This window comes from Trinickia mobilis (genome assembly GCF_017315705.1).
Taxonomy (GTDB): Bacteria; Pseudomonadota; Gammaproteobacteria; order Burkholderiales; family Burkholderiaceae; genus Trinickia_A; species Trinickia_A mobilis.
This window is the reverse complement of record NZ_JAFLRF010000004.1, coordinates 288,358-346,028: the sequence shown is the minus strand read 5'-3', so window position 1 is coordinate 346,028 and position 57,671 is coordinate 288,358. Positions and strand designations below refer to the sequence as shown.

At 62.2% G+C, this 57,671-nt stretch carries 47 protein-coding genes and 4 pseudogenes (1 of these 51 running past the window's edge); 22 read left to right on the top strand and 29 right to left on the bottom strand.

Annotation, left to right across the window (positions count from 1 at the left end):
* Positions 1 to 187, top strand: the end of a protein-coding gene (locus J3489_RS08295; RefSeq protein ID WP_206997213.1) for an NAD-dependent succinate-semialdehyde dehydrogenase. The gene continues 1,265 nt to the left of window position 1, outside the view; only the last 187 of its 1,452 coding nucleotides appear in the window; the start codon falls outside the window, past its left edge; it ends in the stop codon at positions 185 to 187.
* 75 nt (positions 188 to 262) lie between these two features.
* Here J3489_RS08295 and J3489_RS08290 read toward each other — a convergent pair whose 3' ends face one another.
* The 5 genes and pseudogenes from J3489_RS08290 to J3489_RS08270 form a co-directional block, all read right to left on the bottom strand.
* Positions 263 to 1,219, bottom strand: a complete 957-nt coding sequence (locus J3489_RS08290) for a histone deacetylase family protein (RefSeq protein WP_206997212.1) — start codon at positions 1,217 to 1,219, stop codon at positions 263 to 265.
* Positions 1,220 to 1,273: 54 nt separating this feature from the next.
* Positions 1,274 to 1,783 (bottom strand): lecithin retinol acyltransferase family protein, encoded by a 510-nt coding sequence (locus tag J3489_RS08285; RefSeq protein ID WP_206997211.1) that lies wholly within the window; start codon positions 1,781 to 1,783, stop codon positions 1,274 to 1,276.
* Between the two features lie 141 nt (positions 1,784 to 1,924).
* Complete coding sequence (locus J3489_RS08280) at positions 1,925 to 3,547, bottom strand: ATP-binding protein (protein WP_206997210.1); 1,623 nt, start codon at positions 3,545 to 3,547, stop codon at positions 1,925 to 1,927.
* Positions 3,548 to 3,602: 55 nt separating this feature from the next.
* A complete protein-coding gene (locus J3489_RS08275) occupies positions 3,603 to 4,280 on the bottom strand; it encodes an alpha/beta hydrolase (RefSeq protein WP_206997209.1) in 678 nt (225 codons plus the stop codon).
* Positions 4,281 to 4,611: 331 nt separating this feature from the next.
* A pseudogene (locus J3489_RS08270) lies at positions 4,612 to 4,731 on the bottom strand (copper-binding protein); the annotation flags it as partial.
* A gap of 153 nt (positions 4,732 to 4,884) precedes the next feature.
* Between J3489_RS08270 and J3489_RS08265 the strand changes: the two are divergent.
* The 3 genes from J3489_RS08265 (at position 4,885) to J3489_RS08255 (ending at position 9,250) form a co-directional block, all read left to right on the top strand.
* Entirely contained in the window at positions 4,885 to 5,679 is a 795-nt protein-coding gene (locus J3489_RS08265) for a class II aldolase/adducin family protein (RefSeq protein ID WP_206997208.1), read from the top strand.
* A 130-nt stretch (positions 5,680 to 5,809) separates the two neighbouring features.
* Entirely contained in the window at positions 5,810 to 6,790 is a 981-nt protein-coding gene (locus J3489_RS08260; RefSeq protein ID WP_206997207.1) for an MBL fold metallo-hydrolase, read from the top strand.
* Between the two features lie 741 nt (positions 6,791 to 7,531).
* Entirely contained in the window at positions 7,532 to 9,250 is a 1,719-nt protein-coding gene (locus tag J3489_RS08255; RefSeq protein WP_309491351.1) for a sensor domain-containing diguanylate cyclase, read from the top strand.
* Positions 9,251 to 9,481: 231 nt separating this feature from the next.
* Here J3489_RS08255 and J3489_RS08250 read toward each other — a convergent pair whose 3' ends face one another.
* The 3 genes and pseudogenes from J3489_RS08250 to J3489_RS38305 all read right to left on the bottom strand — a co-directional run.
* On the bottom strand, positions 9,482 to 10,411 hold the full coding sequence (locus J3489_RS08250; RefSeq protein WP_206997205.1) for a LysR family transcriptional regulator: 930 nt from the start codon (positions 10,409 to 10,411) through the stop codon (positions 9,482 to 9,484).
* A gap of 425 nt (positions 10,412 to 10,836) precedes the next feature.
* Complete coding sequence (locus J3489_RS38545; protein WP_309491348.1) at positions 10,837 to 11,427, bottom strand: IclR family transcriptional regulator; 591 nt, start codon at positions 11,425 to 11,427, stop codon at positions 10,837 to 10,839.
* Positions 11,428 to 11,499, bottom strand: a pseudogene (locus J3489_RS38305) (hypothetical protein); the annotation flags it as partial.
* Positions 11,500 to 12,013: 514 nt separating this feature from the next.
* On the opposite strand from J3489_RS38305, the gene J3489_RS08240 reads away from it, so the two are divergent.
* Positions 12,014 to 12,232, top strand: a complete 219-nt coding sequence (locus tag J3489_RS08240) for a hypothetical protein (protein WP_206997204.1) — start codon at positions 12,014 to 12,016, stop codon at positions 12,230 to 12,232.
* Positions 12,233 to 12,575: 343 nt separating this feature from the next.
* On the opposite strand, the gene J3489_RS08235 is transcribed toward J3489_RS08240, so the two are convergent.
* Positions 12,576 to 12,992: a plastocyanin/azurin family copper-binding protein gene (locus tag J3489_RS08235; RefSeq protein WP_206997203.1), complete on the bottom strand. Its 417-nt coding sequence runs from the start codon at positions 12,990 to 12,992 to the stop codon at positions 12,576 to 12,578.
* 408 nt (positions 12,993 to 13,400) lie between these two features.
* On the opposite strand from J3489_RS08235, the gene J3489_RS38775 reads away from it, so the two are divergent.
* From J3489_RS38775 to J3489_RS08215, 4 genes are all read left to right on the top strand, one after another.
* Entirely contained in the window at positions 13,401 to 13,502 is a 102-nt protein-coding gene (locus tag J3489_RS38775; RefSeq protein WP_206997202.1) for a COG4315 family predicted lipoprotein, read from the top strand.
* Positions 13,503 to 13,634: 132 nt separating this feature from the next.
* Positions 13,635 to 14,720: a TIGR03118 family protein gene (locus J3489_RS08225; RefSeq protein WP_206997270.1), complete on the top strand. Its 1,086-nt coding sequence runs from the start codon at positions 13,635 to 13,637 to the stop codon at positions 14,718 to 14,720.
* 255 nt (positions 14,721 to 14,975) lie between these two features.
* Complete coding sequence (locus J3489_RS08220) at positions 14,976 to 15,413, top strand: ribbon-helix-helix domain-containing protein (RefSeq protein ID WP_206997201.1); 438 nt, start codon at positions 14,976 to 14,978, stop codon at positions 15,411 to 15,413.
* 38 nt (positions 15,414 to 15,451) lie between these two features.
* Positions 15,452 to 16,585, top strand: coding sequence for an extracellular catalytic domain type 1 short-chain-length polyhydroxyalkanoate depolymerase (locus J3489_RS08215; protein ID WP_206997269.1), 1,134 nt, complete (start codon positions 15,452 to 15,454; stop codon positions 16,583 to 16,585).
* Positions 16,586 to 16,865: 280 nt separating this feature from the next.
* Here the strand turns inward: J3489_RS08215 and J3489_RS08210 are convergent, their stop codons facing one another.
* The 6 genes from J3489_RS08210 to cueR form a co-directional block, all read right to left on the bottom strand.
* Positions 16,866 to 17,210, bottom strand: a complete 345-nt coding sequence (locus J3489_RS08210; RefSeq protein ID WP_206997200.1) for a copper-binding protein — start codon at positions 17,208 to 17,210, stop codon at positions 16,866 to 16,868.
* Positions 17,207 to 20,416, bottom strand: coding sequence for an efflux RND transporter permease subunit (locus tag J3489_RS08205; RefSeq protein WP_206997199.1), 3,210 nt, complete (start codon positions 20,414 to 20,416; stop codon positions 17,207 to 17,209). The genes J3489_RS08210 and J3489_RS08205 overlap by 4 nt, the downstream gene beginning before the upstream one ends.
* Positions 20,413 to 21,942, bottom strand: coding sequence for an efflux RND transporter periplasmic adaptor subunit (locus J3489_RS08200; protein ID WP_206997198.1), 1,530 nt, complete (start codon positions 21,940 to 21,942; stop codon positions 20,413 to 20,415). The genes J3489_RS08205 and J3489_RS08200 overlap by 4 nt, the downstream gene beginning before the upstream one ends.
* 9 nt (positions 21,943 to 21,951) lie before the next feature.
* Positions 21,952 to 23,250: a TolC family protein gene (locus tag J3489_RS08195; RefSeq protein ID WP_206997197.1), complete on the bottom strand. Its 1,299-nt coding sequence runs from the start codon at positions 23,248 to 23,250 to the stop codon at positions 21,952 to 21,954.
* Between the two features lie 109 nt (positions 23,251 to 23,359).
* The gene (locus J3489_RS08190; RefSeq protein WP_206997196.1) at positions 23,360 to 23,722 is read right to left on the bottom strand and encodes a hypothetical protein; all 363 of its coding nucleotides are present in this window, start codon (positions 23,720 to 23,722) and stop codon (positions 23,360 to 23,362) included.
* Positions 23,723 to 23,822: 100 nt separating this feature from the next.
* The gene (cueR, locus tag J3489_RS08185) at positions 23,823 to 24,266 is read right to left on the bottom strand and encodes a Cu(I)-responsive transcriptional regulator (RefSeq protein ID WP_206997195.1); all 444 of its coding nucleotides are present in this window, start codon (positions 24,264 to 24,266) and stop codon (positions 23,823 to 23,825) included.
* Between the two features lie 846 nt (positions 24,267 to 25,112).
* Here cueR and J3489_RS08180 point away from each other — a divergent pair.
* Positions 25,113 to 25,505, top strand: coding sequence for a DUF4148 domain-containing protein (locus tag J3489_RS08180; protein ID WP_206997194.1), 393 nt, complete (start codon positions 25,113 to 25,115; stop codon positions 25,503 to 25,505).
* A 103-nt stretch (positions 25,506 to 25,608) separates the two neighbouring features.
* Positions 25,609 to 26,031 carry a DUF4148 domain-containing protein gene (locus J3489_RS08175; RefSeq protein WP_206997193.1) on the top strand — a complete coding sequence of 141 codons (423 nt, stop codon included), beginning with the start codon at positions 25,609 to 25,611 and terminating at the stop codon, positions 26,029 to 26,031.
* A 280-nt stretch (positions 26,032 to 26,311) separates the two neighbouring features.
* Here the strand turns inward: J3489_RS08175 and J3489_RS08170 are convergent, their stop codons facing one another.
* From J3489_RS08170 to J3489_RS08160, 3 genes are read right to left on the bottom strand one after another with little or no spacing between them, the layout of a single operon-like run.
* Positions 26,312 to 27,280, bottom strand: a complete 969-nt coding sequence (locus J3489_RS08170) for a GDP-mannose 4,6-dehydratase (protein WP_206997192.1) — start codon at positions 27,278 to 27,280, stop codon at positions 26,312 to 26,314.
* Positions 27,267 to 28,310: a GDP-mannose 4,6-dehydratase gene (gene gmd, locus J3489_RS08165; protein ID WP_206997191.1), complete on the bottom strand. Its 1,044-nt coding sequence runs from the start codon at positions 28,308 to 28,310 to the stop codon at positions 27,267 to 27,269. Before gmd ends, J3489_RS08170 begins: the two co-directional genes overlap by 14 nt.
* Positions 28,311 to 28,339: 29 nt before the next feature.
* Positions 28,340 to 29,392 (bottom strand): acyltransferase family protein, encoded by a 1,053-nt coding sequence (locus J3489_RS08160; protein ID WP_206997190.1) that lies wholly within the window; start codon positions 29,390 to 29,392, stop codon positions 28,340 to 28,342.
* A 537-nt stretch (positions 29,393 to 29,929) separates the two neighbouring features.
* Between J3489_RS08160 and J3489_RS08155 the strand changes: the two genes are divergently transcribed.
* Genes J3489_RS08155 through J3489_RS08145 form a run of 3 tightly spaced genes read left to right on the top strand, consistent with a single transcriptional unit; the run spans position 29,930 to position 36,088 of the window.
* A complete protein-coding gene (locus tag J3489_RS08155; protein ID WP_242539889.1) occupies positions 29,930 to 32,092 on the top strand; it encodes an NHL repeat-containing protein in 2,163 nt (720 codons plus the stop codon).
* A 58-nt stretch (positions 32,093 to 32,150) separates the two neighbouring features.
* On the top strand, positions 32,151 to 33,617 hold the full coding sequence (locus tag J3489_RS08150; protein ID WP_206997189.1) for a flippase: 1,467 nt from the start codon (positions 32,151 to 32,153) through the stop codon (positions 33,615 to 33,617).
* Positions 33,614 to 36,088 carry a glycosyltransferase family 4 protein gene (locus J3489_RS08145; RefSeq protein ID WP_206997188.1) on the top strand — a complete coding sequence of 825 codons (2,475 nt, stop codon included), beginning with the start codon at positions 33,614 to 33,616 and terminating at the stop codon, positions 36,086 to 36,088. Before J3489_RS08150 ends, J3489_RS08145 begins: the two co-directional genes overlap by 4 nt.
* A gap of 91 nt (positions 36,089 to 36,179) precedes the next feature.
* Here the strand turns inward: J3489_RS08145 and J3489_RS08140 are convergent, their stop codons facing one another.
* Positions 36,180 to 37,370 (bottom strand): acyltransferase family protein, encoded by a 1,191-nt coding sequence (locus J3489_RS08140; protein WP_206997187.1) that lies wholly within the window; start codon positions 37,368 to 37,370, stop codon positions 36,180 to 36,182.
* Positions 37,371 to 37,614: 244 nt separating this feature from the next.
* Here J3489_RS08140 and J3489_RS08135 point away from each other — a divergent pair, with 244 nt between their 5' ends.
* Both J3489_RS08135 and galU read left to right on the top strand, forming a co-directional pair.
* Entirely contained in the window at positions 37,615 to 37,758 is a 144-nt protein-coding gene (locus J3489_RS08135) for a hypothetical protein (RefSeq protein ID WP_206997186.1), read from the top strand.
* A 157-nt stretch (positions 37,759 to 37,915) separates the two neighbouring features.
* Positions 37,916 to 38,803: a UTP--glucose-1-phosphate uridylyltransferase GalU gene (gene galU, locus J3489_RS08130; RefSeq protein WP_206997185.1), complete on the top strand. Its 888-nt coding sequence runs from the start codon at positions 37,916 to 37,918 to the stop codon at positions 38,801 to 38,803.
* A gap of 236 nt (positions 38,804 to 39,039) precedes the next feature.
* Here galU and J3489_RS08125 read toward each other — a convergent pair whose 3' ends face one another.
* Positions 39,040 to 40,179 (bottom strand): acyltransferase family protein, encoded by a 1,140-nt coding sequence (locus tag J3489_RS08125; protein ID WP_206997184.1) that lies wholly within the window; start codon positions 40,177 to 40,179, stop codon positions 39,040 to 39,042.
* Positions 40,180 to 40,455: 276 nt separating this feature from the next.
* Between J3489_RS08125 and J3489_RS08120 the strand changes: the two genes are divergently transcribed.
* From J3489_RS08120 to J3489_RS08105, 4 genes and pseudogenes are all read left to right on the top strand, one after another.
* Positions 40,456 to 41,853 carry an ATP-grasp domain-containing protein gene (locus tag J3489_RS08120; RefSeq protein WP_206997183.1) on the top strand — a complete coding sequence of 466 codons (1,398 nt, stop codon included), beginning with the start codon at positions 40,456 to 40,458 and terminating at the stop codon, positions 41,851 to 41,853.
* Positions 41,850 to 42,983 (top strand): 3-phosphoserine/phosphohydroxythreonine transaminase, encoded by a 1,134-nt coding sequence (gene serC, locus J3489_RS08115; protein ID WP_206997182.1) that lies wholly within the window; start codon positions 41,850 to 41,852, stop codon positions 42,981 to 42,983. Before J3489_RS08120 ends, serC begins: the two co-directional genes overlap by 4 nt.
* A gap of 356 nt (positions 42,984 to 43,339) precedes the next feature.
* Positions 43,340 to 43,567: a hypothetical protein gene (locus tag J3489_RS08110; RefSeq protein ID WP_206997181.1), complete on the top strand. Its 228-nt coding sequence runs from the start codon at positions 43,340 to 43,342 to the stop codon at positions 43,565 to 43,567.
* A 140-nt stretch (positions 43,568 to 43,707) separates the two neighbouring features.
* Positions 43,708 to 45,812: pseudogene (locus J3489_RS08105) on the top strand (phosphocholine-specific phospholipase C).
* 69 nt (positions 45,813 to 45,881) lie between these two features.
* Here J3489_RS08105 and J3489_RS08100 read toward each other — a convergent pair.
* From J3489_RS08100 to J3489_RS08085, 4 genes are all read right to left on the bottom strand, one after another.
* Entirely contained in the window at positions 45,882 to 46,046 is a 165-nt protein-coding gene (locus tag J3489_RS08100; protein ID WP_137335269.1) for an FmdB family zinc ribbon protein, read from the bottom strand.
* Positions 46,047 to 46,164: 118 nt separating this feature from the next.
* Positions 46,165 to 46,488, bottom strand: a complete 324-nt coding sequence (locus tag J3489_RS08095; RefSeq protein ID WP_206997180.1) for a hypothetical protein — start codon at positions 46,486 to 46,488, stop codon at positions 46,165 to 46,167.
* A gap of 137 nt (positions 46,489 to 46,625) precedes the next feature.
* The gene (locus tag J3489_RS08090; protein ID WP_242539869.1) at positions 46,626 to 49,355 is read right to left on the bottom strand and encodes an MGH1-like glycoside hydrolase domain-containing protein; all 2,730 of its coding nucleotides are present in this window, start codon (positions 49,353 to 49,355) and stop codon (positions 46,626 to 46,628) included.
* 91 nt (positions 49,356 to 49,446) lie between these two features.
* Complete coding sequence (locus J3489_RS08085) at positions 49,447 to 51,489, bottom strand: amylo-alpha-1,6-glucosidase (RefSeq protein WP_206997179.1); 2,043 nt, start codon at positions 51,487 to 51,489, stop codon at positions 49,447 to 49,449.
* Between the two features lie 310 nt (positions 51,490 to 51,799).
* On the opposite strand from J3489_RS08085, the gene J3489_RS08080 reads away from it, so the two are divergent.
* Positions 51,800 to 52,246, top strand: a complete 447-nt coding sequence (locus J3489_RS08080) for an HU family DNA-binding protein (protein WP_206997178.1) — start codon at positions 51,800 to 51,802, stop codon at positions 52,244 to 52,246.
* Positions 52,247 to 52,394: 148 nt separating this feature from the next.
* Here the strand turns inward: J3489_RS08080 and J3489_RS08075 are convergent, their stop codons facing one another.
* From J3489_RS08075 to J3489_RS08060, 4 genes and pseudogenes are all read right to left on the bottom strand, one after another.
* On the bottom strand, positions 52,395 to 53,240 hold the full coding sequence (locus J3489_RS08075; protein WP_206997177.1) for an AraC family transcriptional regulator: 846 nt from the start codon (positions 53,238 to 53,240) through the stop codon (positions 52,395 to 52,397).
* 39 nt (positions 53,241 to 53,279) lie between these two features.
* A complete protein-coding gene (locus J3489_RS08070; RefSeq protein WP_206997176.1) occupies positions 53,280 to 54,002 on the bottom strand; it encodes an alanyl-tRNA editing protein in 723 nt (240 codons plus the stop codon).
* Positions 54,003 to 54,128: 126 nt separating this feature from the next.
* Positions 54,129 to 54,736: pseudogene (locus J3489_RS08065) on the bottom strand (cytochrome-c peroxidase); the annotation flags it as partial.
* 138 nt (positions 54,737 to 54,874) lie between these two features.
* Positions 54,875 to 55,168 (bottom strand): hypothetical protein, encoded by a 294-nt coding sequence (locus tag J3489_RS08060; protein ID WP_206997175.1) that lies wholly within the window; start codon positions 55,166 to 55,168, stop codon positions 54,875 to 54,877.
* Positions 55,169 to 55,243: 75 nt separating this feature from the next.
* Here J3489_RS08060 and J3489_RS08055 point away from each other — a divergent pair, with 75 nt between their 5' ends.
* Positions 55,244 to 56,152 carry a proteasome-type protease gene (locus tag J3489_RS08055; protein WP_206997174.1) on the top strand — a complete coding sequence of 303 codons (909 nt, stop codon included), beginning with the start codon at positions 55,244 to 55,246 and terminating at the stop codon, positions 56,150 to 56,152.
* A 140-nt stretch (positions 56,153 to 56,292) separates the two neighbouring features.
* Here the strand turns inward: J3489_RS08055 and J3489_RS08050 are convergent, their stop codons facing one another.
* Positions 56,293 to 57,486 (bottom strand): porin, encoded by a 1,194-nt coding sequence (locus J3489_RS08050; RefSeq protein WP_206997173.1) that lies wholly within the window; start codon positions 57,484 to 57,486, stop codon positions 56,293 to 56,295.
* Positions 57,487 to 57,671 lie beyond the last annotated feature (185 nt).

The following is a 57,671-nucleotide window of genomic DNA, read 5'->3' as shown; positions in this document are numbered from 1 at the left end:
CCGCGCGTGGCGCGTCGGCGAGGCGCTCGAAAGCGGCATGGTCGGCATCAACGAAGGCATCATCTCGACCGAAGTCGCGCCGTTCGGCGGCGTCAAGGAATCGGGCCTGGGCCGTGAAGGCTCGAAGTACGGCCTCGATGAATACGTGGAGCTCAAGTACATGATGATGGGCGGTCTCGGCCGCTGACGCACCAAGCGTCTTGGCCCGCGTCGCGCAAGCGCTTGGCGCGGCGCGGGCCATTGATGAGCCGCACTGCTGCGCCTATCCCCCCAATTGGCGGGCCTCGACACCCAACAACGCACGGACATGCGCGGCCGTGCCGGTGGCCAGGCCGTCCAGACTGTAGCCCCCTTCGAGAATCGAGACGATGCGCCCCTCGCACGTCGCATCGGCAATACGCATCAGCTCACGGGTAATCCAATGGAAATCGTCGTCCTCGAGGTTCAAGCCTGCGAGCGGATCCAGGCGGTGCGCGTCGAAGCCGGCCGAAATGACGATGAGTTGGGGGTTGAAGTGGCGTATCGCCGGCAACATGCCGGCTTCTATCCGAGCACGGAAGCGCGCCGAATCACAGCCACGGGGCAACGTGACATTGACGATATTGTGGTTCACGCCGGTCTCGGACGGGGTGCCCGTGCCGGGATAAAAAGGCGACTGGTGGCTGGAAGCGTAAAACAGCTCCGGCCGGTCGAAAAAAGCTGCCTGGGTACCGTTGCCATGATGGACGTCGAAGTCGACGACCGCGACGCGCTCCAGCTTGTGTACTTTGTAAGCGTAGGCTGCAGCGATCGCTGCCTGATTGAAGATGCAAAAGCCCATTGCCCTGGCTGGCTCGGCGTGGTGACCACACGGGCGGGTGGCACAAAACACGTTGCGTGCTTGCCGATTCATCACCGCGTCGACGCCGGCACAAGCCGCTCCGACGCAGCGCATCACGGCTTCCCACGAGCCGGGCGACATCACCGTGTCGCCGGCGTCGAGCGCCAGATAGCCGTCCTGAGGGGCGATGTCCGCGACCTCATCGACAAAGGCCCGGTCGTGGATCAATTGCACTTGGTCGACTGTGCCCATCGGCGCATCGCGCCATTCCAAGGACGAGAATTCCGGCGACCGCAACGCGCGCAGCACGACGTTCAGACGTTCCGGCGACTCCGGATGGCTAGGGCCGGGGCGATGCTCCAGACACGCAGCATGGGAATAAACAAGAGTACTCGACATTTGCTGATGCGCGGCACAACCCGCAGCTTCCTTATAAGAGCATGGTCAAGGGCATCAGGAGCCCGCACAGCTTGGGTTTCCAGCCGATGCAGCGAAGTAGTCGATCGACATCTTGAACAGGCCCACTGCTGCGCTCATGGCCGCACGCGGATAAGTCAGGCACGCGCGCACTTGCTCGCTGCGGCTTTGCCCATACAGGCACCAAGCACAGAAGTGCTCGCAGTTATTGGTGAAGAGCCTGTATCGATTCTCGCCAAGGCGCGAGCGCGCCCGTTCTACAATTTGCCGGTCGGCGTAACCCGGACGATCGCCCGGCTCGATCCAGACTTCGTGCCCCGCGGCGAAGCATGCAATCGTCACTTCCTCGACAGGTCCGCGATGCAAAGACCGGGCAAGACCGGCGTAATGCACGACCTTGCCTTTGCCGACATAGATGCCGTGGTGACTGTATGCGCGGCGAGGTGTCACGAGATGTGCGCCGAGAGCCGGTTCGCTGCCAACTCCGAGATGCCACCGCACCTGCATCGCCGCAGGAGTGCGCGAGGCGATAGTGGCATGTCCCATGATCCGACTCCCAACTGCTAACTGTACGAGCCAAGCATAGGACCGGATATACATTCACGATAGTTAAACATTTTTTTGTATACCATAGGGTTTTAGTTATGGATAGCCGTATGGCTCGCGCGTCCATTTCCGCACCACCCCTCACGCATGCCCGCGAAACAACGCACACAACCTAAACGCGTCCTCAGAAAGCGGAATCTGTTTCGCGCGGCAATAGCGGGCGGTAAGTTTCAGGAGTTCCTTGATGTCGCGTCCACTCGCTTTCGGATACGCGCTCGTCAGTGCTTCGATCAGATCATCGGTGAGGTCCGCGCCGAACTGCTCCGCCAGCAGCTTCCACAGCCGGAACGCGTCCGGCTTGGGCGGCGTTTCGTACTGGACCTTTGCAATGCAGCGCGACAGGATCGCGTCGTCGACATCGTCGATGCGATTGGTCGTCATGAACAGTAGGCCATTGAAATACTCGAGCGTGCGCAGGAATTCCGCGACGATCGCGTTGTGCTCGAGATCGTTACCTCGACGACGGATGTAGACGTCGGCCTCGTCCAGCAGCAGGATCGCGTCCCAACGCACCGCGCGCAGCAGAATGCCGGACAGCATCGCGCCGACCGACGCCGCCGTCGTCCCGAGCTGCCCCGAATGCACGCGGTACAGCGGCTTGCCGACAACTTCCGAATAGACCTCGGCGGTCAGCGTTTTGCCGAGCCCGGGCGCCCCCTGGCACAGGATCGTCGTGCCGCCCGACTTGCCCGGCACGAAGTCCTGCACGAACACGTTCATTTTCGACGTGAGGATGTCGATCAGATCGCGATGATGATTGGGGAGGACCAGCTTGTCGCGCAGTTCGGGCTGGTATCGATACTCGGTCATGTGCTGTACGTGCACCCAGACGTTCCGGTGCCACTCCAGATGAAACAGGCACACGTAGCAATGCAGCGGAATCTTTTCGAAACCCGCCGTCACGCCCGCCCCGCGCCAGAAATCGGCGTCGCTCATCATTTCGAAGCGGCGTTCCAGCGTCTCTTCGTCGTTGACGCACTTCGCGCTCGCGCCGTCGACGATCCGCATCAACTCGGCGACGCCCTTCGCATCGACGGTGAAAGCCGCCTGCCTGACGACGAACTGCGCGCCAAAGCGCGGCTGAAACTTAAGGAAGCGCTGCGCGTGCTGCTCGTATTCGCGCTTGAATTCCGCGCACTCCTTGTAAAACCCGAACTCGGCCAGCAGTTCCGGGATCGTGCGGTTGACAATGTCATGACGGTTGATCACGAGCGACGTCGTCATGCCCGAGCGGCGCATGTGATGGTCGGTCAGCTCTGAATTGGCTGACTGCATCGTATTCGCCAGCATGTCGACGACGACGTACGGCATGCCCTGATCGGGCTCGACGTAACGCAGCCGATGCACGAGCCACGGCAGCAGCGTGCCATCCTTGGCGCGGCGGTACAGCCAGCCATCGATCGCCTCGCGCGACAGATACGCGACGAGGCCCGGCACAAGCTGATCCAGCGACGGAATCGTGCGTGCCTGCGGTGCGTTGTAGATGTTGTCGAGCGCAAGCATCTGGAACATCAGCGCGCGCTCATTATTCGCCTTGCTCAGCGAATACAGCGTATTCAGCGACTTGGAATCGAACAGCTTGCTCGACACCAGCATTTTGCCGTGACACAAACCGTGCTCATTCAGTTGTCTTGCGAGCGGTGATTCGGATTCGATCATCGCGAGCAGGGGGTGAACCAGTGATTCCGGTATTTCAAAGTCCATCAACACACTCCCGTCTGATGGTCGTCCGGCAACCCGGCCGACAACGACCTGCACGCTATTTGAGGAAGAATTGGATTGCCATGCCTACGATGACCGGCTGGATCGCATGCAAACCGTTGAATTCGATGTATTGCACGTCGTAGCCGGCCGCCTTCAGCTTTGTTGCGTTCGCGCGGCCGCTGGTTTCGATAGGCAGTCGTTCGTCGTTTAAGCCGTGCGCAATGAACACCTTCGGCGCGCCTTCCTGCGTGAAGATCGACATGAAGCCGCCGGAAAATGCGATCACGTGGCTCGCGATGTCGCCGTTCGTAATGCCGATCGACAGCGCATAACTCGCGCCGTCCGAGAACCCGGCAAATGCCAGGCGGTCGCGATCGATCCGGTAGCGGGAAGTGACCTCGATGAGCGCACGATGCAGCCGATCGAGGTCTGGGCCGCTGCCGCCAACCACGATGTCCCAGGTCGGATACATCGAATGCGGCGCGAGGATCAGGAACTTGTCGCGCTCAGCGTGTTCTTCGATGAAAGGCAGAACCTTCTCCGGAAAGCCGCCCGCGCCATGGAACATCACGAAAAGCGGTACCGGCCCAAGTGTGCCGAGCCCGGTCGGCACGAACAGCACCGAGTCGCGCTCGTCAGCGATGCCCAGACGGTTGCGGCCTGGGGGCAATGGGTCTTTTGCCGGCTCAGCGGGGGTGAACGAAAGACGGCCAAACAGCGAAGGATCGAACATTGCGGAACCTGGGACGAAGTTGCGACTCGCAGAGTAATAAACCTTCCTGCCACCGGCCGACTACAAGCTGTTCAGGCCGTCCAATGCCTTGCTCATGGCGATTCCTTTCCGAAATTGGACGCTCTTGTAAGAAGATGCTTCATATTCTGATATGTAATATATCAGAACCAGTGTGTTTCGATTCACGAGCCGTGACAATCAGAAGCACACATCGAATGCGGCCAACATCACAGCGTTTTCTGCCTTTACGAAGCGCTGGCCTCTATCGATGCCAGCCGGACTGCAGGCTCACCGTGCACGGTAAGCCTGCAAGCACAGCATCAGCACCGCATCAAGACTGCTTTTCCAGCTTCACGATGGTTAGCGTCCCATTGACCTTTTCGACACGAACCTTGACCTTGTCGCCTTCGTGAACCTGCTTGACCACCGCCGCATCCTTTGCCTTGAACGCCCCGTCTTCAAGCCGATTACATGCAGCACGATCAAAAATCCTTTTCTGTGAGCCGGCTTACTTGCACGGCGGCCGGTCAATAGACTGATTCCGAACCGAGAGATCTTTGCCACGCTTTTGGCGTCTACCGGATCACTTATTAGAGAACCAGTCATGAACTCAGACATTACCTACACCTCGTTTGAATTGCCGGCCGGCCAGCGCGCGGACAGCGATGCGATGACCGAGGCCGAGCGGCAAGTTCGGGTCGACCTTGCCGCAGCCTATCGGCTGTGCGCGTTGTACGGCTGGGATGACCTGATCTATACGCATATCTCGGCGCGCGTGCCGGGGCCGGACCATTACTTCCTGGTGAACCCCCTAGGCCTGGCCTTCGATGAAATCACGGCTTCGAGCCTGGTCAAGATCGACCTCGAAGGCAACGTGATCGGCGCCAGCGTGCATCGCCCGAATGCCGCGGGCTTCGTGATTCACGGCGGCATCCACTCCGCGCGCGAAGATGCGGGCAGCATCATGCATCTGCACACTGACGCGGGCATGGCGCTGTCGATGCTGCAGACGGGTTTGCTGCCGCTGTCGCAGCACGCCATGCGCTTTCACGGCCGCGTGGGCTACCACGACTACCAGGGCATTGCACTTTCGACCAAGGAGCGCGATGAACTGATCGCCGACCTCGGCACGCATGCGGCCCTGATCCTGCGCAACCACGGCACGCTGACGGTGGGGCGCACGGTCGGCCAGGCATTCGTGGAAATGTTCTTCCTCGAAAAAGCCGCGCACTCGCAGTTGCTGGCGCTGTCCACGGGCCAGCCCCTGACCATGCCGGATCACGCGGTCATCGAACTGACGGCCGCGCAATGGGCCGGCGACCTGACGAACCCAAACCAGCGCGAATGGCCGTCATTGCTGCGCAAGCTCGACCGGCTGGACCCGTCCTACCGGGACTGAGTTGCGCCGGACTTGCGCGGCTATGGGGCTACCGACAAGCCGGCGGCGGGGTATGACAAGCATGTCGTGAACACGTGCAATCACAAAATTGCGGCTGCGGCTGACATCACATATTTAGAGGATGGGTACCATGCAACAATTCTGCTCCTGTAGTTCTGAGCTCGCGGAGTCGTCAGTTGGCGGGAAAATTACTACATCCCGCCCTTCCTTTTCACGCCTCGGCAGATTGCCGCAAGTCGCACCGCTATATAGTCAGCAAATTGGAGCCGCAAAGATTACTGTCATATCTGACGGCACTATCCCTCTGGATGCGCCCGCACTTATCTCCGGCAAAGATGCCGCGACAATGGAGAAGCTGTTGGCCAAGGCATTTCTTTGCGGGGAGATCGAGACGTCGATTAACGTTTTCCTGATTGAGCTGGATGACCGAAAGATTCTTGTCGACACGGGTGCCGGCGAATTGTTCCGCAAAATTAATGTCGGCGGCAAACTGTTCACGCGTCTCGACCGGGCAGGCCTTGAACCTCAAGACATCACCGACATCTTGATCACTCACATTCATGTTGACCATGCCGGCGGTCTCACGATGGCAGGCGAGCGAATGTTCCCAAATGCACTTGTCCATGTCGGCAAGCCGGACGTCGATTTCTTTCTCGACCCGGTACAGGCCGCCACATCCACATATCGGCCAGACGCACTTCCGCGTACATTCGAGGAAGCAGTACAAACGGTTAAACCCTATGCGGACTCGGGCCAACTCCGCCCTTTTGACAAGACCACCGAGATTGTCCCCGGGGTGACTGCTTCGCTCCACCCGGGACACACGCCCGGCTCGGCTTTCTACGCACTAACCAGCGAAGGGCAAACCATCGTGTTCGTTGGCGATATCGTTCACATCGCCGCACTGCAATTCGCCGAACCCGAATTCACCGTCGCGTTTGACGTGGATCCCGCCGGCGCCGTGGCGAGTCGCAGGTCTGCCTTCGCCGAATTCTCTCGCTCACAAGTCCTCGTCGCCGCCCCGCATTTGCCTTATCCGGGCATCGGACATATTCGCCCAGACGGTGACGCGTATGCATGGGTACCTGAATCGTTTATGGACAGGGAGTGACCATGGCAACTGCGTAGCAGAGGCGTTGAGCACCAGGGCAACCGCAATTCGCTCGAGGATCGACGAAAGCAATGCCGACACGAAGGCGCTTGCGCAGGCCGCCGCGAAGATCGTCGCCATCGCGCTAAATACTCCGCTCTAGAAGACGGCCGTCACTGTGTCCTCCCTGTCGAAACCGCGCGAAATGCAGCACGTGGTCGGCCAGGAATTAGAGCTCGAGCTAAGCGCTGTCAAACGCCTGCGGAAAGGACAGCGTTGCCACCAGGCCTGCCCAATAATTTGCGCCCCATAAAATCGCTGGAGTCCTGCACAATCGGTCTACAAACATTCGCTATGGGGGGAATACTCGAGGTACAGCGTGAGGTTCGGGGCCAACGAGCAGTGAGGCAACGCATCACCATTTAGCGTCTCTTGCCGACTCCGTAGCGGACGGTCATAAACCTTGTCTGAGTGGCCCCCATGGGCCGACGGACTAATCGGCTCGCGCGGTACGGGCTCCGGCCGATTGCGTTGGACCGCAGTCGGGCAAGCGCGGCTGTTGGGGGGGGCTTTGATCTGAACGCCTGCCCTAAAGAAATCGCCTCTTGCGCCGATATAGAGTCGAAGTCGGCGATTGTTTCCAATCATCCAAAGTGGCAGTGTCGTATGTTGAAAATCGATTTCGAAGACGATCCTGTTGCGTCAGCTGGTTTTTTCGCGGGCGACGGGCCGCCACTGTCGGTCAGTCCCGAATGCGAGGGAGTGGCCCGTTTGACGCGAGCCCATTTCGGTGTCTTTGCCGCGCTGATCACGATATCCGACGCGGACGGGCAGCGTTTGCTGGCCTCCGACGGGGAGTGGCCCCATGCGCTTCCGCCGGACCTGTTTGCTCCGCGCATCAACGCCGGGCGGGCACTCGAGACGGTGGTCGTCATCCCCGACACACGCGACCATTCGCGGTTTTCCATTGCGGAGCACGGCGTCACGGCAAGATGGCCGCGCTTTCTCGCCGCGTGTGCGCTGACCGGCAACGACGGGCGCCATCTGGGGGCGCTGTACCTGCTCGATGTCGAGTCTCGCACGCTCGACCACGGACAGCGCATGCATTTGCGCGAACTGGCGGCGCTGGCCTCGCACGCGCTTGCCCGGGCGCAGACAGAGATGGCATTGCGAAGGCGCGTGTCCGAGCTGGAGGCCGAAAACTACCTGGTGACACTCGCGCTGACGGGAAGCGGAACAGGTGTCTGGGACCGCGATGTCGTCACGGGCGAAATTCGATATTCCCCGGCGTGGAAGGCAATAATCGGCTACGGGCCGCATGAACTCAGCAACCGGATCGAAGACGCCTACCTTCGTTTGCATCCGGACGACCTCGAGTACGTCAAGGCAACGATGCAAGCGCATTTCGAGAGCCGGACGGACGGCTACGCGGTCGAGCACCGCATCCGTTGCAAGGATGACACGTACAAGTGGATCCGCAGCCGCGGCAAAGTGGTCAGCCGCGACAGCGACGGCCGGGCGCTGCGCATGGTCGGCACGACTACGGACATCACGGCCTTGCGCGAGCTGACCTTGCAGTTGCAGCAGACAAACGATCTCATCACCAACCTGACCAACGAAGTGCCCGGCCTCGTCTTTCAATATCGTCAAACGAGCGAGGGAAGTGGCGCCTTCCCCTACGTGAGCGAAGGCATTCGGGACGTTTACGAGGTGAGCCAGGACGAAGTCGCTCGGAGCGCCGACCCGATTGAGGCGCTGATCGATCCCCGCGACATCGGCATTTATCGACGGTCGCTGCAGGAATCGGCGGCGCACCTGACGCCATGGCACCTCGAATACCGGGTAAAGCTGCCGCGTCAAGGCCTGCGCTGGCGACAGGGCGACGCCCGGCCGCAACGCATGCCGGACGGCAGCACGCTGTGGCACGGTTTCATTACGGACGTCACGGAACGCAAGCGTATCGAGGGGGAGCTGCACGAACTCGCAACCTCCGACCACCTGACCCAGCTTCCGAATCGCCGCCACTTCATGATGCAAAGCGAAGCGGAACTTGCCCGGATCCGGTGCGGCGATAGTGGCGTTGCCGCCATGCTGATGCTCGACCTGGATCATTTCAAGACGCTCAACGACCGCTGGGGGCACGCGCTCGGCGACCGCGCGCTCAGCCACTTCGCCGGAGTGCTGCGCCTGGAAGCACGCGCAGGCGACGTTGTAGGGAGGATCGGCGGCGAAGAATTTGCGGTCGTGCTGCCTGACACGGGCACTGAAGCAGCGATCGCCTTTGCGCGACGTGTGCAGCGGCGCGCCGACGAAACACCGCTGATTCACGCCGACGAGCGCATCGCGCTGACCGTCAGTGTCGGCATCGACAGCATGCGGGCAAGGGATGTCGACGTCGATCAGGCTCTCTCGCGCTGCGACAAGGCGCTCTATCTCGCGAAGGAACGCGGGCGCAACAGGATCGAGGTCCATCACGAATGACCGCGCCCTAGCATTTGGCGCGGCTGGTGAAGCAGCAAATTCGTCGGGCACCGTCTCGCGATCCGGCCCAACGCGGGCAGACTATCTCGCCGTTGTGGCGATGAAGACGGTGGTAGACACAGGCGGGCAACGTCATGACGCGCGTTACGAAGTTTCAAAACCCGGCGCGTTGTAGCTAGTTGTAGTATGGAAACCATCGTTAGCCGATTACTGGATGACCGCCTACAAAGTTCAGGCGATATCTCCCGTCAGTCCAAGAACTCGATCCCATTCCGGTTCCATCGAGAATGTAGACAAAAGCAGATCTATGAACAACTTCACCTTCGCTGTCGCACGATGTGAAGTTGGATACACCGCCGAAAAATACGGAGTTTCCGTCTGATAATCGGGAAGAACACGAATGAGTCTCCCTTCTAAAAGATCATTGCAAGCGACCATCGTCGGTACATAGGCAATTCCCAATGATCTACGTGCAAACTCCTGCACCAGATGGATGCTGTTGGAGCGAAGCGCGGGTACCAACGTGACCTCGCTGTGCTGCGAGCTTTTGGTTAACGTCCATCGGTTCCGCCAAGGATAGTAGCGGTAACACGCGAAATCGTGGAGGCAGAGATCATCCGGAGTCGAAATAGGCGATCTATCGTTAAGATACTGCGGAGCAGCGACGAACACGCCCCGCATCCGAAACAGTCGACGCTCGATCAGCGATTCGGAGGCAGGCGGAAATATCTGAAGTACGACGTCAAAGCCTTCCTGCACAGGATCCACTATCTGATCGTTCGCAACGACGTCGAATTCGACATGCGGATGCCCCTTTCTGAATGTTTCGATTACAGCAGGCAAATGCTGCAACGCGAAGCCGTTCAAGGCTGCGATTCGCAAGGTGCCAGTTAAGGCCGCGGTAATGTCCTTTGATCGTTGAGAGAGGGACTGCATGCGATCTATCAGATCATGGCACTTGGCGTAGTATGAAACACCGATCTCCGACAACTTCACCGCCCTACTTGAGCGGTGAAAGAGGGGGACACCTAAATGCTCTTCAAGTTGTTGCACGCGAGTACTGATGACGGACTTTGCAACGCCGAGTTGGTGCGCGGCGACCCCGAAATTGCCGGATTCGGCAACACGCACGAAGGCTTCTATACTCAAATAGATATCCATAGAATATCTCTGGCTTTTGTTGCATTCGTTACGAGCGCTTTGCGCCCTGCATATGGAAACGGGCGCGATCTAGTAGTCCAACGCGGACGTAAGCGACGAAAATGGTTGAAAACCATAGCACGTCGACATATGAGTCGCCATGCTGGAATTCCCGCTGGGGAGATCCTTTGGGGGTCCGCAAGACCGAGAGCGATGATCGACGCGCTCGAATCGCTTGCGATCGACGGGTAGCTCTGCACCGCGCGCGAGAGCAGGCTTGCCGCAAGCTCGTGCAAAACAGTGGCATCCGATCCGTCGCGAATAGGCAGCACAACGGTGGAAAGATTCCTGATCTCCGGCGGCATGCCCGTGTCCAGCACGACTGTCAGCGCCGTTCCTCGTCGGCGATCTTCTGGCTTGCTGGACTTCGTGAGTGAACTGTGCGCTCACGCTTCGGTTGAGCTGCGCCCAATCTCGGCCTTCAATATTTCCTTCAAACGCAATGCCCGTTCGGCGTAAAGGTCTCGCCTTGAAATTGCGCGCGCCGTCGGTGCGACAACGCAGATGGCGTACCGCCCGAGGACGGTATCAATTGCAATGGCGAGTGAGGAAACGCCTTCGATCGACTCTTCCGACTCCCACGCGAAACCCTGCGTGCGAATGCGTGCCAGCGTGCGCAGGAGCCCCGTTGCGGAATGTACGGTACTTGGCGTGGCCTGCTTGTAGTTGTCTCCGAGAATTGCCTTGACTTGCTGATCGGTGTGTAGCGCTAAGAGTGCGCGGCCGCCGCTCGTGCTGTGAAGCGGAAGGTCCCCGCCCACTCCTGGCATTACCCGGAGTACGTGTTCAGCCACTACGACGTGAATGAAAGCCAGTTTGCGGCCGCTCATTCGCGCGAGGACCGCTGTTTCACCGACATCTGCGGAGAGCTGCTCCAGATGCGGTCTCACGATGGAGACCACGTTGGTATGAACACGGCCGACCAGTCGTAGTAGCGCAGGCCCGAGACGCACACCGTCGCTTCGATCGGCCTGCACAAGGTTTTCCTGTCCGAGGGCGGAGACGATCCGCTGGACCGTGGAGCGTGGCAGGTCGACAACTTTTGCGATTTCGGCAAGGCTCCTCGCTGACGCTGTTTTTCATGAGACCCTCGTGCAGGCGTTCGCGGACAGGAATGCCGCTGCTGCGCGCGAACTCATGGGGCGCCATATCGCCAGTGCCGCGTCCCGGTTCGGTTACGACATTTTGTTTTTCTGAGTCCGGTACCCGGGACCGCGGTGTCAAGGTTGTGCTGCAACCCGAACATTACCCGATGATCCCGTGGATGCGAACGGCCGCTACGCCCGACAACAGCGACATTCCAGACTACGAAGTCTAGTGTCGGCGTCCGGTCAAGCGCGTCGCTAGGCGGTACGTCCCCATGGTTTCGGCCCAGCCGCAGAATTAGCGCAAAGTCGATACAGCGCGTCGATTACAGTTGCAGTTGCACGTTCTTGTGAAGAGTGTGTGACCAATTCTCAAAATAACCAACCTTACTGACGTCAACGAAACCGAGCCCGATGCGTTATAACGTTGGACGACGCCAAGGTTCGTCGCCTCGCCACCCCTTCCCTGGAGAATGACTTGAAAAAGCTTGCTGCCGCCCTGATTGCATCGCTGTTTGCCACTGTTGCGTTCGCCCAGGCTTCCGCACCGGCCGCGACCGCCACGGCTCCGACCACAACCGCCACGACTCCGGCCCCTGCCCACAAGACGATGAAGCACATGCATAAAGTGAGTCACCACATGGCGCACAAGAAGGCGCCCCAAAACGCCCCCATCGGTGCTTCTGCTTCGCAGTAAGACACGGCCTCGGCGTGAAACATCGGAACCCTGCTTCGACAGTAATGCCGTTTAGTCAAGGTCCTTTCTAAGGACCGGATGGCGTAACCTAAGGGGTGGGATTTGACGACCCGGGCGCTTGTGCGGTCGGGTCGTTCTACATTAGGCAGGGACTTCTGCCGCTCACAGAGGCGTTGCAAGCCAACATCCCGGCGCACCGTTTTTAACCGCTTCCAGCACAAACAAAAATGCAGTTCGGCGCTTAACTGATCAGCACTACCGCATAAGCGGCCCTTTTTCTCATCGCGACATACTGCGCATTGGCTGATGCCTGTGCCCAAGCCTGTCAACTCGCTGGCACCAATCACGGTGTGACAGTAAGCGAGGTATGCATGCCCATCGAATAGTGTCCTGGCTTGTTGCAAACGAGCACGTAGTGACCAGGAAAGAGCTTGATCGTCAGGCGCCGGCTCTTGCCGGGAGCAACATCCTCGACTTCGCCCATCTTTTGAAACTTCCGTTCAGGCACCTGGCCCTTGCGTACCGGAAGTGCGTCATCGGCGACGGGTGTCTTTAACACGACGAGTTCGTGGACCAAGTTGTTCTCCGCGGCGTTATGGACATCGAACGTCACGGTCCCCGCTTTTACTTGGCTGGTGTCCAGGTGAATCGCGTTCGACAAAAGCGTCGCTTTCAGGAGCTGCTGCGCATTGCTGTAACCCGAAGAGACACCGAGCATAGCCGCGCTGAGGAAAATCGTCATGTGATGGACGGGACCCATGGCTGCACCTCTCGTTGAACTGGTCACTTGCTGCCATCGACTTATCGCGCAATAGTGCTTGCTTCCATGCATACGCGAGCAGCAGCGCTGCGCGGGCAGCTTTGGCCGTGAATGCCATGCCGACTAAACGAGTGGATCGTGGGACTTATTCCGAGGCCATGGGGGGCGAACTGCTATTTGCCGCTGAAGACGAAAACATCTACACAGCGACCAACTGGATGATGCGCGCGGACAATCCATAAATGCATCCAGTACGTCGCCGTCTGCCGTCTCTGCTTATTCCCCGCGACGAGGGCACAGTACGCACGGAATATAACGCGTCGCCAATCGTTTATCAGTTGCCGCAGTCCGAGATGAGATGGGGTCTTCGGTGACACTGCGCATTGCCTCGCTTGCGGCCTTTGTATCGTGGAGTCACGTGGTGATGCCTATCGCTTCGCAAAGGACAAACAGCCCGGTCAGATGAACGGCGACGGCTTCAAGGGTGTGTGGCATATCGCCAAGCCTTAAGTAGCCGTGTATGACCTTCGACATTCGCGCGTCCCAGTCTCTGAAAAGGAACCCGCATCGCCAAGGAATAGTGCGCCGGCGCCGATCGTTTATTGCGTGCGACCGGCATGCGGGGGCGCAGGAGGTGACATGATGAAATCCGTCGTTACGGTATTGGGTCTGATTGCAGGGGGTGTCGCGCTGGCGACGATCGCCGCGTGCGGCGGCTCCGGCAACTCGTTTACTCCGACATTGTTCACGGAGACTGTGCTGGTTTCGGATGGCGCTGTGCCCGCCGCGCACACTGATCCGAACCTGCAGAATTCGTGGGGCATTGCATTTAACCCGGCGGGCTTCTTTTGGGTCGCCGACAACGGCACGTCGGTCGCGACGCTGTATGACGGCAACGGTGTGCCCCAATCGCTCGTGGTCACCATTCCGACGGGCATTAATGGACCCGCGGATCCCACCGGCATTGTGTTCAACGGCACCAAGAGCTTCAGCGTCAGCCTGGGCGGCAAGTCTGGCGTTCCCGCATTCATCTTCGACGGCGAGGGCGGCACGATCACCGCGTGGTCGCCCGCCGTCAATCCGACCGTGGCGATCATTGCGTACGACGACGGCAGCGGCGGCGCAGTCTACAAGGGCCTCGCACTGGCGAGCAACGGGGGGGCGAACTTTCTCTATGCGACCGATTTCCACAACAACAAGATAGACGTGTTCGACACGAACTTTTCGAAAGTCGCGCTGCCCGGCAAATTTCAAGATCCGTCGTTGCCCACGGGTTTTGCGCCGTTCGGTATCCAGGCAATCGGGTCAAAACTGTTCGTGACCTACGCCATGCAGAATGCGGAGAAGCACGACGACGTCGCCGGCACAGGGTTGGGGTTCGTCGACGTCTACGACACGGCCGGAAATCTGCTGCAGCATTTTGCATCGGGCGGTCATTTGAATGCGCCCTGGGGGATCGCGCAGGCGCCGGGCAACTTCGGCAACCTTAGCGGGGACATCCTGGTGGGTAACTTCGGCGACGGGCTGATCAATGTGTTCGACCCGGCGAGCGGTGCGTTCATTACGAGCATCACGCTCTCGAATAACACGACGTTCAAGCAAGATGGGCTCTGGGGCATCGCCTTCGGCAACGGACTCGACAACCAGCCCACCAACACGTTGTTCTTTGCGGCGGGCCCGAATCGGGAAGCGGATGGTGTCTTTGGGCGCCTCGACTTAAAAATGTGAGAAGACATACCGATAAAACGTATGTTCCTACATTGATATTGAGCGGTATTGCCGTCATCGCTTTCCGGTCACGATGAGATTCGGCCGCGATTCGTCGACAGCCGACTCTTCGCATTTTGATGCTCCGTCCGAGTGTTGTCGCCCCACGGGGCGTGTGCCTTAGTGCACCGCACCTGTCGTGACCCCATATCTGGAGATTGACGCGGCGAGATCGCCATCCTATAACCATCCCTATGGATGGCAGATGGATGGAAAATGGAAACGCGCAAACCCCCGCAAGCACTCACCGTACCGCTCCGTTCGAAGGGCGGCGAGACGGAAAAGATCACTATTAATCTCGGTCCCGTCGACCTCGGCCAGATCGACCTGCTGGTCGAAGAAGGCTTTTACTCGAATCGCACCGATCTGATCCGCACGGCGATCCGCAACCAGTTGGCGGTCCACGCCCAGGCCGTGAATGAGACGGTTACACGCCGGGCGTTAGTGCTTGGTCTGCAGCACTTCTCCAAGCAGGACCTGGAGTCGGCACGGGCGGCCAAACAGCGTCTCAACATTCATGTGCTGGGGCTTGCCAGCATTGCATCCGATGTTACCCCTGAGCTAGCGCTCGCCACGATCGCGTCGGTCGTGGTGCTGGGCGCATTCCACGCTTCACCCGCGGTCAAGGCAGCGTTGGCTGGAAGAATCAGCTAGCCCGGCCGGCTGCTTAAACCGACATACGGACAACGATGATGAAGATGAATGAAGATTTCCTGTCGTCCATGCAGGAAGCGATGCACCTGTTGCGCACTGCTGGGCCGCTCGAAGCTACCGCAGCGATTCAACGAGCGCTGCGGGGCGGCGATGGCAGGCCAGGCCGCGCGGCGCCTCGACGACCTGTCGACGCGCGCGACGCGCTGCAGCTTCGCGACGACGCGCTCGACGGGAATCGATCCGCCCGCGCGAGAGCAACGGACGCGTTTCCCCACCCGCATGTCGCCAGGGAGGCCGATGTCGAGGACCGCGGGTATTTCAGTGCGCGGACGTACGTCAACGACGCGGGGCAGCGGAACTATAAGCTCTACGTGCCCAGCGGGTACAGGGGCGCGCCGTTACCGCTGATCGTGATGTTGCACGGCTGCACGCAGGATGCGGACGATTTCGCGGCAGGCACCCGGATGAACGCGTTCGCCGAGCGGCACGATTGCCTCGTTGCCTATCCGATCCAGCCGAAGAGGGCGAATCCGTCCAGATGCTGGAACTGGTTCAAGCCAGTCGACCAGCAGCGGGAGCGCGGCGAGCCTGCGCTGATAGCGGGAATCACCCGCGACGTGATAGCCAGCCACAGCGTCGATCCGGCCCGCGTGTATGTCGCCGGTCTGTCGGCGGGTGGTGCGATGGCCGCCGTGATGATTCACACCTATCCGGAACTGTATGCCGCGGCGGGAATTCACTCGGGTCTGCCATATCGCTGCGCTCACGACTTGCCGTCGGCTCTTGCCGCGATGAAGGGGGGCATACGGGCACGGCGTGGGCAGCTCGCTGACGGTCACGATGGGCCGACCGTGCCGAAGCGGCCGTTGATCGTCTTTCATGGCGACGCCGACGCGACGGTTCATCCCTCCAATGGCAGCGCGCTCGTGCGGGAATTCAGCGCGAGCACGTCCCCCGTCGCTGAGGCACTGGATCGCCAGGCAGGCGGGCGCGCGTGCACGGGGCGGCGGCTGACGGCCGCCAACGGCATTGATGCGGAGTATTGGATCATCCACGGTGCACCGCATGCATGGGCCGGTGGCAGCGTCCGCGGGACGTACACGGATGCCAGCGGTCCCGATGCCAGCGCCGAGATGGTGCGATTCTTTCTCGCACATCCGCAGCACTACTAATAACACCGGGCAAAGGAAAGCCGATCAGACTTACCAAGAGGCAGTGCGCTACGCTTGTCGGAGCTCACGAAATAAGGGGCAATCATCCTATTGGATATTGCGCGCCCCAGGTGTCGGCGAAGTGTTGGGCTTGAATGTCCCTGATCAACTGCGGATTCAGACGGCAGATGCCTCGCTGGGCGGTGATGGGTGCCGTTCGCATCGCTGGCCTCTATTCATGCCAGCCGGACTGCAGGCTCACCGGGCACGGTAAGCCTGCAAGCACAGCATCAGTACCGCATCAAGACGGCTTTTCCAGCTTCACGATGGTCGGCGTCCCGTTGAGGTTTTCGACGCGAATCTTGACCTTGTCGCCCTCGTGAACCTGCTTGACCATCGACGCATCCTTCGCCTTGTACGCCATGGTCATCGGCGGCATCCCGACGTTCTCGAGCGCCCCGTGCTTCAGCGTAATCATGCCGGTGGCCGGGTCCACCTTCTTCACCTCAGCGTCGCTGAGCGCGCTAGTCGACGACGCTTTGGACGCCGGCGTGGACATGTTCATTCCGGCCATGTCGTCGGCCGCAAACGCGGGCGCAGCGACGAAGGCTGCAAGTGCGACAGATGCAACAATCAACTTCTTCATTGAATTTCTCCAGTTTGAGTCATTGGCACTTTCATGCCGGAAGATACTGCTTGGGGGTGCCGCGCATGGGCCAGCTTTCGCGCGCGGCGGCGTTGCAACAGGAACCAGGCTGCGGGGATCACAAACATCGAAAGGATCGGGGCCGTCACCATCCCGCCGACCATCGGTGCAGCAATGCGCTGCATCACTTCGGAGCCGGCGCCGTGGCCGAGCATGATGGGTATCAGGCCAGCGAGCACGACAGCGACCGTCATCGCCTTCGGCCGCACCCGCAACACGGCACCTTCGCGAATCGCATCGATGAGCACGGCTTCGGTCAGTGGTTCACCAAGTTGCAATCGCCGATTTAGCGCGCCCTTCAGATACAGCAGCATCACCACGCCAAACTCGGCTGCCACACCGGCGAGCGCGATGAATCCGACCGACGTCGCGACCGATACCGCATGGCCCAGTATCCAGATGAACCAGAATCCGCCGACCAGCGCGAACGGCACGGTCGACATCAGGAGGAGCGCATCGGCCGCCGAGTTGAACGTCAGGAACAGCAGCACAAAGATAACGACGAGCGTCACGGGAATGACGGTTCGCAACTTTGCCTCCGCACGCTCCAGATATTCGAACTGCCCGGACCACGCAATCGAATATCCAGGCGGCAGCACGACCTTTTCCGCCACGGCGTGCTGCATCGCCCTCACCGCCGACTGCAGGTCCACGTTCCGGATATCGATATAGACGTAGCCCGCAAGCCGCGCGTTTTCGCTGCGAATCGACGGCGGGCCATCCTCAATCGTCAAGTCGGCAACGTCGCCGAGCTGGATTTGCGCGCCCCGGTCCGTGACAACCGGCAACTGACGCAGCTTCTCGAGCGAGTCGCGCACTTCGCGCGGATACCGGATGTTGATAGGGAAGCGCTCGCGCCCTGCAATGACCTCGCCGATGTTTTCGCCCCCGACGGCCGACGACACCACGGACTGAATATCGCCGACGGAAAGACCGTAACGTGCAGCCGCCAGACGATTGATGTCGACGTCGATGTACCGGCCGCCGTTCAAACGCTCGGCGAGCGCCGACGTGACGCCCGGCACCTGCTTGACTGTGGCTTCGACCTGCGCGGCCACCTTGTCGATTTGCTTCAGGTCGGGTCCGGAAACCTTCACGCCGACCGGCGACTTGATACCCGTCGACAGCATGTCCAGGCGGTTGCGGATGGGCGGAACCCAGAGGTTCGACAGCCCCGGCACCTTCACGGTCCGGTCGAGTTCGTCCACGAGCTTCTCCGGCGTCATGCCGGGGCGCCACTGGCTTCGTGGTTTGAATTGAATCGTGGTTTCGAACATTTCGAGCCCCGGCGCCGGATCGGTGGCGGTCTCGGCGCGGCCCGCCTTGCCGAACACCGAGGCCACCTCGGGCACCGTCTTGATCAGCCGGTCAGTCTGCTGCAGCAGTTCGGCTGCTTTATCGGTCGAAATGCTGGGAAGCGCCGTCGGCATGTAAAGCAGGTCACCCTCGTCGAGCGGCGGCAAGAACTCTCCCCCCAGTCGCGACAGCGGAATCACACTCAGACCGAGCGCGACAACGGCGAGCCCGATCGCAAACCAGGGACGTCGCAGCGTCGCTTCGAGCAACGGCCGATAGAGACGCACCAGGACGCGATTGATGGGATTGGCCGCCTCATGCGGGATGCGCCCGCGTATCAGGTATCCCATCAGCACGGGCACGAGGGTCACCGATAAGCCGGCAGCGGCCGCAATGGTGTACGTCTTCGTGAACGCCAGCGGCGAGAAGAGCCTGCCTTCCTGTCCCTCCAGCGAAAACACCGGGATAAACGACAGCGTGATGACGAGCAGCGAGAAGAAGAGCGCCGGACCGACTTCAGCCGCTGACGAGGCGATGAGCTCCCAGCGTTGAGCGGCCGTTATCGGCGTGCCGGGATGCTGGTGCTCGAACGCCTCCAGATGCTTGTGCGCGTTTTCAATCATCACGATGGCCGCGTCGATCATCGCGCCGATCGCTATCGCAATCCCGCCCAGCGACATGATGTTTGCATTGACGCCTTGGTACCGCATGACGATGAACGCAACCAGCACGCCCAGCGGCAGCGACAGGATGGCCACGAACGCGCTGCGCAGATGGAACAGGAATATGGCACAGACGAGCCCGACGACGATGAACTCCTCGATGAGCTTGTCCTTCAGGTTGTCCACCGCGCGATTGATGAGTCCCGAGCGGTCATACGTCGTCACGATTTCCACGCCTGCCGGCAGCGAGCGCTTCAGGTCGGCCAGCTTGGCCTTGACTGCTTCGATGGTCGTCAACGCGTTCTTGCCGGAACGCATGACGACGACACCGCCCGCCACTTCACCCTTGCCGTTCAGCTCCGCAATCCCGCGCCGCGCCTCGGGCCCAATCTGGATGCGGGCAACATCGCCGAGCAGTACGGGCGTTCCTGCGTCATTGGTGCGCAGGACGACGTTGCGGAAATCGTCCAGCGAGTGCAGATAGCCTGAGGAGCGGACCACGTATTCCGACTCCGCAAGCTCGACGACCGAGCCGCCGGATTCCTGGTTCGCCTTGCCCAGTGCGTCGGCCACCACGGCCTGCGTGATGCCGTATGCGCGCAGCTTGTCCGGGTCGAGCACCACCTGGTACTGGCGCACCAATCCGCCGATGCTCGCGACTTCCGATACGTCGGGAACGGCCTTTAGCTCGAACTTGAGAAACCAGTCGTTAAGCGCACGCAACTGTCCGAGGTCGTGTTTTCCTGTCTTGTCGACGAGCGCGTATTCGTAGATCCAGCCGACACCGGTTGCGTCCGGTCCGAGCGAAACGGTCGCGCCCGGCGGAAGCCGGCTCTGCACCTGGTTCAGGTATTCGAGCACGCGAGAGCGTGCCCAGTACTGGTCGGTTTTATCGTCGAACAGAATATAGACGAACGCATCCCCGAACGATGAGTACGCGCGGATGGTTTTAGCACCGGGGACACCGAGAAGTGTCGTGGTGAGCGGATAGGTCACTTGGTCCTCGATGACCTGCGGCGCCTTGCCAGGGTACGACGCCTTGATGATGACCTGGGTGTCCGACAAGTCGGGCAAGGCATCGAGCGGCGTCTGCGTAAACGAGTACACGCCCCACGCCGCGATGAGCACGGTCGCGAGCAGCACCAGGAAGCGGTTGTGAATGGACCAACGAATGACGCGGGCTATCATTTCGTGTCTCCCATCGGTTCGACCTTGGTCAGCTGATAGCCACCGTCGGCTTGCTTGAAGACAAAATGCGCGGTCTGGCCGGCCTTCACGTCCGGGAACGCGTCGGGTTCCGCTTTGTTGAAGGTCATCGTCATCGCGGGCCAGCCCAGCGCGGCAACCGGTTGATGCGAGAACGTGATGTCTGCAGCCGTCACCTTTTCGACTTTGCCGGTGGTCTCATACGTTTGGTTTGCCGCAGCTGGGGCAGCAGCTGCGGGGGAACTCGCTCCCGCTTCGCCGCCGCTTTCCAGCTTCGGCAGGACCGCTTTCAGACTGGCTTCCGAGTCGATCAGGAACTGGCCGGACGCCACCACCGTGTCGCCATCGTTCAAGCCGCTCAGCACCTCGGTGTCATCGCCGACATCATTTCCGGTCGTGATCTCAACCGGCTGCAGATGGCCATCCGCGTTCCTGACGATGACCACGGCGCGCTTTCCGGTCGTGATGACCGCTTCGGACGGAACCAGCAGACGCGAGACCGCCTGTCGTCCTTCGACGCGCACGCGCATCAGCATGCCCGGCGTCAGTTGCTGTGCTGAGTTGTCGATTTCCAGACGGGCTTGCAGCGTGCGGCTGCTCGTGCTGATGCCGGGCAGGATTTCGCGAATCTGCCCCTTGAAGTGCCGGGTCGAGTCGCCCGAGAACGTTGCGTCAACCGCCATGCCGGGCTTCACGCTTAGCGCCAGCGCTTCCGGAATTTCGACGATGAGCCATAGCTTCGACAGGCCCGCGACCTTCGCAAGCGTCTGTCCCGGCGACACCTGCGCGCCGTCCCTGACGTCCAGCTCGCTCACGACCCCTGCCTCCGGCGACGACAGAACCACATGCGTTTGCGCCTGGCCGGTCCGGTCGAGACCGGCGATGACGCCGTCCGGAATCGACAGTGCCCGCATGCGGGCGCGGGATGCCGCGAGCAGATCGGCGTCCATACCGCCACGCTTGAGCGCGAGATACTCTTCCTGAGGCGCGAGCCAATCGGGAACGAAAAGGGACGCGATCGGCGCACCCTTTCCTACGTGTTGCATCGGCGCGCTGGCATATAGGCGGTCGATATACCCGGTGACGCGCGATTGCACGACATACGCCTGCGATTCGTCGAATTGCGTGGTGCCGACGGCGTCGAATCCCTCCGTCGTATCCTGCCGGCGCACGGTCGCGTAGCGAATGCCGAGGTTCTGCTGGAGACCTGGGTTGATCTTGATGCCGCCGGAGCCGCCGTCTTCATCCGCGTAGACCGGCTGAAGCTGCATGGCCATGAAAGGCGACGGGCCCGGCTTGTCGAAGTGCTGGTTCGGGACCATCGGGTCGTGCCAGTACAGCACCTTGCGGCCTGTCTTCGGATCGGTGTGGTCTCCGGACGCAGGCGTCGCTGCCGCCGTGGGCGCATCGGCGGCGCGACGATGGGTGCCGGCTACGAAGCCGGCCACGAGCAGCGCGGCTCCAGCCAATACCGACGCCACGGCTCGTACGAGTAGTTTCTGGTTCATCTTTTTTCCTCATTGACTGGCGATCACGTCAGGCGGCAAAACCTGGTATTCGAGCTGGGCCCAGATCAGGGAAACCTGTCGTTCAAGGTTCAGCACCTGAAGCTCCGTTTCGAGCTGCATGTGCCGCGCTTCGAAGGCATCGGCGAGCGTGCCGCCGCCGGATTTATAGGCTGCATTGGCCAGTTCCACTTTCTGTTCGGCCGCGGGCAGGACGGTTTGCCGCAGATTGGCCAGCCGATCCCGGCCGCTGGCGAGCTTTGCCGCCAGACTCTGGATATCGGCCACGACCTGTCGCTCGGTGTCTTCATAGGTGAGCCGCGCCTGCGTGCCCATTTCCGACTTCTGTTCGACGTCGCGATCCTCGAGATTTCTGCGGTTGATGGGCAACGGGATGGAAACACCGAAGGACACGTAGTCCGAGAAATTCCCCCCTCGCTTGAAATAGGTCAGCCCCCAGGTCCAATCGGGATTTCTATTGGTTCGGGCGACGCCGGTTTCGGCGTCGGCCAATGAGATGGCGGAACGCGCGGCGATCAACCAGGGCTGGACCTGAGCGAGTTCGTCGACGCTCAGGCTGGATACTTGCGACTCCGGCGCCGGCGGGGTGCCGGCGACTTCGAGCACGTTGCCTGCCGCGGTCCATCGCGACAGTTCGATCAGGGCCGTCTTCTCGTCCTGCTGTGCGTCGATCAAGGCGTCGCGCGCGTTTCCGAGCGTGAGGCCGGCCTCGGCGACATCCGCCGCAACGCCTTTCGCACCGCGGTACGACGCCTGTTTGGCAGTGAGTTCCTGGCTCAGATGGTCGACCAGCGCTTGGTCCAGGGCGACGGCCTTTTTCGCGTAGATGGCGTTCAGCCACGCCATAGCGGTTTGCCGACGGACCTCAGCCACCTTTTCCAGGTACGTCGATCTATCCTGATCTACGGTGCGATTGGCCAATGCCGTGCGTGCCCGGCGCTTGTCCGCAGACACCCACTCCTGCTCGATGCCGATGCCACGCATCGTGAAATTGTCCTGCCCAATCGTGAACGCTTGTCGCCCGTTGATCGGGAGGTCTTCGACGCTCAGCTTCAACTTGGGATTGGGCAGTTGTCCGGCTTTGACGACGACGTCCGAGTTTCCCCGGACGGAGGCTTGCGCGGCCTGGATCGAGGAAGAGCGGCTGGCGGCGATCTGAAGCGCCGCGTCGAGCGTCATGCCCTCGTCCTGGGAGTACGCCACGCGGCTGGCAAACATGACGAGCGCTGCCACCGCCAGGCAACGCAGCGGCCGTCGTCGGATGACCGACGACAAATGTGGGAAAGACATGTGAACCCCGAATGGTCGAGCCCATGCCTATGTCTAAGATGACATAGGGACTCACGTCCTGAGTCAGGACGACATCACCGCGTGCAGGCGGTGTACCAGATGGCGGGAGTTAGAGTGAGCGCGGCGGTCGCCAGAGTCCGCCCTGCTCGCGGACGATGAGCGATTGCGCGTAGTTGAAGACGACCGGGCTGGAGAGGCCAGCGGGGCGGGTTACCTCAAGGGTGGTAACCGGGAGATATAGGCAGCCGATTTGGCATTGGGCAGTCATCTTGCCGAGCACGCCCTTCGCTTTGCCGCCAGTCGAAGATTTCATCAAGTCAGAACTGGGCATGGTGGCGGACATGTCACTGCCGTCATCCATGGCCATCGACTGTTGCATCGAACATTCACCGGTCACGCAACCGGCTGCCAGCCCTGTCAAGGGCAGCACAGCGCACAGCAGCAGCACGAGGAAGGTCCGCAGAATTTTCATTGGCGCGAGTATAACGCGGGGGCGATTTCAGCGACTGGGGTCCCGACTTTGACGCAAAGACAGCCGTTTGTCAGTGCGTCTCCCATCCTTGGTTTTGCGCTTACGATGCGGCCGTCTTGAGCCCTCGTGCTGCCCGGTTACTCAGCTTCTCGACATCAGCGCGACCGATCTCTTCAAGGATAGGGCACGACGGCCGATCATCGCCCGCACACTGCCGCGCAAGCGTGGTCAGCGTGTCGCGCATCTCAACGAGTTCCGCAATCCTTGCGTCGAGTTCGGCGATGTGTTGCGCTGCAACCACCTTGACCTCTGCGCTCGAGCGGCCCTGATCCTGCCAAAGCGCGAGCAGGCGCCGGATCTGCTCAACAGGGAACCCCAGCGTACGCGCCCGATGGATGAACTGCAGGACGCTAACGTCGTCCTGTCCGTATATGCGGTAGCCGCCTTCCGTCCGCCCGGCAACTTTCACCAGCTCAATGCTCTCGTAATAACGGATCATTTTGGCGGAGACGCCGGAGGCGCTTGCGGCTTGTCCTATGTTCATGGCTTAACTTGAAATTTCCGTGCCGAGTCACGCGGTCCCGTTGCAGGCCTTCTACGTCCAATCCCAACGCCGGGATCCAACACGTTGTAGACAGTTGCAATGTAGACATTCCCACGTTGGGAATGTCAAGGCGTTTTTTGGCAAGTCCTCACACAAATAATCTCGGAGAACGCTTGACGTTCCAACTATGGGAATGCTTAAAGTCCCATCCAACCTCGAATGTGAGATCGGTCTCAATCAAACTCATGCGTCGCCCGCTCATACGTGCGTTCACCACTGTCGTAGTGCTCTTCACCTTGATCTTCTGTCAGATGTGGATCTCGGCGTACGCATCGACGACAACGGACCGCCCCGATTCGTCGGGTCATTCCGTGTCGATGATCGCAATGGGCAACCATGGCGATCTACGGGATCATCACATGGGTTTGGCCTGTCACGCACATTGCAACGACAGCGCGCAGCCCGGTCACGCTGAGCAGCCGACCCCGTGTCCCCTCGCGTGGTTGCCACTGATCTGGGGGCACTCGTCCATCCCGGCGCTGGCCATTGAGCCGTACTTCACCGCCCATACCGAGCCGATCCTGAGATCGGCATCGCCACCTCTCCGCATCCTCTTCCAGGTGTTTCGCACGTAGCCCCTGACGGCTGAAAGTGGGTCGTGCCCCGCGCAAGCTGGCACGCGATCCGGCTCGTCCGTACGGAGGCCTCCGTGGGATTCCCGTCTCGCTGTCATTCTGCGCGCGGACACGGTTCAACTTTGCATAGCTAAGTATTTGCTAGGCCGCAGTTCGCCATCCCTGCCCATTTGCCCATGGGATGACTCCCTCAATTCTTATGGAATCGTTCATGAAAGTGACTAGCCTGCTTAACCGTTCCGTCTTCGCAACCCTGCTCCTTTCTGCCTCCTTCGCGGCATTTGCCGGCGGCGGCGCCCGCGGCTCCGATCCCCGCCCAGACTCTTCTTCGTCCCTCACGCACGGGCAAGTTTCGGCAGTTGCCGCACCAACGCCCGCGCTCCACACGGATGCTACCCCGATCGCCGGCGGTAGCACTGACTCCGGCAAGACTCGCGCGCAGGTTCGTGCGGAGCTGCTGCAGGCCGAAGAGGCCGGCTTGATTCCCGCTAACAAGAACGATTACCCGCCGAGCGCCGAGACGATCGCCCGTAACCGAGTCCGCTTCCAGCAGATCGAGCAGGCGTGGCGGGCAAACGGACAGGTCACCGTAACAGGCCAGTAAAGACGCGCCGTCATGACCTGTGCTGGCGGGTCCGACGGCCCCGACCGTGCATCGCTGTCGCGCGTCATTGCGCGACGTTTTTCAAGTCATCAAGGAACTCACCATGAAACGCACTACGTTACTCAATCGCTCACTCTTCGCCGCGCTGCTCCTCTCAATTTCCGTATCCGTCTTTGCCACGCCTCCGCATAATCAGCAGCAAGGCTGGCAGTCGTCCGTCCCTATGGCGTCCGCGCCCGCTCCGTTATTGGCGGAGGCCACTATCGACAGTGCATCCGCAAAGGCGACACCCGTCGCCCCCGCGCCGGACTCGTGGACTGCAGTTGGCACGGGGACAGCCGCTCGCGGCAAAACCCATGCACAGGTCTACGCAGAGCTGGTACAGGCGGAAGAAGCGGGCGTCATACCTGGCGACAACGTTCACTACCCGGCCACTCCCGATATGCAGGAGCGCAACCGCAGGCAATTCCAACAGGCCGAAAAGTGGTGGCGACGAGGGGAACAGGTGAACGCTTCAGCGCATTGAGTACGCCGTTTCACGATCACGGATGAGCGCCGTAACGGTCGATTGGATATCTCATCGCCAGTCCGAAAGGACGACGCGCATGGCGACTGATACGCGCTCTCGAGGCCGGAGTCCGGCTGAAGCTATTCAGCCGGACTCCGGCGTGTTTGATTACGTCGAGCCGGCCTGATTCGAGTGCGTGCGGTGCGCGTCTCGCTTCGGCGCAAGAGCGGCCATTCGCAATTTCGGTTCAAACGACTCAAGTATTGAATGAGGCGAGCGGGCACGAATAGCGTGCGCCTCAACCGACCTCCGAACCATTGGCTTGAGGCGCGGTTTCCTCGCGCAGCGACGCCGCTTCAAACATCCATTCAAGCGTTTCGGCGAGCGGCGTGACCGGCACGCGGCCGATCGCGCGCTGCAGCTTGCGGTTGGAGCCGACGAGCCGGTGCACTTCATTTGCCCGCAGGAACCGCGGATCGACGAACACGTCGATCTCGTAACCGGCGATGCGGGCGAGCATTGCAAGCACCTCGCCCAGCGAGTGCCCGACGCCCGAGCAGACGTTGAACGTCTCGCCGGCAGGTGCGGCTTCGAGCAGGCTGCCGTAGATCGCCACGACGTTGCGCACGTCCGAGAAATCGCGGCTCACGTTGAGGTTGCCGAGCGAGATTTTTGCTTCGCGCCGCGCATGGTGGCCGACGATCTTCGGCAGCAAATAGTCCTCGCGTTGCCCGACGCCCGTGTAGTTGAACGGCCGCGTGACGATGATCGGCAAGCGGTCCGTCCACAGGCGCGCGGCGTGTTCCATCGCCAGCTTGCTGACCGCGTAGTCGTTGGCGGGCGAGGGCGCGATGCTTTCGTCGAGCAGCTCGACAGGCGCGTTGCCGTAAACATTCGCGCTGCTCGCCAGCAGCACCGCGCGCGGCGGCTTATCGAGCGACGCGAGCGCCGACAGCAGGTTGCGCGTGCCGACGATATTCACGAGGTAGGTATTGCCCGCCGTGCCGTTCGCCACATGCGCGGCGCCCGCGAGATGCACGACCACGTCCGGCCGCGCATCGGCGATCATCGCCTTCATGCCTTCGGCGTCCAGCAGATCGACGGCACTCACGAGGTGCCGGTTCGATGCGCCCTCGGCCAGTTCGGGCGGCACCGTGCCCCACACCTCGTAGCCGGCGTCTTCGAGGTATTCGGCCATGTGCTGGCCGGTGAAGCCGGCGAGCCCGGTCACGAGCGCGCGGCGCCCTTGGCGCTCAGAAAGTCTCATGGTGCTGATTGCGTGCGAGATCGGCATCGACCATCAATTGGCAGAGCTGCTCCAGTGTCGTTTCGGGCTGCCAGCCGAGCTTTTCCTTGGCCTTGTCCGCGCAGCCGATCAGGAGATCGACTTCCGCAGGCCGGTAGAACTTCGGATTCACCTGCACCAGCACCTTGCCCGTCGATACATCGAGCCCTTTCTCCTGCTCGCCTTTGCCCGTCCACTCGATCTGATAGCCGGCCGCCGCGAACGCCATCCCCACGAAATCGCGCACCGTCTCCGTGCGGTTGGTGGCGAGCACATAGGTGTCCGGCTCGCCGGCCTGCAGCATGCGCCACATCCCGTCGACGTATTCCTGCGCGAAGCCCCAGTCGCGCTTCGCATCGAGATTGCCGAGTTCGAGCTTTCCGGTCTTGCCGAGCTTGATCTTTGCGGCGGTGTCGGTGATCTTGCGCGTGACGAACTCGCGTCCGCGCAACGGCGACTCGTGATTGAACAGGATGCCGCTGCAGCCGAAGATGCCGTACGACTCGCGGTAGTTGATCGTCGTCCAGTGCGCGAACAGCTTGGCGACGCCATAGGGACTGCGCGGGTAGAACGGCGTGGACTCCGATTGCGGAATCGCCTGCACCTTGCCGAACATTTCGGAGGTCGACGCCTGGTAGTAACGCATGCGCGGGTTGATCAAGCGGATCGCTTCGAGCAGGTTCAGCGCGCCGATGCCGGTCACGTCGGCGGTGGTCGCCGGCTGGTCGAACGACACGCCGACAAAGCTCTGCGCCGCGAGATTGTAAAGCTCGCTCGCCTGCGCCTTCTCGAGCAGGCGCAAGCTGGAGCCGAGGTCGGTCAGATCGTGCTCGACGAGCGTCAGGTTCGGATGCTGGCTGATGCCGAGTTCATCCATGCGCCAGAAATTCACCGAGCTGGTTCGCCGATACGTGCCGGTGACGTGGTAGCCCTTTTCCAGCAGCAGCTTCGTGAGATACGCGCCGTCTTGTCCTGAGACACCGGTAATGATCGCTTTGCGTTGAGGGTCCATAGCGTTTCCCTAAAAGTGATGCGAGTGTTTTATTCGACGGTCAGCAGTTGGCGGGCTTCGCGGCGCGGCCCGCCGTCAATGAGCCTCTTTTCGAAGGCAAACCAGGTGAGGCTCGCATAGGCGAGCGTGATGGCGAGCGCCGCTGCGGCCGCCGCGTAGCGGTTGTGGATGTGCGGCCAAAGCGCGTAAAGAATGCTCAAATGAATCAGGTAGATCGTGTAGCTGATCGTGCCGATATAGACGAGAACGGGATGGCTCAAGAGACGCTTCACAATCCCTTTGCTTTGCAGCGCGATCACGACGAGCGACGTGCAAAGAACCAGCGACACGCTATAGAGGCCGGCATTCGACAGCGGCGTGTTCGCGGCGCGAAAACGCGGATAGTGAAGATGCAGCCACGCGAGCACCACGAGTGCCGCGATAAAGCCGGCATACGCCGGCGCTTTCAGACGCGAGAGCGCGTTGGCATCGCGCCGAACGAGCATGGCCAGCAATGCGCCTGCGGAGAGCAGGTCCATGCGAAACGGCGTGAGGTAATAGATCGGCCAGAACGTATCGAAGAACGGCGTCGAGATCGCGCGCAACACAGGCACGATGACGATCAAGGCCGCAGCGATGAAGAGCAGCGCACGCTCCGACGCGAACAGCGCGACAAACGGCCAGAACAGATAAAACTGCTCTTCGACGGCAAGCGACCACAGCACGTTGAGACTGGGGTGCCCTGCTTGATCGAGCGTGTCACCGATGTTCGCCGCAAAGAACGCGTACCACTGCCAATGCTCGGCCCAGCCGAGACCGAACAGCAGCGACGAGACGATCATCAGCAGCACGTACGGCGGCAGGATGCGGCGTGCACGGCGGGCGTAGAAGTAGCTGAAATACGATTGCCCGCGCGCCTTGCGATCGAGCAGGATGCCGGTGATCAAAAAACCGCTCAAGACGAAGAACAGGTCGACGCCCATCCACAGCGGCGCGTTTAGCGCGTGTTGCGAGAACACGGCCAGCACGGCGATGGCGCGCAGGCCGTCCAGTTGAACGATGCGTTCACGACGCGTGGCGGTGGGTAGTGCGCTGACAGTCATTGAGCGATCTATGCTGTTTCGAGAATAAGCTTGTGGCGACAGATTGGCGAAAGGCATTCGCGTATTGCCATGGGCGTGCGCGATGCTTTTCAGGCGCAATCGATTCTAAGGAAAAGAAATTGACGAAAAAACAGATCGGTAATGAATGGGAATAGCGCGACGATTTAAAAAACGAAGCGGTCGCGATTGCCGCAAGTGAGGTGTGTGCCCGCCAGGTCCCTGCGGTGTGGGATTTTTCAGGCGTTGCGAGAGGAATTTTCTACCTGAGGCGGATGCGAGTCGGTCGATATTGCGCGCAAAAAATCAGTCAGGCTTACGCGATCTTTCGTGTGCGCAGCCAAAAAGCACGCGTATTCGCCAAACGAAATTCATTCGAAATTTTCGGAATTATTTGTCAATTCTGATGGATATTTTTGCTTGTACTCTGAGTCGCCTTGAACGGATTCACCGTTAAATCCCGGCTCATCGAGACCAGTGAGCCCCGACTGGAGGAACGCCTTGTTCCGCGCAATATCCTGTTCAACGCTTGCCGCCGTCCTGTGCGTCAGTTTTGCGCTCGATGCGGGCGCTGTGCCTTCCGAAACGGTGCTGCCCGCCTCGACATCCTGGATCGGCAATAGCTTTGGCTATGGCGACGGCACGTGGACGCCGATCAATATTGCCGCGATCGCCGTCGCGCCGGACGGCCGCGTCTATACGAACGCGCCTTGGGACGAAAGCGGCGCCGAAGTCAGCATCTTCAAGGACGGCAAGATGCTCGGCTTCGCCGGCGGCACGCACGGCTGGGGCAACACGGGCGGCAGTGCGATAGCGATCAACCAGCGCTATGCGTATCTCGCGACCTCGGTCGGCAACGAGAAAGGCCGGCTCGTCGCACAAGGTGTGTGGCCCGAGACCGGCCAGCAATGGTTCGGCATTTCGCGCCGCGTGATCAGCGACGTCAAGGAAAGCGCGCCGCTGCGCTCGGTGAGCATGGAGCCGCGTGCGCGGCTTGCGGCGAGCTTCCTGATGATGAATCAGGTGCCCGTCGGCACGCGTGCCGAAATCGGCGGCCTCGCGGCGAACGATTCGACGCTCTACGCGGCCAATACGACGCGCGACGAGGTCGACAGCTACGACGCCGCCTCGATGCAGCCGAAAAACAAATGGACCGTGCACGAGCCGGGCCGCATGGCGGTCGCGGGCGACGGCACGCTTTGGGTGCTGGCCGGCACACTGACCGATGCGGCGCCGCACGTCGAGCACTATTCTGCGAGCGGCCGAAAGCTCGACGACACCCTGCCGCTGCCTGCCGATTCTGTCGCGGCCGATCTCACGGTCGACGACAAAGGCCGCGTGCTGATCGCCGACAACGGTCCGCGCCAGCAGGTGCTCATTTTCAGCAAGCAGAACGGACGCTACGCGCTTACCGATACGCTCGGCGAACGCGGCGGGATTTTCGGCGGGGCGCCGAGCCAGTCGGGACGCCCCGGGCCGCTGCGCTTCAACGGCCTGACCGCCGTGGGCGTGGATGCCGCGGCCAATATCTACGTGTCGACGAACGGCATCGGGCCGCGTCTCGGCACGACGGGCGCCGGGCTCGGCGCCACGCTCGAAAGCTACGCGCCGGACGGCCGCTTGCGCTGGCAAGTGCAGGGGCTCTTGTTCGTCGACGGCGCGTGGACGGACCCGGGGCGGCCCAACAGCGTCTTCACCGGCAACAAGCGTTTCGAACTCGATCTATCGAAGCCGCCGGGGCAGCAATGGAAGTACGCGGGCTTCCTGTCGAACCGCTTCAAATACCCGCAAGACCCCGTCTTCAACACGGACCAATGGCCGGGCCTGCCGATGGCGCGCAAGCTGGACGGCCGCACGTTCCTCTATCTGACGGACATGTATGCCGATCACCTGAAGATCTACCGCTTCGATCCGCAGCGCGACGGCGAGACGGCGATTCCGTCGGGCTTCATTGCAGGGCGCGCGCGGCCCGTCGACAAGATTCCGAACCGTCCGCCCGGCGGCGACTGGATCTGGCGCGATACGAACGGCGACGGCAAGTTCGACAGCAATGAATTTTCGCTGAACACGACCAAGACGAAGCTCGCGGGCGGCTGGGGCTGGTGGGTCGATACGAAGGGCGACATCTGGCGCACGAGCGATCAGCGCGGCATCCACCGCTTCCGTTATGGCGGCCTCGACAGCGTCGGCAATCCGATCTACTCGTACTCGGATATGACGACGTACCCGATGCCCGCGCCGTTCTCCGAATTGCGGCGCGCGATTTACGAGCCGCAGACCGACACGCTGTACGTCACCGGCTACACGGCCGATGCGCCGGCCGGCGCTCAAGGCACGTGGAAGGAAATCGGGCGGCTCCTCGTGCGTTATGACAAGTGGTCGACCGGTTCGCCCGTGCAGCGCTACGCGATCACGCTGCCGTGGGACACGAACGCGAAGCCGATCCGGACGCTCATCAGCGTGACGGTCGAAGGCAAATACCTCTTCGCGGTCGAGCCGGCCGGCAACGTGCACGTGTACGACAAGGCGACGGGCGCCGCGGTCGGGGTGATCAAGCCGGGGCCGGAAGTGGGCAATGCCTCGGGCTGGATCGACGTGCCCAACGGCATCAGCGCGCACCAGCGCGATAACGGCGAATACCTCGTGTTCGTCGAAGAGGATGCGCGCGGCAAGGTGATGATGTATCGGTGGAAACCGCAGTGACGCGTTGCGCGCATTCGTACGCAGCAATCCGCGCACGCATCAATCGACAGGGCATTCGATGGACAAGAGCATTCTCAAGAACGTCGCGATCAATTTCTTCGGGCTCGTCCTGCCGACGTTCGTTTCGCTCGTGACGGTGCCGGCTTATATCAAGCTGCTCGGCGTCGAGCGTTACGGCGTGATCAGTCTCGTCTGGACGCTGATCGGCTACTTCGGGTTTCTCGATCTCGGCATGAGCATGGCCGCGCAAAATCACATTTCGAAGGCGCGCGCGATGAACGACGAGAGCCAAAGCGCGCGCGTGTTCTGGAGCGCGTTCTGGCTCAATCTGGCGACCGGCATCGTGGGCGGCTTGCTGATCTACTTCGGCGCGTTCATTTATACGGCCTATTTCACGAAGGTTTCGGCGGAGCTTCAGCACGAGGTGTATCGCGCGCTGCCGTGGCTGGCGGTCGCGATTCCGATTGCCAACGTGTCGTGGGTGTTCGCGGGCGCGATCAACGGCGCCGAGCGCTTCGGCGTCTACAACACGAATCAGACGATCGGCACCTTTCTGTTTCAACTGCTGCCGCTCGGCGCCGCGTGGCTGATCGCGCCGACGCTGCAAAGCGTGCTGGCCGCGGCGGTGGTCGCGCGCATTCTCGCGGCCGTGCTGCTCGCGCGCGCGAGCCTGAAAGTGCTCGATATCCGGCAGATTCAGATGCCGCAGTTCGGCGTGGCCAAGGGACTGTTCAGCTTCGGCGGGTGGATGCTCGTTGCGAGCATGACGAGCATGGTCGCCGATACGCTCGATCGCGTGATGCTCGGCGGGGGTCTCGGCGCGCGCTTCGTGACGTATTACACGGTGCCGCAGAATCTCGTCACGCGCTTGAATATGTTGCCGAATGCGCTGATACGTACGCTGTTTCCGCGCTTGTCGGCGGTCGAGCGCGAGCATGCCGACGTGCTCGTGCGGCAGTCGCTCGAATTCCTGAACGGCGTGTTCACGCCGGTGGCAATCGTCGCGATCATCGTGCTCGGGCCGTTTCTGCAGGTGTGGGTGGGCAGCGATCTCGCCGCGGCCTCGTCGCCTGTAGGCCGCATTCTGATCATCAGCGTCTGGCTCGTCGGGCAGGCGAGCGTGACGCGCATTCTGATCCAGTCGCAAGTCAATCCGGCGCGTGCCGCGTGCGTGGGCCTCGTCGAATTGCCGTTCTTCGCGGGCGCGTTGTGGTTCGGCATCGCGCATTACGGGCTGGCCGGTGCCGCTGTTGTCGTTGCGAGCCGCGCGCTGGTCGACTATGGCGTGCTGCTGTATCTGTCCGCGATTCGCGCGCGCCCGATCGTGCTCGACATGCTCGCGCACCTCGCGTTCCTGCTCGCGAGTCTGTACGCCGCCAATGCCGTGTCGAATCTCGCGACGCTCGCCGCCGTGGGGATCGCGCTGCTCGCTGCGAACCTCGGCTGGTCCATTTCGACGACGCCGGCGTTGCGCGGGCTCGCGCGCGATCTGCTGCTGCGGCTGAATCTGAGGAATAGCGCATGAGCGATAACGTCTACGCAGACTATGATGAGGCCGCGTCGCGAGCGGCGGCCGTCGATCTCGATGGCGGCGCGCACCGCGTCGCGCTGACAGAATCGAAAGACCGCCCGCAGGCGGCGCCCGCGGCGCGCGCATTGCGGGTGGCGATCGTGCACGACTGGCTCGTTACCTACGCCGGAGCGGAACGGGTGCTCGAACAGATCATCGCGTGCTATCCCGATGCCGACGTGTTCAGCCTCGTCGACTTTCTCGACGACAGGTCGTTCCTGCGCGGCAAGCGCGCGCAGACCTCGTTCATCCAGAAGCTGCCGATGGCTCGCAACAAGTACCGGTCGTACCTGCCGTTGATGCCGCTCGCGATCGAGCAGCTCGACGTCAGCGCCTACGATCTCGTCATTTCCAGCAGCCATGCGGTCGCCAAGGGCGTGCTGACCGGACCGGATCAGGTCCACATCAGCTACGTGCATTCGCCGATTCGCTACGCGTGGGACTTGCAGCATCAATACCTCGAGCAGTCGAAGCTCACGAGCGGCCTGAAATCCGTGCTCGCGCGCGTGATTCTTCACTACATCCGCAATTGGGACATTCGGACGTCCAACTCGGTCGACTACTTCGTCGCGAACTCGGCGTTTATCGCGCGGCGCATCAAGAAGGTTTATCAGCGCGACGCGCAAGTGATCTTTCCGCCGGTCGAGGTCGACGCGTTCTCGTTGAATCCGCACAAGGAAGACTTCTATCTGACCGCGTCGCGGATGGTGCCGTACAAGAAGATCGATCTGATCGTCGAGGCGTTCGCGGGGATGCCCGGCAAGCGCCTCGTCGTGATCGGCGACGGGCCGGAAATGCGCAAGATCCGCGAGAAGGCGGCGGCCAATGTCGAGATCATGGGCTATCAGCCGTTTGCGGTGCTGCACGATTGCATGCGCCGCGCGAAGGGGTTCGTGTTCGCGGCGGAAGAGGATTTCGGCATTTCCGTGGTCGAGGCCCAGGCGTGCGGCACGCCGGTCATCGCGTTCGGCAAGGGCGGGGCGCTGGAGACGGTTCGCGATCTGTCGCAGCCGCAACCGACTGGCATGTTCTTCACCGAGCAAAGCGCGGGTGCGATTGCGGCTGCTGTCGATGCTTTCGAGCAGAATGCCGGGCGCTTTTCCGCGCAAGACTGCCGCGCGAATGCCGAGCGTTTTTCGGCCGCGCACTTTCGCGAGCGCTTTACCGAGTATGTCGAGCGGGCGATGCCTGGGGTATCGGCGTGTTCGTGGCCGCTCGCTGTGCCCGCGGCGGCACGCGAAACAGCCTCGCAGGTGAAGGTGCTCGCCGTCGATCAGACCGGCTCGCTTGGCGGCGCGGAGCTGTCGCTGCTCGAGATCGCGAAGAACCTGAAAGAAACGATGAAGGTCGTGCTGTTTAGCGATGGGCCGTTCCGAATCGCGCTGGAGGAGGCCGGCGTGAACGTCGACGTGCTCGACGCGCCTGCGCTGCACGGCGTGAGCAAGAACGGCAAGGGCCTGCCGAAAGTGCGCTCGTTGACCGGACTCGTTTCGCTGGTGCGCGAAACCTGCAGGCGTGCCCGCGACGCCGACATCATCTACGCGAACACGCAGCGCGCGATGGTGATCGGCGCGATTGCGGGCCTGTTTGTCCGCAAGCCGGTGGTGTGGCACTTGAGAGACATCGTCAGTGCCGAGCATTTCGGCGGCGTCCAGCGCGCGATCATCAAATGGTCGAGCAAGCTCGGCCTCGATCACGTGATTGCGAATTCGGAGGCCTCGGCGCGCGAGTTCGTCGCGTTGACGAATGTCGATAAAGGCCGCGTCGACGTCGTGTTCAACGGGATTTCGGAAGCACCGTTCGCGGCGCTCGAACGCGTGTCCAATGCCGAGCTTCGCGCGCGTTTCAGTCTGCCGTTGGACGCGTTTCTCGTCGGTGCGTACAGCCGGCTCGCGAGCTGGAAGGGCCAGCATGTCCTGCTGGAAGCGGTCGCGGCCAATCCCGACATGCATGCGGTGCTCGTGGGAGCGGCGCTCTTTGGCGAGGATGCGTACGAGACACAGCTTCGGGCCTACGTGCAAGAACACGGGATCGCCAATCGCGTGCATTTCCTCGGGTTTCAGCGCGATGTCGCGGCGTGCATGAAAGCCGTGGACGTCGTCGCCCATACGTCGATCACGCCGGAGCCGTTCGGCCGCGTGATCGTCGAGGGCATGCTTGCGAAGCGGCCCGTGGTGGCGTCGCGCGCGGGCGGCGTGGTCGAGATCGTCGACGACGGCGTGAACGGCATGCTGTGCGAGCCGGGCGACGCGCAAGCGCTCGCCAAGACGCTGGCCGAGCTGCAAACGAATGCGCAACTGCGCGCGCGGCTCGTGGAGAACGGCTATGCCACGGCGCGGCGCAGGTTCGGCACGCGGACCTATGTGCAAAGCGTCGAGCAGGTGCTGGCTGGCGTGGCCGGGAACCAGGGCAAGCGCAACAAGTAACGAAAGGCGTATCCCTGCGAGGGGTGCGCCTTCAAGCGCCTTTAGCCGGCTTGCACGGCGAACGAACTCAAAGCATCTGGACAGCCGCTAATCAAGCACTATGCCGAGGCGGCACACCGCGCGGCTTGATGCTTGCCGACCATTGCATGGCTGGCAATTCGACGAGCCGGTAGAACACGTAGGCCACTGCAGTTGCGACCAGCGTGAAGCCGAACGACGGCCAAATCGAAAGCTGCAACGTCGAACGGAACAGCAGCGATGCCAGGCACACCAAAATCGGCAGATGGATGACGTACAGCGAATAGCTGAAATCGCCGAAGCGTCCGAGCACGCGAGCCGCGAGATTGGGCCTTCCGGACCCGTCCAGCGCCTTGTACAGATAGCACGCAAAACCGAGCGCCCAAAGCTGGAACGCGCCGTATTGACCGAAGTGGAAGGCGACGCAGCCGAGCGCGGTCAGCACGGCCGCTGCCGCGTACCAAAGCAAGGATTTGCGGGAGTCAGCCGTGGTTTTGGTGCGCGTGTGGGCGATGTATGCGCCGATCGTCCACGACAACCAGTAGGACGTGAAAAACTGCACGTCATGGCGTTCCAGCAAAAACGCCGATGCGACGTTCACCACGGCCACGGCCGCAAGCACCGCGTTCATCCCAAAGCGCCGCCGCGCGGCAAAGAGAAGCGGGTAGACGGCGTAGAACTGCACTTCGACCGACAGCGTCCACAACGCCCCGTTCGAGCCATACGTATGGCTCGCCACGCCTTGCAGCGAAAACAGGTTGACGAGAAACGGAACCAGGCCGATCTCGCGAATCTTGTGGCTGACCGGCGGGAGATGGAGGCTGATCGTATCGAGCGCGAGCGTGAGCAGCAGCGCGGCGAGCAGCACCGGATAGATCCGCGCAAAGCGCCGCGCCCAGAAGTTGCGGGCGTCGAGCCGGTATTGCGGGTTCGCGGCGAGCCGCATCGCCGCGTTGCGATGAATGCAATAGCCGCTGATGACGAAGAAAATCGGCACGCCCGCCGAGCCCCAGGCGATCGGCAGCGTCAAGTAACCGGCGATGGTGCTGAGATCGAAGGATCGCCCGACCGTGCGGTGAAACTGCTCCATGCCGACCCAGAAAACTTGCCGGGAATGAAAGTACGCGACCAGGAGCGCCGCGAAGCCGCGCATCGCGTCGATGACGAAGTCCTTGGGGGCCGCCGCCGCTCGCACCTCGGGCTGAGGGATGGCGGGGAACGCGGGGTTCGCGACGGCAGCCTGCAACGCTTGAGAATCGCTCATTCGAGATCGTCGTCCATGCTGTTGGAAAGTCTTGGCGCGGCGTGCGAACCAGGCCGCGAGCCGCCATTCATCCTAGCGCAGCGAGAATGCGCGCAATAAGTAAATTAATTCGCAAGCGCTATTCGCCATGAGCGCTCCGCTGCGAATGAATTCAGGAAAAAATTCGCACTTGAGAAACGCCAATTATTTGCCGATTTTTTCATGTTAGTTTGACGTTCGGAACGATCAGACAAGGAGTTGCGTCATGGACTTGCATTGGGTTGCCGGCGTCGTGGTGCTGTTGATCCTGGTCGCGATCTCGGCCTATCGAGACGCGCTGAAGAACGAGCCGATCGGTCATTTCGGCATGGCCCGCGGCGATTTTCCGCAATTGGAAGAAATCGAATAGCAAATGGATGACGGGAATAGGTCGAATTTACTCGGCCTATTGCCGTAAATCGGTAATTTAGAATTGAAGGCGCGAATTGAAGACATGAGCGGGTAAAAAGCGGCTGCCCGCGAATGCCGTCTGTACGTTTTTTACAACACGACCGGGAATTCTCACGATGTTGAAAGTCACCAAAGCCGTGTTCCCCGTAGCGGGCCTGGGCACGCGGTTCCTTCCGGCCACTAAGGCAAGCCCCAAGGAGATGCTGCCCATCGTCGACAAGCCGCTCATTCAGTACGCGGTCGAGGAGGCGATCGAGGCAGGGATTACCGAAATGATCTTCGTCACGGGGCGCAGCAAGCGCGCCATCGAAGATCACTTCGACAAGTCGTACGAGATCGAGGCCGAGCTCGAGGCGCGCGGCAAGCAGAAGCTGCTCGATCTCGTGCGCGGCATCAAGCCGAGCCATGTCGACTGCTTCTATGTGCGCCAGCCGGAGGCGCTCGGCCTCGGCCATGCGGTGCTGTGCGCCGAAAAGCTCGTCGCCGATCATCCGTTCGCGGTGATCCTCGCCGACGACTTGCTGCACGGTCCTCAGCCGGTGATGAGGCAGCTCGTCGACGTATTCAATCACTATCACAGCTCGGTGGTCGGCGTCGAAGCGATCGCGCGCGAGGACAGCCGGTCGTATGGCGTGGTCGAAGGGCGCGAGTGGGAAGAGGACGTCATCAAGCTGTCGGGCATCGTCGAAAAGCCTGCGCCGGAAGTGGCGCCGTCGAATCTCGGCGTGGTGGGGCGCTATGTCCTGATGCCGAGCATCTTCGATCACATCAAGAAACTGAAGCCGGGCGCGGGCGGAGAGCTGCAATTGACGGACGCGCTGCAGTCGCTTCTCACCGAGGAGCAAGTGCTGGCCTACCGCTATTACGGCACGCGTTTCGACTGCGGCAGCAAGCTCGGGTATTTGAAGGCGACCGTAGAGCTGGCATTGCGGCACCCTGAGGTCAGCAAGGAATTCGAAGCGTACTTGCGCGGCTGTCTGCCGGTTCTTGCGTCAGCTGCCTGAGGCCGCATCTCTTCATTGATCGCGTTTCTCCTTTGGCATCGCCGCCGTAACGACGTTGCGGGGCGATGCCTTTTTTGTCGACCAGAGTTAGCGCTTTAGCGCTTACTCTGGTCCCATGCAGAGCGCTGGTGTCGCGCGTTCGAATAGGCAGCTGGCGGATGCGGCAATCGCAACGGCGGTTCAAGTCCGACGCCCGACGCCCGACGCCCGAAGTCCGAAGCCCGATAGCGCCGCAATCAATACGGCTGCGGCTGCGCACGTACGCGCACACGGCTCCTAAGCGCCGCTTCGATCGGTTTCTTTAACGCAAGCACGCGTTTCTCAAGCAAATGCCAGGACAGGTGCGCGAGCAGGAACGAGAGCTGAAATTGCAGGACGACGGGCAGTGCATGCTGGATCGCGATCGGCATATGCAGCCGCGCATAGAGTGCGGGCGCCTCGCCTAGCTTCGTCGGGATCAGGTTGTGAAAGAGATAGAACCCGTAGCTGATCTTGCCGAGGTAGTCGAGAGACGGCGTTTCCAGTGCGGTGACGAGCGCGCTGTCCTGCCGGTTGACGACGTAGAGAAACATCCCGCACAGCGACACGGAAAGGCCGAGATCGATCCATCCGAGCGCGACGGGGCCCAACGCGGGCGCCCAAAGCGGCTGCGAGAGGCAGACGCATGTTCCGGCGAGCGCGGTCAGCAGCCACGATGTGCGGCGCGCATAGACGCCGACTCGAACGGCCACGCGCGGATCGGCACCCGCCATTCCGCACATCCCGCCTAGCGTGAGCAGCGCGAAATTCCACGGCGAAAACGCGTAGATCAACGGCCGGCTTGCGCCGCTCGCGTAAAGCGCAAGATGCAGCACCGCGCAGATCAGGACGATCGCCGCGCCCATCCGCAAGTGCCGCGACGCGCGCGTGAGGACGAGCACGAAAGGCACGACAAGATAGAACTGCTGCTCGATCGCGAGGCTCCAGAAGTGCGAAACGGTTCCGGGCCATTTACCGATGACCACGCCAATCCAGAAGTTCGACAGAAACACGAAGTGCCACGCGAGGCCAAGATCGACGCCGCGCTGATAGAAGAGCCGGTGGGCGATCGTCAGCGCGATCAGCAGCAAGTAGTAGACCGGAAAGATGCGCAGCGCGCGCTTGACGAAGAACACGGCAAGCGCGGTGCGCCAATGCTGGGTGCCGTGCTCGATGCCGGCGCGGTTGCGGTGCAGCTCGCCGACGATCAGGAACCCGCTGATAAAGAAGAAGATCCAGACGCCGAGCTTGCCCACGTCGATGGCCTCGAAGTGCGCCTTGTGCGACAGGAAGACCAAAATGACCGCCAGCGCTCTGAGACCGTTCAAGCCCTTCACATGCTTCGTACTGTTTTCCATGGCCGTTCCAGAGTACGAATGACGCGGAAGTATAGGCAGGCAATTATTCGCGATTAATTCTGGGGACTTCTCTAAACACGACAATCGTCTTTCGCGGCCGCAATCAATATTGGCGATTTGAAAGATCACTTCGGGTTACATCGGGTTCGGGCGAGGGCGGCGAGCGTAGTTTTTTCGTAACGACCAAGCGCGGGACTGTAATGTGGCTGACAGCAGGCGCGGGTATGCTTCGGGCGCCTTCATCCGAGCCCGACGAACGGATTCACCCCTACGGCGATGACACGAGACTCCGAACACGCCAGCGGCGCGCTGCAAGCGGCGCAGCCGCTCGACGCGCTGGTCCGCGCGCTCGACGCCGCGCCGCAAGACGCCGCGTTGCATCGCTCGATGGCTGACGCACGGCGAACGCAAGGCGACGCGCTTGGCGCGCTGGCGCATTGGATTGCCGCGCAAACACTCGATGCTTATGCCGCCGGATCGCCCGATGCGTCGGTCAGCGAGTTGTGTACCGTCGCCACGGGGTACTTCATGAAGGGCGATAGCGAGGCGGCCATACGCTGGTACGGCCTCGTCCTCGCCATCGATCGGAATGTCGCCGTCGCTTACCAGAACCTCGCAGCCATTCACGCGAGCGAGGGCCGCGCGGCCGAGGCCGGGGCCTGCCGGGCAAGAGCCTACGAAATTCAGCGCGTGTTCGTCGAGCGTGCCGGCGAGCCGGTTCGCGATGTGCTGATACTTTGCACGGGCGCGGGAACCGGCAACGTGCCGTTCGACGCGCTGCTGCCGGGCGCGACGTGCGGCCGGATCAAATACGCAATCGACTACGCGCGCGACGACGAAGACGCGCATCTGCCGCCGTACGACCTTGTATTCAACGCGATCGGCGACCCCGATGCTGCCGCGCCGCTTGCGCAAAGGCTCAAGCGCTTTGCGGCGCGCTGCCAGCGCGCGCTGCTCAACCCGCCCGCGGCGATCGAGCGGACGTTTCGCGATCGGTTGCCCGCCTTGCTGAGCGAGCTCGAAGGCGTGGCCGCGGCGACGGCAGCCTGCATTCGATTGGAAACGCCGCCGCCCTCGCGCGATGCGCTCGTCGAACGGCTGGCCGCCGGCGGGCTCGCGTTGCCGGTATTGGCTCGTCCCGCCGCGACGCACGGCGGCGAAGGCCTCGCGCGCTGCGACTCGCTCGACGCGCTCGAAGCGAAGCTGAAGACGCTCGACGGCGCGCACTATCTGAGCGCGTTCTCCGACGTGCGCTCGCCAGACGGTCACTACCGCAAGTACCGGATGATCTTCGTCGACCGCGAGCCTTACCCCTGCCATCTCGCGATTTCACCGCACTGGATGGTGCATTACTTCTCTGCCGAGATGGAACAGCACGCCTGGAAGCTCGACGAAGAGCGGCGCTTTCTCGACGACCCGCGTGCCGCGCTCGGCGACGGCCCGGTGGATGCGGTCGCCGCGATCGCCCGCCGGATCGACCTCGACTATGGCGGCATCGACTTCACGGTGCTGCCCGACGGACGCGTCTTCGTCTTCGAAGCGAACGCGACGATGCTTGCGCACTTCGAGCGCAGCAACGGCGTGCTGGCGCACAAGAATCGGCACGTGCAGCGTATCGTCGACGCCTTCGAGCGATTGCTGGCGCGTCGAACGGGCACTGGGGGCGGCGCGTGAACGAGCAAAAGAACTTCTCAGGCGGCCTCGGCGCACTGCCGCTTGCGGTATTGCGCCAAACGCGCGACGCGATCGAGGTGTTGCCCGAGACGGGGTTGTCCGTGCTCGGCATGAGTCACCGTTCCTCGTGGTTCCGCGCCGTGCTGGACGAAGCCGAACAGAACCTGCGCACGCTGCTCGGCATTCCGCGCCACTATCACGTGCTGTTCATGCAGGGCGGCAGCAGCCTGCAGTTTTCGATGCTGCCGATGAATTTTCTGCGCGGCACGAAGCAGCGCGCCGAATACATCGTCTCCGGTTACTGGAGCGCCAAGGCGCCGCCGGAAGCGCGTCACGAAGGGCAGGTGGGGATCGTCTGGGACGGCTATGACGGTGGCTACACGCGCTTGCCTCATGCAGGCGAATTGCCGTTGTCGCGCAACGCCGCGTATCTGCACTACGTGTCGAACGAAACGGTCGAGGGCCTGGAATTTACCGACGTGCCCGGTCTGCCCGATGTGCCGCTCGTGTGCGACATGTCGTCGAATCTGCTCGCGGGGCCGGTCGATGTCGAGCGCTACGCGCTGATCTACGCGCACGCGCAAAAGAACCTCGGGCCGTCCGGCGTCACGGTCGTCATTCTGCGCGACGATTTCGCGCGGCGTGCGCGCGGATCGCTGCCGACGATGCTCAAGTTCGGGCGACGTGCGCGCCGATCGTTGCCGACGATGCTCGATTACCGCACGCACATCGACTCGCGCTCGCTCTACAACACGCCGCCCGTGTTCGCGATCTACGTGCTGATGCTCGTGACGCGCTGGCTGCGCGACGAGATCGGCGGCGTGGCGGCCATGGCCGAAACCAATGGCGCGAAGGCGCGAGCGGTGTACGGCGCGCTTGACGCCTATCCCGGCTTTTATCGCGTGCACGCGGCGCGGCCGAATCGCTCGACGATGAACGTCGCTTTCCGATTGCCCGATGCGGTGACCGAGGCGCTTTTCCTCGATGCGGCGAAGCGCGACGGCTTTCACGGCCTCGAAGGGCATCGCTCGATCGGCGGTTTGCGCGCGTCGCTGTACAACGCGGTGACGCCGGAAGCGGCCGCTTCGCTTGCGCAATGGCTGACCGGCTTCGCACAGCGATACGGCTGATCGGCATTCGCACGCGCGTCAATCGCGAGCGGCATAGATTCAAAATGCGCGTCTAAAGTCGCATTGAAAATACCGCTTCGCTATTTTCAAAGTGGTCTACTCCAATTCACAAATTGGACATGATCGCTTTCTATCCTTAAGCGCCAATCCGTAAGGCGCCTTTCCAATTCTTGCGGCGCCAGCGCTTATCTCGCGTGTGGAGTCAGATCGTGCACATCAGGTCCCCATGGCCGCGGGCCGAGCTGCGCAAACCTTTGTCGATCTTGCGTGGCCGGAGCCTTGACGCTTCGATTTGCAATTTGCCTGGCGCAACGGCAAGCCGGTTCGCTTGCGTTTGCGCAGCCGCCTTCGCGTGCATGGCCGTAGCCGCTTGCAGCAACGACGACGGCGCAAGCGTGCAAAACCGGCAGAACGCTGCCGAACGCACGCCGCTGTTGCCCGGCGCATCTGTTGCGGGCGTGCGCGCGGACTCGCAACACGCTCTGCCTCTTGCGCAAGGATTCGATACGCCGCAGCCAGGCGCTGCTGTCGGCGCATCGGCTCCGCGTCCGCTTCTGCCGCCGGTATTCCACACGGCGGATTGAATTAGACGCAGCCAGGTTTCATTCGTTTTTCCGCTGTCCGCTTTTTCGCAGTTTGCTTGTCACCCAAAAGGCTGTATTCACCGACGCGTATCGCCCGCTCGCGTGCCGTCTTATTCCATCCTTATCTAAAAGAAACGAATATGACTTCGAATAGCCGACGTGACTTTCTGCGCGCCGCCGCTCAAGCGGCCGGCGCTGCAGCGGCGATGGGTGCGTTGCCCGCAGGCATCCGCAACGCACTCGCCATTCCCGCCGACAATGCGACCAAAAGCATCGAGGACGTGCAGCACATCGTCATCCTGATGCAGGAGAACCGCTCGTTCGACCACTACTTCGGCACGCTGCGAGGCGTGCGCGGATATGGCGACAAGCGCGCGATCACGCTGCCTGGCGGCAAGCCGGTCTGGTATCAGCCGCTCGCGGGCGACGCGGGCTACGTGCTGCCGTTCCGCCCGATCTCGGCCTGCAGTTCATTCAAGACCTGCCGCACGACTGGAACACGACGCACTCGGCCTGGAACAGCGGCAACTACGATCAATGGGTGCCGGCGAAAGGCACGACGACGATGGCCTACCTGACGCGTCAGGACATCCCGTTCCACTACCAGCTCGCCGACGCGTTCACGATTTGCGACGCGTACCACTGCTCGGGCATGACGCCGACCGATCCGAACCGCTACTACATGTGGACCGGCTGGGTCGGCAACGACGGCAGCGGCGGCGGCCCGGTGATCGACAACGCGGAAGCGGGCTATGGGTGGTCGACGTTTCCGGAAGTGCTCCAGCAAGCGGGTATTTCGTGGAAGATCTATCAGGACATCGGCACGGGGCTCAACGCGGCCGGTTCGTGGGGCTGGACGAGCGACGCGTACATCGGCAACTACGGCGACAACTCGCTCCTCTACTTCAATCAGTACCGCAACGCGCAGCCGGGCAACCCGCTCTTTGACAACGCGCGCACGGGCACCAACGTCGCGGTGAGCGGCGGCTATTTCGACATCCTCAAGCAAGACGTGCAGGACAACACACTGCCGCAGGTTTCGTGGATCGTCGCGCCGGAAGCGTATTCGGAACACCCGAACTGGCCGGCGAACTACGGCGCGTGGTACGTCGATCAAGTGCTGCAGATCCTGACGTCGAATCCCGAAGTGTGGAGCAAGACGGTGCTGCTCGTCACCTACGACGAAAACGACGGTTTCTTCGATCACGTCGCGCCGCCGTATGCGCCCTGGTCGAGCGCGGCGGGCTTGTCGACGGTCGACACGAACAACGAATACTTCGCCGGCAACTCGACGTATTCGGCAGGCCCCTATGGCCTCGGACCGCGCGTGCCGATGCTCGTGGTGTCGCCGTGGTCCAAGGGCGGCTGGGTGTGCTCGGAAACGTTCGACCACACCTCGATCATCCGCTTCATCGAGCGCCGCTTCGGCCGCCATCACACGCTTTCCGAGTCGAACATCACCGCTTGGCGCCGTGCGGTGTGCGGCGACCTCACGCGCGCGTTCGACTTCGCGAACCCGAACGCCGCGTTCCCGGCGCTGCCGAGCACGAGCGGCTACGTGCCGCCCGATCAGCAGCGTCATCCGGACTACGTGCCGATTCCGCCGCTCGTCCAGGCGATTCCGCAACAAGAGCCTGGCGTGCGTCCGGCGCGTGCGTTGCCGTACGAGTTGTTCGTGCGCGGCCTGCCGCAGCCGAACCAAGGCAAGTTCAATATCGAGTTCGTCAACTCGGGTCAGGCGGGCGCGGCGTTGTCGGTCTACGCGGCGCACAGCACGGGCGCGCCGCGCGCCTACACCGTCGAAGCGGGCGAGCGTCTCAAGGATCAGCTTTCGCTGAACGCGGACGGCAGCTACGGCTTCTCGGTGCACGGCCCGAACGGCTTCTTCCGCCGGCTCGCAGGCAAGGCGGCGGTGACGCACTGGTGGAGCGGCACGGACGCGGCGATTCCGGATGTAGCGGAAGGGTATGACGTCGCCAACGGCAATATCCAGTTGACGCTCAAGAACGTGGGCAACGCGGCGTGCCAATTCACGATCTTCAACGCGTATGACCGCAACAATCCAATCCGCAGATCGGTGGCGGGCGGCGACAGCGTCGATCTCTATGTCGATCTGCGCGCGCAGTACGGCTGGTACGACCTGCGCGTGACGGTCGACACGGACGCATCGTTCGAGCGTTGGCTGGCCGGTCACGTCGAAACGGGCAGCAGCAGCATGAGCGATCCGGCGCTGGGTCGATCTTGATGTCGCATTGCGGCCGTTGATGTAAAGCCGAAGGCAAAAGAAAACGGCTCGAAGCGAGCCGTTTTCTTTTCAGCTCTTTCTAGACGTTTGCGCGACAAATGGCGTGGGCACGTGTTGAACCTGCTCGCTTCCGCACTTGGGGCAAGGCGGATGGGCCTTCTCGTGCTCGGCGAGGTGTTCGATATGCTCGAATGTCTCGCCGCACTTTTCGCAACGATATTGATAAGTCGGCATGGCAGTCCTCCGGCGCGAGTCCTGCACGTGCTTGCCGAATAGCTGTGCGAGCGGTGTGCGGCACTCTAACGACTCATTGTAGTGCAGGAAAATGACCCGATCGGACGGCGTCTAGTGCTTAGGGGTTGCCGTGCGGCGCGTCTTCCGCGACACGCAGTGCGGCGTTGGCCGCAACGAGCAGCATCGCGTCGTGTTCTCGCAGGGACGTATCCACGGCGTTCAACGCCTTTTCAAGTTCGTGGCGTCCCTCATCGGTCGAATTGCCGTTGTCGAAAACGCAGCGGGCTTCCTTTCTTAACCGTTTAATGAGCTTCGCAGCGCAACGGCTGTCGAGTGTGCCGTTATGAACGAATGCACTGATTTGCAGCGTCAACGCGGCTAGCGTGGCCTCGGTGGTTTGATTGAGATTGTCCGATTCGTCAGACGACGGCCGATTGCTCATCGAGCTTCTCCAGTGCGCGTTCGTTTGAAACAAACGCAGGATTAACGCCGCGGCGCTCACGGCTCCACGGACGTGCTTTGGATAGAGCGGTCTATTCTAGTGGACGGCGTTGTCTTTTGCGACCCGCGTGAAGGGCTTTACTTCATCACGCTCTCGGCCTGCACTTCTGCCATCTCGTCTTCAAGTGCGCGCACGCCGTGCGCGCACGACACCATCCCCGGCTGCAGCAGCAATGCGACCAGTCCGCTCCAGCCGGTCTGATGCGAAGCGCCGACGCCGCGCCCGTTGTCGCCGTGAAAGTATTCGTGAAAAAGCACGAGGTCGTCGCAGCGCGGGTCCGCTTGCAACTTCGGATACGCGCCCATGACGGGGCGTTTGCCGTCCTTCCCCTTCAAAAATAGCGTCGTGATGCGGCCTGCGAGGAAGAACGCGATTTCGCGCAGCGAATACTTTTCGCCGGACCCGGTCGGATACTCGACGCGAAAATCGTCGCCGTAGTAGCGATGGAATTCGAACAGCGATTCGATCAGCAGAAAGTTCACCGGCATCCAGATGGGCCCGCGCCAGTTCGAGTTGCCGCCGAACACGTGCGAATCGGATTCGGCGGGCAAGTACTTCACGAAGAAGCTGTCGCCGTTGTGCCGGAACGTGAACGGAGTGTCGCAATGCGTTCGCGAGAGCGCGCGCACGCCGAACGGCGAGAGGAATTCGCTTTCGTCGAGCATGCGCCGCAACAGGCACTTCATCCGGTGACCGCGCAACAGCGACAGCAGCGCGCTGTTGCCGGCGCCCGCTTCGTGCCAGCGCGAAACGAGCCGCGCCAGATCGGGGCGATGTTCGAGGAACCACAGGAGACGGTCGCGCAAGCCGGGCAGGCTGCCGTGCCTGCGCTGCTCGAGCACGCGCACCGCGAATAGCGGAATCAGCCCGACGATCGAGCGCATTCGGAGCGGCACGTTGCTGCCGTCGGGCAGGCGCAGCTTGTCGTAGTAGAACCCGTCGTCGTCGTCCCACAGGCCCGTGTCGCAGCCGTCGTTGCAGCCGACCGCTTCGGCGATATACAAGAAGTGCTCGAAGAACTTCACCGCCATATCGACGAACACGGCGTTTTCGATCGCGAGTTCGAGCGCGATCTGCATGAGGTCGAGCGCATAGGCGGCGACCCATGCGGTGCCGTCGGCCTGATCGATGCGGCCGCCGGTCGGCAGCGGTGCGGAGCGGTCGAAGATGCCGACGTTGTCGAGCCCGAGAAAGCCGCCCTGGAAGATATTGTGTCCGGCGGCGTCTTTGCGGTTGACCCACCATGAGAAGTTCAACAGCAGCTTGTGGAAGATGCGCTCGAGAAACACGCGGTCGCCGCGGCCCGTGAGCGCCTTGTCCATTTCGTAGACGCGCCACGTGGCCCACGCGTGGACCGGCGGGTTCGCGTCGGAAAACGCCCATTCGTACGCGGGCAATTGACCGTTGGGGTGCTGGTAGCGGTCCTTGATCAGCAAGATCAGTTGTTGCTTCGCGAACTCGGGGTCGATCATGGCGAACGCGACCGCGTGAAACGCGAGGTCCCACGACGCGTACCACGGGTATTCCCATTTGTCCGGCATCGAGACGATGTCGCAATTCGACAGATGCCGCCAGTCCGCGTTGCGCGCGTTGCGGCGTCCGCGCGGCGGCTTCGGCTGCGCAGGGTCGCCGTCGAGCCAGCGCGTCACGTCGAACTGGTAGTACTGTTTGCTCCATAGCATCCCGGCAAGCGCCTGGCGCTGGACGAGCCGGGCGTCGGCATCGTCGAGGTCTTCTTGCAGCGCGGCGTAGAACTCGTCGGCTTCCGAGCGGCGCATCGCGATGACCGCGTTCGCGTCGGCATGCGCCGAGCGTTCGGCCGAATCGGCGCGTACGCGCAGATGCACGACGCGCTTTTCGCCCGCGGCGAGCTTGAGGTGCACGCGAGCCGCCGCGCGCGTGCCGTGGTCGCGCCGGATCGCGCGCGTGTCGCCGGCGACGACGTAGTCGTTGAAGCCGTCCTTGAACGGCCCCGCGCCCTCGTTGCCGAACAGGCGCCGCACATTCGTGTCGTTTTCGCAGAAGAGCCATTCGACCGGCACGTCGGCGCTCGCCGTCACGATGAGCGGTTCGTGGCCGGCGTGGCGCGCGACCACGCAGGTCTTGCCGTCGACGGCCTCGAGCGTCAGCGACGGCTTCGGCTGATCGGGCCACCACGACCACAGATTGCGCGCCCAGATCTGCGGCAGCACGTCGAGTTCGGCGGGCTCGCCGGCGCGATTCTCCACGGTCACGCGCATCACGATATCGTTGGGGTCGCCCTTTGCGTATTCGATAAGAACGTCGAAATATCGGTTGGAGTCGAATACGCCGGTGTCGAGGATTTCGTATTCGGGCTGGCCGGCGCCGCGCCGGGCGTTTGCTTCGACGAGGTCCGAGTAGGGAAACGCGGCATGCGGGTATTTGTAGAGCATCCGCATGTAGGAATGCGTCGGCGTGCCGTCGAGATAGAAATACAGTTCCTTCACGTCCTCGCCGTGGTTGCCTTCGGCATTGGTCAGGCCGAACAGGCGCTCCTTGAGGATCGAATCGCGTCCGTTCCATAGCGCGACGCTCATGCACCAGTTGAGCTTTTCGTCGCCGAAGCCGCCGATGCCGTCTTCGCCCCAGCGGTACGCGCGGCTGCGTGCGTGATCGTGCGGAAAGTAATCCCACGCGGTGCCGTTCGCGCTGTAATCCTCGCGCACGGTGCCCCACTGGCGTTCGCTCAGGTAAGGCCCCCACCGGCGCCAGCGGGCAATATCGGGCCCATGGAGGCGGCGGCCTTCGACAGTGTCGAGGAGCTTGGAGCGGCGCGGACTGAGCATGGGGACTTCCCCGAACGAGGAGCGACGAGCGGAAGAGGCCAATTTAGCGCATTCGGGGCGTGATGTCTTAGGTGCCCGCCCCACCCGGCACTTACGCGCCGCGCGCCGCGCCGGGGCCGCCGCTCGGCTGCACCGACGCCAGCAGTGATTCGATCCGCAGCAATTCGCCGAGCGACCAGGCTTGGAACGGCGTGCCGCGCGGCGTGTGCGGCGCGTCGCCGTCGGCGATTTCGCAGATGTGGCCGAGCCCGTCGCAACGCAGATGATCGATAAGCGGCGCGAGGAAGCGGCGCCGCGCTTCGGCGCGCGTATGGGGCGAGTTGCCGCGCACCTGCAGCCAGGCCTCGACGAACGGCCCGAGCAGCCAGGGCCAGACCGTGCCTTGGTGATAAGCCGAGTCGCGCTGCCGCGCGTCGCCCGTGTAAGTGCCCGCATAGTTCGGATCGGAGGGCGCAAGCGTGCGCAGCCCGAGCGGCGTGAGCAGATGTGTTTCGACCTGCTCGACGATATGACGCGCGGTCTCGTCTTTGACGAGCGTAAACGGCAGGCCGCCGGCGGCGAAGATCTGGTTCGGACGGATGCTTGCGTCGACGCGGCCCGGCACGTGGTCCGCATCGACGACGTCGTAGAGCGCGCCGGTTTCGGGATTGATGAAGCGCGCGTGAAAAGCGCGGCTCGCGCGTTCTTCGAGGCTTTGCCACTGCGCGGTCCAGCCGAGCGAGATCCGCAGTGCGTTGATCCACAGCGCCTGCACTTCGACCGGTTTGCCGATGCGCGGCGTCACGACCCAGCCGTCCACTTTCGCGTCCATCCACGTCAACTGGACACCGGGCACACCCGCGCGAACGAGGCCGTCGGTATCGGCGCCGATCGCGTAGCGGGTGCCCTGCGCGTAGCCGTCGAGCACCGTATCGACCGCGTTGCGCAACGCCGTGCGGGTGGCGTGGCTCGCGTGGTCGGTGCGCAGGTAGTCGTGCACCGCGACGGCGAACCACAACGATGCATCGACAGAGTTGTATTCCGGCTCGTTGCCGTCGTCGGGGAAGCGGTTCGGCAGCATGCCCTGCGAAACCGTGCGCGACCAGTCGAGCAGGATCGCTTCGGCGTCGGCATAGCGGCGCGTGCCGAGCGCGAGACCGCGCATCGCGATGAACGTGTCGCGGCCCCAATCGGTGAACCACGGGTAGCCGGCGACGAGCGTCTGGCCCGTGCCGCGCGCGACGAAATACGCGTCCGCGGACAAGCGCGTGCGCGAGCGGAACGCGGCGCGCCGCGCGTGCTCGGCGCGCGCGAGTTCGGCGGCGCGGGTGTCGGCGTCATCGGCGAGTTCGCCGTTGGAGCGCAGGATGACGACGGCGTCGCGCGCGCCGATGTCGAACGAAAACACGCCCGGGCTCGCGAGATCCTCGCTGTAGTCGAGACCGCGCTCGCGTTCGCGGACGTACAGGAAGTTCCGGTACCAGTCCGGCGCGTGCAGATAGGCGCCGTTCGTCAGCGCGGCGATGGCAGGCAAATCGCCGTATGGACGCCACGCGATGTTGCTCCCCGACTCGCCGCCTGCCTCGCGATACGCGAAGCTGAACGCCGCGTTTTCGTGGTGCAGTGCATGATGGTCGCGCCCGGATAAGAGCAATCGCACCTTCAGTCGAAGCGGCCCCGCCATGTCGTGCGCGCCTTCGAGGCGCCAGCGCAGCACCGTTTCGCCGTAGCCTTTTGCGACGAACAACTCGTAGACGAGCGTCGCCGCGTCGTCGATGCGGAACCGCCAGATGGGCCACGGCGCGACATCGAAGGCGATCAGGCGCGACGCGAGATCGGGGTGGACGAGGTCGGGAAGATAGCGCTGCGTCGCTAGCGGAACGTGACCGTCAGCCGTTTCGAGCCACGCTTCGAGGCCGTTGACGAGCACCACGCGGCCGGTCGGCGGATGCGTCGCGGCAAGCAATAGCGCGTGATAGCGGCGCGTGCGCTCGCCGCCGGCGGTGCCCGACGCAAAGCCGCCGAAGCCGTCCGGCTCGAGCCATTCGGCGTCGGCGTCGAACCGCTCGGCGAGGAAAGCCGACGCGCCGCCGGTGTCTCGCGAGGTGCTGCTGCCGTCGTCCGGCAGGTGTTCCGAAGAGATCGTTCGTGTCATGTCGGAGCCTCTTGCGCTGCTCGAAAACGCGCATTGCACGCATCAACGCATCGTATCCGTTCGCCGTAAAAACGGTTCGGCGACTCGGGAAAACACGGTGCTCGCGCATCGCCGGACTCACTTTGAGCGCTGAAACAAGGCTCAAAATGCATCGGACAGTCTGCGCCGCGCAACACATCGCGCGATAAAGCAGCGGGAAAAACACAAAAGAGATGCACGAAACGTTGTAGCGCTTGTAGAATCCGCCGTTGAAGCGCGCGCATATCGCGCGCGCTTCGGTTAATCATTGACCACAACTGGTAGGAGAAACATGGCGACTTCCGCAAAAAAGGTAGCCAAGAAGGCTGCCCCCGCACCGGCTAAGAAAGCAGCCGCAACGAAAGCTCCCGCGAAGAAAGTAGCGGCTAAGAAGGTCGCCGTGAAGGCGTCCGGCGTAGCGTCGCCGATCAAGGACACCTTCACGAAGGCCTCGCTGGCTGCTCACCTCGCTGAGCGCGCTGCTGTCGAGCCGAAGTCCGTCAAGGCTGTGCTGGCTGCACTCGAAGACACGATCCTCGGTTCGGTCCACAAGAAGGGCGCAGGCGAGTTCACGCTTTCCGGTCTTCTGAAGATCGTCGTGCAAGCCGTGCCGGCGAAGAAAAAGCGCTTCGGCAAGGACCCGTTCACGGGTGAAGAGCGCTGGTTCCCGGCCAAGCCGGCAAGCGTGCGCATCAAGGCACGTGCGCTGAAGAAGCTGAAGGACGCAGCAGCGGCGTAACGGCCGGGCGGTTTCGCGTCGCTGCGTGTCGTTAAGCGCGGTGCTGCGAACGCAAGCTGATCAAAATCCCCGCGGGCGAAAGTTCGCGGGGATTTTTTGTCGACCCGAGTTAGCGCTTTAGCGCTTACTCGGGTCCCACGCAGCGCGGTCACTGCGGATGCAAGCCCGCATACGTGCCGGGCGTCACGCCATAGGCGCGCTTGAATAGCCGGTTCAAATGGCTTTGATCGTAGAGTCCGACCTCGGCGGCGGCCGCTGCCGGGCTGTGGCCGGCGGCAAGCATCTTCTTCGCCTCGATCAAGCGCCGCTGGCTCGCATAGGCATGCGGCGGAATGCCGAATTCCTTGCGGAACGCGCGCATCAGGTGAAACCGGCTGAGGCCGGCGAGTGCCGCGAGCGCGTCGATCGAGATGTTTTCGCGGTAGTGGGCGTCGAGGTAGTCGCGTACCTGGGCCATCTTGCGCGATTCGCGCTCTACGTCGCCGAGGGCGGGTTTCGGCTGGCCGTAGCGGCCAAAGAGCGTCCCCATCGCTTGCCACCAGTGTGCTTGACGCTCCATGAGCGGCGCGCGTTCGGGCGCATCCGCGCCGGCGTGCGCGGCGGCCAGCAGCTTCGATAACGCTTCGTCGCGGTAGAGGCCTGGCGGAATGAAAAGGCGCCGGCTCTCGGGCAAATCCGCGCTGAACACGCTGCCGAGCGCGTTCAAGCCGTCCATATCCAGATAGATCGCGCGGTAATTCCAGGCGCGGTCTTCCCACACGCGGCCGCTGTGATATTCGCCCGGCGCGCAAACCAAGATCGTCCCGGGGCCGGAAACGTCGCTGCCGGCGCGCGTCTCGCAGCGGCCCGCGCCGTCCTCGGTCATCACGATCACGAGTTCGTCATGGACGTGCCGCTCGAATTGGTGCGCGCCATAGCGTGCGGTCGCGAGGCAGGCGCCCGTCAGTGCCTGGTCGCGCCAGTAAGACAGCTCGCTTTTTGCCGGGCGCTGCATGCTTTCCTCCGTTCCTGGGCGGCGATCCGCCACCGTCTATCAGCATAGTTCGATTCGCACGCGGCGGTTGCGCCGCCCTTTGTTTTCGATCTTGGCGATGCGAACGGGGCGCGACTGCGCGGTATTGGTCAGATGCGTGCCGCCGCAGGCTTGGCGGTCGAGCGTGCCGATTTCGACGATGCGGATCTTGCCGTCGGGCGTCGGCGGCGGCGCAACCGATAGGCTGCGGATCAGTCCCGGCGTGTTGCGCGCGTCTTTCGCGCTCATGTAGGTCGCGCGCACGTCGAGGCCCTGGCGTATCACGTCGTTGAGCGGGCTTTCGAGCGCACGCAGCAAATCGTTGTCGGCGTCGGGCAGATCGAAGTCCATGCGGGCCGTGCCGTCGCCGTTGATTTGCGCGCCGGTGACGAGCGCCCCCGCGAATTGCCGATAGACGAGCGCGTTGAGAATATGGGTATCCGTATGAAGCTGAGCGACCGTCGAGCGCCAATCGGCATCGATCGACACGTGCACGTCGCCGCTCAGCTCGAGCGCCGAGTGCGCCGAGTCGAGCACATGCCAGTAACGGCCGTTTTCAAGCGATACGCCGACGATTCGCGCAATCCCATGCGCGTGCGTGAGCGTCGCGACGTCCGACACCTGTCCGCCGCCGCCCGGGTGCAGCGCCGAGCGCGCGAGCACGATCGCGCCGGGGCGTGCGTCGATCACGCCGGTGTCGAATTCAAGCAGGTCCGGCGCTTCGTGGCATAAGTAGTGCGGCATTCCGGGTCCTTGGCGAAATCATGTGAAAACGCCAGTGTAGGTCTGCCGCGCGGCGCAGGATTGGTGAAAAGTGCTGTGCTGCGGGACCGGCGCCGCACGCCCGGAAGCATTACGGCTTTTGATTCTCCGGGTCGCGGCGAGGCTCGTGTTGCGCGGCACGCCGAGCGCTTCGTACTGGTAGTCGGCAAACATCGGCGGCAGGCCGTCCTTGCCCGGCTTCGACAAGTGGCAGCCGGCGCAATTGGCCTTGTTCGGATCGTTGAAGAGCTGCAGGCCGTGCAGCTCGGCCTGGGTCAGCCTCGCCTTGCCTTCGAGCCAGTAGTCGTACTTGCTCGTGTACGGATGGAACGACGAATCCTCGAACTGGTAGCGCGCCACCGCGAACATCGCCTCCGACACCAGCATGTTCGGATGGTCGAAAATGCCTGCCCCGAAAAGCTGCGCAAACGTGTTGCGGTACGCGCCGTTCTCGAGCTTGGCGGCGATCGCGCCGACGCTCGGATTCGCCATTTCGGTCGGGTTCAGCAGCGGGCCGAGTGCCTGCGCCTGCAGCGTGTCGACCCGGCCGTCCCAGAACAAGCCGCCTTGCGGCACCATCGCGGGGGCGGCGGGCGCGACGCCGGCCGTCTTCTGCGCGCGTGACGCCGCTCGCGGCCGCCCATCTGCACGGGCAGGCCGTTGGGCGGGCCGTATGCGTGCCATGACGCGCACGACATCGTGCCCGAGCCGGACATGATTTTCTAAATCGAAACAAATTTGTCACGATGGGGGAATCGAATCGCGCGATTTGCTCTGAGAATGGCCCGAGAATTACGTGCTTGTCTTAAATATCGGGAACGCGATTATCGTTTGATGAACTTCCGGTTTTGAGTTCAAGCAGGATCAAATTGATTAGGATTTCGTATTAATAAGACATCGATCGTATTGGCGCTGCACGATGAACCGACACGTGCAGGGTGCAAGCGATGCGATGCTTTGACGAGATGTGCGGCATAGACCAGTGCAATACCGCGTTCGCCGGCAGCGATGCGGTCCGCGCGGGCCTGATCGTGCAGAATCGCATCGCGTGGACTGATCTGATGTTGCCGGTTGCCTGGATCACCGCCAAAGCGATAAGTAAGCTGAAAGTAAGATGACGGCAAGCGGCCAAAAGTAACCCAAACCACGCCCGGATACCTATCCGGCGTTGCCCGCGCATTACAATAGCGGCGTTTGGCTGGCTTCCGATTGCGAGAGAATCCATGACTTACTGTGTGGCGATGTCCGTCGACGACGGGCTCGTTTTCTTGTCCGACACGCGGACCAACGCCGGCGTCGATCACATCAGCACCGCGCGCAAGATGACCGTGTTCGAGCAGCCCGGCGAGCGCGTGCTGGTCTTGCTCGGTGCGGGCAATCTGGCGTTGACCCAGGCGGTGTTGCACGAGCTGTCCGAACCTTCGAACCCGGAGCGGCCGTCGCTGTGGACCGCGCCGACGATGCCGGACGCCGCGCGCGTCGTCGGTCAGGCGGTGCGCGACGTCCACCAGCGCGAAGCGCGCGCGTTGCAGGAATTCGGCGTCGACTTCAATTGCAGCTTCATTCTCGGCGGGCAGATCGCCGGGGCGGCGAACGGCCAGGGCGCGTGCGCCGAGGGCACTGGCCGTGCGCTCAATCGTCCGCGGCTCTTCATGATTTATGCGGCGGGCAACTTCATCGAATCGTCGAGCGTGAATCCGTATTTCCAGATCGGCGAGTCCAAGTACGGCAAGCCGATCATCGACCGCGTGCTCACGCCGGCGACGCCGCTTGGCGAAGCGGCAAAATGCGCGCTCGTGTCGATGGATTCGACGCTGCGCTCGAATCTGTCGGTGGGGTTGCCGCTCGATTTGCTGGTCTACGAAACGGATGCGCTGCGCGTCACGCGGTTCGTCTCGATCGATAGCGACAACACCTACTTCGAGATGATTCACCGGACGTGGGGCGAGCGGCTGCGTCAGGTGTTCGCCGAAATTCCCGATCCGAACTGGCAGGATGGGGCCGAGATGCCGCTGCAGCGCCCCGGGCGCGAGCTCGTATTGCACCGCTCGGCGGTTGCCGGCGCGCCGGCAAGTCAAGCGACGCCTGCCCAGACCCTCGCGCAAGACGATAAAGCCCGGCCGCAGCGCTAACTCGGGCCGACCGCTGTGCATGGGGCCGGAGTAAGTGCTGAAGCACTTACTCCGGCCGACACGAAAAAAAAGCCCGTCACCGGTGTGAGCCGGGACGGGCCTTTTAACAGCGTGTTGCGTCAGCCGTCAGTCAAGTCCGATCAGAACTTGTGACGCAGGCCGAGGGCGAACAGCTCTTGCGTGTTGCGGCCGCCGTCGTAGCCGTACGAGCCGATCGAAGCGACGGCGCTGACGGTTTGCGTGCCGAGCGCGTTAAGCGTATCGCCGCTCGCGTGCTGGTAAGCGCCAACCAGGTACACGTCGGTGCGCTTCGACAGGCTGTAGTCCGCGCCCAGCGAAACCTGATGGTAGGTCGCGCCCGTGTTGCCGCTCGACTTCGTGTAGCTGTAGCCGAGGCCCAGCAGCAGCGCAGTGTTCGCTTGGTAGTTCAAGAAGCCTTGTCCGGTGTTGTACTTCTCGGTCGAGCTGAACGCCGAGAAACCGTCGTTCTTGTACTGCGAGTTGCTGTAGGCGGCGCCGACCGTGAAGGGGCCGGCGACGTACTGTGCGGCCACGCGCGCGATGTTGATCGACTTGGCCGTCTGGTAGCCGAGGTTGACCAGCGATCCGTCGAACGTGCCGTCCGACGTGCTGCTCCAGCCGCCGCCGCCAGTCGTTGCCGTGCGCGCGCCGTCGTTGTTGTCGGCCACGAAGTAGCCGGCAGCCACGGACAGCGGGCCGTTGTTATAGGCTGCGGCGAGCGACCACGTCTGGCCCGAACCCGTCTGGCCTGCCTTGCCGCCCAGCGCGTACATGCCTTCCACTTGCAGGCCCGCGTACGACGGCGACACGTACTTGATCGCGTTGTTGGTGCGCGAGCTGTTGTCGTAGTTGTCGACGTCGCCGACGGTCGCGAACGGGCTGCCGAAGTAGTTGTCGTTCGTGATGGCCTGGACCATGTCGACGAGCGGGTCATACTGGCGGCCCAGCGTGAGCGTGCCGAACTTGTCGCTGGCGATGCCGACAAATGCTTGACGGCCGAACTCGCGACCGCCTTGGTTCAGTTGGCCGGTGGACGGGTTAAAGCCGTTTTCCAACTGGAAGATCGCCTTCAGACCGCCGCCGAGGTCTTCCGCGCCCTTCAAGCCCCAACGGGTGCCCGACAGGTCGCCGCCGCTGGTGTTGCCCAGCGACCACAGGTTCTGGCTCTGGTGCTGGGCGTTGGTCGCGGCGTTATGAACATAGGTCAGCGACGTGTCGATCGTCCCATACAGCGTGACGCTGCTTTGGGCATGCGCTGCGCCAGCGGCGCCGAGCAGTGCCAGCGAGAGGGTAGACAATGCGGTTTTTTTCATCATTTCTCCACGCGAATGAATAATTTATTTGTTGCGGATAGGAGAATAGCGCAATGCGAATACTCGCTAGAACTAGAAAAAAATGACTGTCTCGAAAATGAAACATGCGTTCAAGTCGCTGATATATAAGAAAAATGAGGCATTGTTGCCGCGTTCGAAATATTGAATTGTGGAAGTTGGAGTGT

Coding starts and splice junctions, on each gene's coding strand:
- J3489_RS08095 (WP_206997180.1), bottom strand. CDS start 46,488: ATGAGCAATCGGCCGTCGTCTGACGAATCGGACAATCTCAATCAAACC.
- J3489_RS08160 (WP_206997190.1), bottom strand. CDS start 29,392: ATGACTGTCAGCGCACTACCCACCGCCACGCGTCGTGAACGCATCGTT.
- J3489_RS08260 (WP_206997207.1), top strand. CDS start 5,810: ATGCAACAATTCTGCTCCTGTAGTTCTGAGCTCGCGGAGTCGTCAGTT.
- J3489_RS08090 (WP_242539869.1), bottom strand. CDS start 49,355: ATGCTCAGTCCGCGCCGCTCCAAGCTCCTCGACACTGTCGAAGGCCGC.
- J3489_RS08120 (WP_206997183.1), top strand. CDS start 40,456: ATGACACGAGACTCCGAACACGCCAGCGGCGCGCTGCAAGCGGCGCAG.
- J3489_RS08055 (WP_206997174.1), top strand. CDS start 55,244: ATGACTTACTGTGTGGCGATGTCCGTCGACGACGGGCTCGTTTTCTTG.
- J3489_RS08195 (WP_206997197.1), bottom strand. CDS start 23,250: ATGTCTTTCCCACATTTGTCGTCGGTCATCCGACGACGGCCGCTGCGT.
- J3489_RS08070 (WP_206997176.1), bottom strand. CDS start 54,002: ATGCCGCACTACTTATGCCACGAAGCGCCGGACCTGCTTGAATTCGAC.
- J3489_RS08075 (WP_206997177.1), bottom strand. CDS start 53,240: ATGCAGCGCCCGGCAAAAAGCGAGCTGTCTTACTGGCGCGACCAGGCA.
- J3489_RS08265 (WP_206997208.1), top strand. CDS start 4,885: ATGAACTCAGACATTACCTACACCTCGTTTGAATTGCCGGCCGGCCAG.
- J3489_RS08280 (WP_206997210.1), bottom strand. CDS start 3,547: ATGGACTTTGAAATACCGGAATCACTGGTTCACCCCCTGCTCGCGATG.
- cueR (WP_206997195.1), bottom strand. CDS start 24,266: ATGAACATAGGACAAGCCGCAAGCGCCTCCGGCGTCTCCGCCAAAATG.
- J3489_RS08250 (WP_206997205.1), bottom strand. CDS start 10,411: ATGGATATCTATTTGAGTATAGAAGCCTTCGTGCGTGTTGCCGAATCC.
- J3489_RS08175 (WP_206997193.1), top strand. CDS start 25,609: ATGAAACGCACTACGTTACTCAATCGCTCACTCTTCGCCGCGCTGCTC.
- J3489_RS08085 (WP_206997179.1), bottom strand. CDS start 51,489: ATGACACGAACGATCTCTTCGGAACACCTGCCGGACGACGGCAGCAGC.
- J3489_RS08215 (WP_206997269.1), top strand. CDS start 15,452: ATGAAGATGAATGAAGATTTCCTGTCGTCCATGCAGGAAGCGATGCAC.
- J3489_RS08050 (WP_206997173.1), bottom strand. CDS start 57,486: ATGAAAAAAACCGCATTGTCTACCCTCTCGCTGGCACTGCTCGGCGCC.
- J3489_RS08110 (WP_206997181.1), top strand. CDS start 43,340: ATGGCCGTAGCCGCTTGCAGCAACGACGACGGCGCAAGCGTGCAAAAC.
- J3489_RS08210 (WP_206997200.1), bottom strand. CDS start 17,210: ATGAAGAAGTTGATTGTTGCATCTGTCGCACTTGCAGCCTTCGTCGCT.
- J3489_RS08190 (WP_206997196.1), bottom strand. CDS start 23,722: ATGAAAATTCTGCGGACCTTCCTCGTGCTGCTGCTGTGCGCTGTGCTG.
- J3489_RS08200 (WP_206997198.1), bottom strand. CDS start 21,942: ATGAACCAGAAACTACTCGTACGAGCCGTGGCGTCGGTATTGGCTGGA.
- J3489_RS08170 (WP_206997192.1), bottom strand. CDS start 27,280: ATGAGACTTTCTGAGCGCCAAGGGCGCCGCGCGCTCGTGACCGGGCTC.
- J3489_RS08140 (WP_206997187.1), bottom strand. CDS start 37,370: ATGAGCGATTCTCAAGCGTTGCAGGCTGCCGTCGCGAACCCCGCGTTC.
- J3489_RS08285 (WP_206997211.1), bottom strand. CDS start 1,783: ATGGGACATGCCACTATCGCCTCGCGCACTCCTGCGGCGATGCAGGTG.
- J3489_RS08180 (WP_206997194.1), top strand. CDS start 25,113: ATGAAAGTGACTAGCCTGCTTAACCGTTCCGTCTTCGCAACCCTGCTC.
- J3489_RS08150 (WP_206997189.1), top strand. CDS start 32,151: ATGGACAAGAGCATTCTCAAGAACGTCGCGATCAATTTCTTCGGGCTC.
- J3489_RS08225 (WP_206997270.1), top strand. CDS start 13,635: ATGAAATCCGTCGTTACGGTATTGGGTCTGATTGCAGGGGGTGTCGCG.
- J3489_RS08220 (WP_206997201.1), top strand. CDS start 14,976: ATGGAAACGCGCAAACCCCCGCAAGCACTCACCGTACCGCTCCGTTCG.
- J3489_RS08100 (WP_137335269.1), bottom strand. CDS start 46,046: ATGCCGACTTATCAATATCGTTGCGAAAAGTGCGGCGAGACATTCGAG.
- galU (WP_206997185.1), top strand. CDS start 37,916: ATGTTGAAAGTCACCAAAGCCGTGTTCCCCGTAGCGGGCCTGGGCACG.
- J3489_RS08080 (WP_206997178.1), top strand. CDS start 51,800: ATGGCGACTTCCGCAAAAAAGGTAGCCAAGAAGGCTGCCCCCGCACCG.
- J3489_RS08125 (WP_206997184.1), bottom strand. CDS start 40,179: ATGGAAAACAGTACGAAGCATGTGAAGGGCTTGAACGGTCTCAGAGCG.
- gmd (WP_206997191.1), bottom strand. CDS start 28,310: ATGGACCCTCAACGCAAAGCGATCATTACCGGTGTCTCAGGACAAGAC.
- J3489_RS08275 (WP_206997209.1), bottom strand. CDS start 4,280: ATGTTCGATCCTTCGCTGTTTGGCCGTCTTTCGTTCACCCCCGCTGAG.
- J3489_RS08205 (WP_206997199.1), bottom strand. CDS start 20,416: ATGATAGCCCGCGTCATTCGTTGGTCCATTCACAACCGCTTCCTGGTG.
- J3489_RS08290 (WP_206997212.1), bottom strand. CDS start 1,219: ATGTCGAGTACTCTTGTTTATTCCCATGCTGCGTGTCTGGAGCATCGC.
- J3489_RS08135 (WP_206997186.1), top strand. CDS start 37,615: ATGGACTTGCATTGGGTTGCCGGCGTCGTGGTGCTGTTGATCCTGGTC.
- J3489_RS08235 (WP_206997203.1), bottom strand. CDS start 12,992: ATGGGTCCCGTCCATCACATGACGATTTTCCTCAGCGCGGCTATGCTC.
- J3489_RS08145 (WP_206997188.1), top strand. CDS start 33,614: ATGAGCGATAACGTCTACGCAGACTATGATGAGGCCGCGTCGCGAGCG.